Here is a 57,671-nt window from a genome sequence, read left to right as displayed (position 1 = left end):
TATCAGCTGGGTGCGAATTGTTATATTACCAAACCGTCCAGTTACGAAGAACTGAAAAATGTCATATTGAGCGTTCACAAATTCTGGCTCTAATCCGGATCCGGTCTGCTTGTGAAACGTACTTTCTATAACGTCGCAATACGCACGCTCTCGTCATCGACATCATCTGTGGCTGCTTTGACCCATCTTAGACCTTTCAGAAGCACTTCCCGTCCTCCTTCCACACCGTGTTTTAAAATAACTTTTTCAATAATAATAGGCACCAGAAAGTTCAATGGTACGGGTAGCCTTTTTAGTACAGTTTTCGCCAATACGGCTCCAACACCCAGTTCTATACCCTTGCCGGCCGCTCCGCCAGGGGCAGAAACCATCAGCAGATCTTTGACATAGTCCGTGGCCGAATGTAATGTGTGTCCTATCGACTCTTTATCCTGACTTTTCATAAATCCAGAAGAATAAATCATGTAAGATGGAAGATCCAGGTAACAAATCACCGATCCGTTACCTGGCTGTCCTTATTAATTGTATTTGTGAACTTCCTGCGCAGCATCATCTGCAAGTTCTTCGGCCTTGTCGTGAAGGTCGTTTTTATATTTTTGTCCTTTTTCTTTCAAGTCTTCTGCCGATTTCACAACCTTATCTTTGCTTTTTTCCAGCGCCTCGATCAACTCGCTTGCCAGGCTGTTGGTCTTCCTTTTAATTTTCTTACGCGTTTGCGTTCCCTCATCAGGAGCGAAAAGCATTCCTATAACAGCACCTGCCGCAGCCGCGGTCACAATTCCCCAAAATACTTTACCGTTGATCATGACAATTACTTTTAAATGGTTATAAATTTTAATTTGTTAAATCTTTCAGTTAAAAACCTGTACCCGAAAAGTTTGTGCTGTCCGCAAACATCTTTAAACAACTAAAAAAGAATAACTTATAAACAAAATATTTTAACGCCTGCATCCAATGCCTCAGTGTCAATGAAAAAAACCCAAATTATTACTACACAATTTTGGAACAGGATTCTACAACATGGGGAAGTGTTAGGTGCCGCTTGCAGATGGCAAGAATTTTAAATACCGTCTAAAAATGCCTGAATGGCAAGGTTATTGCCTATTTTAAAACATGACTTTGTTTCATAAACAATAGATAAATCAGTTTCATAGAATTAGTTTTATATCTGATTTATTCATATTTAAAGACTATCTATTTATTAGTGTACCTGACCATGAAAATTGTAATTATAGAGGATGAGAAGGATCTGGGGATTTTGATGCGCAATTTTTTGGTGAAACAACTACATGTAAAAACCCCTGATATGGTCAGGATCGCGACAACGCTGACGGAAGGCATTGCATTTATTAATCAATTAAATCCTGAGTGGGTTTTTATTGACAACAATTTACCTGATGGCAAAGGCATTAACGAAATAGAAAATATCAAAACCAAGGGTCGCTTTCATAATACCAAGGTCGTCATGATGAGTGCGATGACAAATCTTCGTGAAGAAGCACTCAGAAAAGGCGCTGATTATTTTTTAGACAAGCCAATCAGTTTTGTAGAAGTAAAAAACCTGTTTGGCAGTTTGTAAGAACCGGATTGAAGTGTAAATTTCCACATATTTAACCCGCAATTCCCAAGATGAGTACTCATGTCGCACCTTTGTAGATATTTTTACTCAAAAGTCCCTTGTATTTAGTAACCAAAAAGATATTAAATACTTTAGCTAAAAACCGGACATCTGGTACCGCTTCTCCCCTTCTTACCTGGCATCTTAACTTTTTGTGATTTGTAGTTCGGCGTTTTTATCTTCGGAGGGTCTTTCTTTTTTGGATAGGCGATCAATTTGAAATCATACTCGGGGATAAAATAATCCTCCCTGTATTCAGCTACCGGCAAAGGCAAATAATGCCTGCCCTGAAACGCCAGCGTATCATACTCATAATCATACAGATAAATCGTCACAAAACCATCCCTGCTGTATTTAATACCGATATCAGAAAAAGGCCCGTCATCTCCGGCCGAAGCGACAAGTTTCATCATTTCCTGTTGTTTCCCTTTCACCAGGATATTCATGTTATACTGAAAAACACGATGTAAAGAATCTATCTGAATGGCTACCCCCAAGTAGTATTTTGCATCCTTCATTTTTTCCTGCCCGGCATACATCACGGCTGTATTGTTCAGCGCACTTTTATCCTGATAGCTCTGGTAGCTCAGCGAAGCCTGGTCGTACTGCTGCCAATAGCGGTACACATTTCCTTGGTTGACGTTATAAAACTTGCGTGTCGGTGCTGCCTCCATCGCCTTTTTGAAATCCTGAAACGCTCCCTCATAACGAGCATTTGCATCGTCGATCAGCCGACGCTGCTCATGCCTGTTGCCCAGATAAGACTGCACAATACCGTGGTTGTTATGCAGATAAGGTAATTCCGGATTCTCTTTTACAAGGCTGTCGAAAAGTACCATGGATTTATCAAGCTGATCGTTTTCAAGCAAAACAACTCCCCATCCGTTCTGTGCCTTTATATTTTGTTTGTTGAGGGTGATGGCCTTTTTAAACACGTTGTAAGCCTTTTTAAACATATCAAAGTGCAGAAGTAAATTTCCATAATTGCTCCACATACGGTCATAATTTTGCTCGTAGTTCAGCGCCTTACTTAAAAACTGGCCCGCTTCCGAATATTTTTTCTGATCGATCATAATACTGCTCATCCCCGCCAGCGCCTCATAGCGCGTACCGTCCAGTCGAATCGCCGTTGTAAAATCCTCCTGCGCGCCTTTGGAATTTTTCAGATAGTAGCGGGCAAAGCCTCTGGTCACAAACAGGTCTGCAAAGAACCGGTTATCGGGATCCATAATAGATTCCGCCTTTTTGAAATCCAGCAATGACAGTTCAAATTTTTTCAAACCATATTGCGCCACCGCCCTTCCCAGATAAGCCGGCAGATAGGCTGTATCTTTTTTGATCGCCCGATCAAAAGAATTGTAGGCAAACTGATATTCATGATTTGACAAATGGATATTGCCTATCCCGGCAAGCAAGGACGGTGTTTCACGTTTCATCGTTGCAGCCAGCCGGTAATAGCGCTGTGCCTCGGCAATCTGATTGAGACCATAATGCGAATGTCCCATGCCCACGTACGCATCACCACGAAAGGTTTTATCCTCACTTTCAAGATACTTTTGAAAAACAGACAGTGCATTGGCAAACTGATTTAACGAAAGCAAAGCATTTGCATAACGTATCTGGGCCTTGGCGTGCCGGCGTGCAACTTTTTCAAAATCTTTTACCGCTTTCTTTTGATTGCCAGTCCGCATATAAAGATCACCACGCTGCAAACGATAAGCCATGATCTCATCCTTTTGTTTGATTGCGGAAGACAACTCGTCGATCGCTTCTGAAAAAAGTCCGTTAAACTTATGGATCAGGCCAAGATTGTAGTTGAATTTTCCGGCAGAATTTTTCGGCTCGTTACCTTGCGCAAAAGATAATCCTTCGGCAAACTTCTTTTGTTTCCCAAATGAGACAAGCGAATTGACGGCGCTATAAGCATGGCTCGGCGCACCTGAGAAGTCGTTTAGTGCCGAATCATACTTTTTATTAAGCATGTTAAACAGTCCTCGGTTGTACCTGACCTGTGCTTCATCTTCGGAGAGTTCCAGACTTTCCAGGATGTGGAGCGCCTTATGATAACTTCCGGATAAAGCCAGAATAACTGCCTCATTGTTCAGACGCTGAACAGAGTCCGAGGACATGTACGATTGCTTGTGATACTTGAAATACTCCGTCTGCAATTCGCGAAGCTGACGCTGATAATCAGGATTTTTCAGTAATGCAGGATCATTTTCTTCAAATGACTGATTAAACGTGATCAGAAGATCTTTGAGATTTTTTTGGCAAACACTAAAATCCTGCGCTGATGTTTGCAGGTGAAAACCAGTCAAAAACATCATCGTTAGCACTACCATCAACCTCCACCTGACAACTTCCTGTACCATGATTTATTAGACAGCGAGATCACTAACCTACTATAAATCAACAACATTTTCAACAATTACTTATCTACCGTTCGATAATATTAGTTTAGTTTTACTTTTTCTTGCAATAAACAAATTCAGTATTTAAAGCCGAAGAAGTTTTATGTTACGATACCAAACCGTACTGCCCCAATCCTGTAAACCAATTCCACCCGCTATAATTCCTTTGGAAATCGGGGCATCCTTTAACCCGCTTTTTGCAATTCTCTGTTTCCAGTCTGTGCCGGACAAGTCATGCTCCTGCACCATAAAACCGTTTTGATACACCGTCAGTTTGTTCTTTCTGACAATAAAATGGATCTGATTCCACTCCCCTTCCGGATTACCTTCTCTTAACCGCGCATTGGCAATGCCAAAAAAGTCACTTGCCCGGTGCGTATTTTCTTTGGCTCCCTCATAAATCTTATCGTCAATGACCTGCAGTTCCAGGCCGGTATCATGCATGTTTTTGTATTGCGGCGCTTCTTTCACAAAAAAGAAAATCCCACTGTTGGCATATTTACTAACCTTCCACTCCGCCTTGAATTCAAAATCGCCGTTGACTGCCTTATCAATAACGATGTCGCCCCCATTTTTCGCCTTATTTCCGGCACGTTCCGGAACATTTAATTTGATAGCACCCTGATCAACCATCCACGCAGAACCAACTTCTTTCCCGCCGTAAGCATGCCATCCTTTGAGGTTTTTACCATCAAAAAGCAGTTCCCAGCCCTCCTTTTTCTCCTTGGGCGTTAACGTATTGAGGCTTTGCGCGTTTGCCTGAACAAAAACAAAACCTAAAAAATATGCGGCAAATGAGAATTTAAACATAGGGGTAAGTTGATTATTGATCCGGACTATCAAAAGTTTTCCGGATCAACAAAATACTGTTTTATAATGACAAAATTATTTTTTTGTGATCGTGTTAGCCGCGACAAAAAGCCGTTCACCGTTTACAAAAATGGTCAGTTCCTGATCAGAAGTATTCTCTACCGTCACGCCTTCCCGGGTCACCTCGATCTTTAACCAGGAACCGCGGAACCCGATTCTGAACGAATAGGATGTCCATTGCTGCGGGATATATGGATTCAACGTCAGGAAACCGTCTTTTACGCGCTGCCCGGCAAAACCTTTGACAACACTCATCCAGGTACCCGCCATGGAAGTGATATGCAGCCCGTCCTCCGTATCATTGTTATAATCGTCAAGATCGAGCCTCGCCGTACGGACGTACATTTCGTAAGCCTTTTCTTTCAGACCAATTTTGGCTGCAAGAATCGCGTGCACGCAAGGAGAAAGTGATGACTCATGCACCGTCATCGGCTCATAAAACTCAAAATTCCTTTTGATATCATCTACCGCAAAATCGTCCTCAAAAAGATATAATCCCTGAAGAACATCCGCCTGTTTGATAAAACAGGATCTCAATATCCTGTCCCACGACCAGTTTTGATTGATGGGACGCTGGTCTGCGATATCTGTGACCGATAAAATTTCCTTATCCAGAAAACCCTGCTGCTGCAAATAAACCCTTCTGGCGGGATCGTACGGAAAATGCATAAATTCGACGATGTGTTTCCAGTCGGCCATTTCACCATTCAGGTCAAAATTGGTCAGGAAAATAATCTCATTCAGCCTTTGCGTATCAGTCTCCCAAAGTTTACTAATCACTTCCAGCGTATAACGCAGCGTCCAGCAAGCGATGTAATTGGTATACCAGTTGTTGTTAACGTTATTTTCATATTCATTAGGTCCCGTCACGCCAAGCATCACGTACTGCCCCTTATCCGCAGACCAGGTAATCCGTTGTTTCCAGAACCGCGAGATACCGATCAGCACTTCAAGGCCATACTGAGACAGGTATGTTTCGTCACCGGTATACCGTGTATAATCATAAATCGCAAAGGCAATGGCCCCGTTCCGGTGTATTTCCTCGAAGGTGATCTCCCATTCGTTATGGCACTCTTCCCCATTCATCGTAACCATCGGATAAAGCGCGGAACCGTCTTTAAAACCTAGCTTTTCGGCGTTTTCAATGGCCTTTTTCAAATGCTTATGCCGGTAAACCAACAAATTTCTGGCTACTTTTTCTTCCGAAGTCGAGAGATAAAAGGGTATACAATAAGCCTCTGTGTCCCAGTAAGTACTTCCGCCGTATTTTTCACCGGTGAAGCCTTTCGGGCCAATATTCAGCCGTTCATCTTCCCCGGTATAGGTTTGCCCCAGATGGAAAATATTGAAACGGATACCCTGCTGCGCGGCAACATCGCCTTCAATGGTAATGTCATTTTTTTCCCACTTTTCAGCCCAGGCCTGCACATGTTCTGCATAAAGCTGGGCAAAACCTTTCTCGCTAATACGGGCTACATAGGCTTTGGCTTCCGTTAAAAGCTGATCCGCAGCATAATTGGTTGAAGACAAATTGACGCCATATTTAAAAATCGTCAGCTCATCGCCCTCCTGTACTTCAATGTGAACGACGCCTGCAACATATTTTTCATGACGGGCGGGCAGTGACTGATAATCCGTTTTCAGCCCGTTTATTTTGATATCGAAAGCCATTCCGGTTGCGACCTGAAACTGCTCAACGCCATAAGGATTTTCTTTTGTTTCCAGAATCAAATATCCTTCCGAAAAACTGGTTTCCTTGTAGAGTTCGTTCCAGAAAGTTTCATCATAATTCGAATCACGGTTGCTGATATTACCGTCCAGATAAGGTGTAACGGTGATAATATCCGTAAAATCAAGCGGTGTGATCGAGTAACGGATCGCTCCCGACTCATCATCGACCATGTTACAAAAGCGCTTCGACTGGATTTTCACCCTTCTGCCGCTCGCCAGTTTTACAACAGCGGTACGGTCCAGCACCCCCTCCTTCATGTTCAGCGCACGGCGAAATTCCTCCACCAGGCAGGTATTCAAATCCAGTGTTTCTTCGCCTACTTTTATATCGATACCAACCCAGTTGCAGGCATTCAGCACTTTGGCAAAATAGTTGGGATAGCCGTTTTTCCACCAGCCTACGCGGGTTTTATCGGGAAAATATACCCCCGCAACATAATTCCCGAGCAAGGTTTTCCCCGAATAACTTTCTTCAAAATTTCCTCTTTGCCCCATCCGGCCGTTGCCGAGGCTCATCAGACTCTCTGTCATTTCATTGTGAGCCGCATGGAAACCTTCTTCCACAATACTCCATTCGTCGTGTGTTATGTAGTTTTTCATTTTTATGGGTTATCGGCAGTAAGCTGTACGCAAAGGTTATTCTGAATGATTATTACGTTAATTTTCCAAAAAGGTCATCCACCGACACCCCGTCAAAACCTTTGATCACGATATCTGCTTCATTTAAAACGGATTGCTCCCCGATACCGATGGTGCACATGCCTGCCGCATTACCCGATTGAACTCCTGCCACTGCGTCTTCGAAGACAAGGCAATACTCGGGAGCGACAGACAAATCTTCTGCGCCCATCAAAAAAACCTGGGGATCGGGCTTTCCTTTTGTGACCCGGTTTCCGTCAACAATGGTATCGAAATAAGTCAGCATATCCAGATTCGTCAGAATTGTTTTTGCATTTTTACTGGCTGATCCCAATCCGACTTTTATCGAATCCGCTCTCAGTTCATCCAAAAATCTACGCACACCAGGCAAGGCGTCGTCGGGTGTAATTTGCTTGCATAACTCCAGATAACGGAGATTTTTCTCGGTGGCCAGCTTTGTCTTTTCCGCTTCATCCAGTTTCACACCGCCAATTTCCAGTATAATATCCAGAGATTCCATCCGGCTGATTCCTTTCAATAACTCATTCTGTTCCAGAGTCAGGTCAAACCCAAGTTGGTTGGCAAGTTGCCGCCATGCGAGATAATGGTATTTGGCAGTATCTACGATCACTCCATCAAGATCAAAAAGGCAGGCTTGAACAGTCGGCATATCATTTATTAATTTAATATCTTGCAAAATAGTAAAAAGACGGTTTTAGCTGATGCAATCAAACGATATTTCAAAAAAGTAATTCTTTAATCGTTGATTTATCGGAGATCTCACGCTTAATTTATCCTTTGCAAGTCCATTACATTTCACCGGCGTCCTATGTAGTATTGCGCCCATAAATAACCCAGAAGCAGATTATGCCTGTTATCAACCGCGACAAACTCATTATTTATCAGGTTTTCACCCGATTATTTGGTAATCAAAATACGACCAACAAAATATACGGAACGATTGAAGAAAACGGTTCCGGAAAATTTAATGATATCACGGACACTGCCCTTGAATCAATAAAAAATTTCGGGATTACCCACGTCTGGTACACCGGAATTATTGAACACGCCACACTGACGGATTATTCTGCGTACGGCATCGGTGTGGACCATCCGCTGATTGTCAAGGGAATGGCTGGGTCGCCGTATGCGGTTAAGGATTACTACGATGTCGATCCGGATCTGGCTGTGGATGTTTCCAAACGGATGCAGGAATTTGAAGCTTTGATAGCCCGTACCCGCAACCAGGGTTTAAAATCCATCATCGATTTTATCCCAAACCATGTTTCCAGACAATATCATTCGGATGCACGTGCCCTGGGTATCAAAGACTTTGGCGAAGATGACGACAAAACGGTAACTTTTGCCCCGAACAACAACTTTTACTACATCCCCAATCAGGATTTTATCGTTCCGGAAGGTCACAAACCGCCCATTCCTGTGACCGGCCCTTATCAGGAAAGACCGGCAAAAGCAACCGGAAATGACGTTTTTCAGGCGCAGCCAAGCCAGTATGACTGGTATGAAACGATAAAACTGAACTACGGTGTCGATTATCTGAATGGCCGTTCAACGCATTTTGACCCGATTCCTTCAACCTGGCTAAAAATGTATGACATTCTGCGTTTCTGGACAGAAAAAGGCGTGGATGGCTTCCGTTGTGATATGGCAGAAATGGTGCCGGTGGAATTCTGGGGCTGGGTGATACCTGAAATCAAAAAAGTAAACCCCGAAATTATTTTCATCGCTGAAATTTACAATCCCCACGAATATCACAACTATGTCCAAAAGGGTCAGTTCACCTATTTATACGATAAGGTTGGTTTGTACAACTCCCTTCGTCACCTGATCGAAGGCGGCGGCAGTGTGGAGGATATCACGCGCATCTGGCAGCAAGAATCCGGTGATATTTCAGAGCACATGCTACGTTTCCTTGAAAATCATGACGAACAGCGCATTGCTTCCCGGTATTTTGCAGGAGATCCGTGGGCGGCCATTCCGGCTATGACATTAAGTGCAACGCTGCATACAGGCCCGTTGATGCTCTATTTCGGACAGGAACTGGGTGTTGATCCCAATGCCTCGGAGGGTTTTCAGGGAGAAGATGGCCGGACAACGATCTTTGACTACTGGGGCGTTACTGAATTCCAACACTTTGTAAATGGCGGAAAATTTGACGGTGGAACATTGACCAACGATCAGAAAAAACTGCGCGCCTTTTATGAAAACCTGAACAGATTCGTGACGGATAATGAGGCGGTGTATGCCGGTAGTTTTTACGATCTGCAATATGTGAATGTGGATGACCAAAGTCCTGATTACGATAAAACCAGAATTTACAGTTACCTGCGCTATACCGACAATCAGAAACTCCTCTTTATATACAATTTCGATAAGGCAAGAACCTATCATACCAATGTCAGGATTCCGCAGGGCGCATGGCAGGATACACTAAAACTGAATGCGACTGTTTCATACACTTTAAAACAGGTTTTCCCGCTACTTATTCTTACCCCAAATATCAGGCCGTCGGAAATAACCTCAACAGGCATTGCCCTGACCTTGCCGCCAAATTCGGTGTACGTTTATGAAATTTTAGAAAATAAGGAAATTTAGATTTTCATATCAAAGGCAAGAGGACAAAGCGCATATTAAGCACCGCTTTGTCCTCTTTTATACATTTTCATTAAATTTCAAAATTGCACTATACAAATTCATCCTGGTACAAATGAGGCAAAAATCCAATTCCTTCCGAAAGAATTGTTAAATTTACTTTAAGGGTTATCATGAATCAGGTAGACAACCCCAACACCAAAATGGCAATTATTGGAAGCAGCAAAAAAATATTCAGGACGAATACACCGTAAAAATAATCCGGCAAGTGAATCTCTCTCCGACTGTAAGCGCTTAACTATTGATATCTTATGAACAGTGTTTCAGCACAAAGCCGCCTGAATTATGTCGGAAAATTCATAGAGATTATTCGGAGTTCCTACAAGGCAAAAGTGAACCAGGAAATCCCTTTTGCTGATATTCTGACCAATATTCTGATGGATCGCCGGGAGAAGGACCTGCTGGCAGAACAGATTTATTCGATTCTGCTTTCAACCAAATTTGTCTCCTTGTTAACAGAATCGGAAATCGGTTCGAACAAAGGCTTTTTTTCGGATGCCTCTACAAGATTAAGTTATAAATTTCTCCCGCCTGTACACGAACCCGATGAGCTTCGGACCCAGTTCGATGGCTTTTTTGATGATAAAAAGGATTACCAGTGGGTACAGGCCATCCCTGATGAAAACTGGTGCAATTTCTTTGCGGACATTTTCAGGGACACAACACCCACTTTATCCAAGTATGTTGCCAAAGAGATGCTCAATGCCATTCTCGTGCTTGCACAGCGTGCAGCAAATCTGGGGATAGAGCCGGAGGTCGTTTCTAAAATCCCGCGTGTAGATGACCTGGATTCGCCCTTCCTCGGGCTCAACCGGGAGGTTATGATGTATGTTGAAAAAATGCTGAATACCTACGATTGCTCATCCGAAGACCGTGACAATGATTACAAGCATATTCTGGTAATGATCAGCCAGTGCAACACGCAGGTCAGTTACATTTACAAACACAAAGATCTGTTTGGGATAAGTTTGCAGCTGACCTATATGATGCGCCAGCTTGAACAATATCTTAAACGGCTAACCCAGCTCCTGGATTTACTGCAGTCTGAGGAAAAGAGTAAACAATGGCTGATCATCACACATCTGCTGAAAGAATTTGTTTACGCGGAAAATACCCGGTACAGCCTGCGTAAACATTTCTCGATAAATCTTCAGTTACTGACGTTCAAAGTCATTGAAAATACGTCAAAAACCGGTGAACATTACATCGCGTCGGACAAGTCGGCTTACTGGAAACTTTTCAGGCGGGCTATGGGCGGCGGCGCCATTGTGGGCCTGCTTTGCTGCAACAAAACGAGGTTGTATTTCCAGCATCTGCCAATATTCTGGGAAGCTTTTTTTTATAGCCTGAATTACTCCATTGGCTTCATGCTCATCCATATTCTGGGGTACACGATTGCGACCAAACAGCCTGCCATGACGGCTTCAACGATTGCAGCCAATCTTAGCAATAATGGTCAAAACCCCAACTGGCTGGAAAGCACCACACAACTGCTGATCAAACTGATCCGCAGCCAGTTTATATCGCTCGTCGGCAATGCGTCTATCGCTTTCCCGATTGCCTACGGACTCGACTGGCTTTATTTTTATTTCAACGGATTTCATATTGCAGATCCTGCCAAGGCGCATAAGCTCATTGCGGAGCTGAACGCCTGGGAAAGTCTGGCCATTCCACATGCGGCTATTGCGGGGTTTTATCTGATGGTATCCGGGCTGATTTCCGGATATTATGAAAACAAATGGATCTATAACAAATACTCCTTGCGCCTCATGCATCACCCGGGCCTGATCCGCTTGCTGGGACAGGAAAGGCTTGACCGTACTGCACATTATTTTGAACGGAATTTCGGCGCCCTGGCCGGAAATTTCTCCCTCGGTGTTTTTCTGGGCTCTACCAGCGCTATTGGCTTCACTTTTGGTTTACCACTTGATATTCGGCATATTACATTTGCGTCAGGAAATTTCGGCATCGCATTTGCCGGTCTGAACAGCCATATTTCGGCTGACTTATGGATTAATTCCATCATTGGCATTGCCTGCATAGGTACCATGAACGTTCTGGTCAGTTTTGGACTTTCTATTGCTTTTGCTTTAAAATCCAGAAATGCCAGGTTTAGCGAGATAAAAAGTTTACTCGGAAATCTTTCATGGCAATTTTTTCATCACGGGGCAGCGTTCTTTTTCCCTGTAAAAGAAGCCGCTTCGGACGAAGATGAATTACCGGAAGTATTCGTAAACAAACAGGGATAATTGGCACGGCCCCACCTATTGGGTATAAAATCCGGAGACAAAACGTAAAAATGCTTACATTTTCCACATCCTTGTAAATAAGTCAGTATATTTCTAAAATGTGAATAAATTTGTTCCTGAAACGTTATAGCATCGTTTCAGCCTTGCAAGAAGGGATGGCACACATTTTAAGACATTGTTATTAATTCATTTTATTATAAAGATTATCACGTTATGGACAGCGGTAAATCATTACCTGCAATGAAACCAAATTTTGCCTTTTTGTCATTTCTGGTGTTTTCATTTCTAATCTCCTGGTCCATCGATACTACGGCACAGCCGACCGCACAAAGGATCTTTACACAAAAAATGGATCTGCCGGGTAACGGAGATCTGGGAACACAGGTTTTACGCATGGCCGAATCGTTTTTAGGAACGCCTTATGTAGCCAGCACGCTCGAAGGAAATCCGACAGAAAAACTGGTTTGCAAATTTGACGGTCTGGACTGCACCACGCTGGTTGAAAGCTCCATAGCTCTGGCCATTGCCAAGAATGAAAACCTCAATTATGAAGGTTATAAAACTGAATTAACCAAAATCCGATACCGGGAAGGTGTTATTGATGGTTATCCGTCGCGCCTGCACTACGTGCTCGACTGGATATATGAAAATGAAAAACGCGGCAGACTTGAAGATATCACCGCTAAGGTTGGCGGCGTCCCTTTCAAAAAAGAGATCAATTTTATGAGTACCCATGCCAATTTCTATCCGGCACTGGACAACACCGAGGTTTGGGAAAAAGTAAAAGAACAGGAAAATATTATTAACAGCCGCGAACATTCCTACATTCCCAAAGCGGCCCTGCAAAAGGCTGAGCCGCTGCTTCGGGATGGTGACATCGTAGCTTTTACATCCTCTGTTGAAGGCCTGGACTGCAATCACATGGGCATTATTACAAAAATCGGCAGCCGTGCGTATTTGCTTCATGCTTCTCTGGCGGGTAAAAAGGTAATTTTGTCTACCTTACCGCTTGCCGAATATGTTGCGTCCGTTCCAAAGCACACCGGGATGATCGTAGCGCGTATGACAGACCAATAAACGATGAATAATTTTCCTGAAGTGCTGGATTATAAAAATTCTCCCTGGCTGATTATCCTGCTTGCAGGCATCATTGGTCTGTTGCTGAGTGCAATAATCATTAAGACGATAACGGTTATCGCCCATAAAAAAGATTGGCTGATTGTCAGGGCAATTCACCAGAACCTTACCAGCGTCCTTTACTTCTTTGTTCCGCTGCTGCTGACGACTTGTGTAACCCGATTTTATACGCTGTCACATCCGGAATATGAATTTACATACGCAGTCAGCAAAATATTGCTGATTGCCGTCACAACCTGGCTGCTGGCCAGGATTGTCGTCATCATTGAAAAAATCCTGATTGAAAAGCTTGATTTTGATACGCCCGACAACAATCAGGCGCGGAGGTTGTTCACCAAAATCAAGTTTATTAAAAGAATCGTCATCATTGTTATCATCGTTTTTGGCGTTTCTATATTGCTTTTAAGTTTTGACAGCGTCAGACAGTATGGCGTCGGCATACTTACTTCGGCTGGTATTGCCAGTGTTATTATTGGTTTTGCGGCTCAAAAGTCGCTTGCCAACCTACTTGCCGGTATTCAGATTGCCTTTACACAGCCTATAAAAATTGATGACGTCGTGATTGTGGAAGGCGAATGGGGACGCATTGAAGAAATCAATCTGACTTATGTCGTCGTGAACATATGGGATTTGCGCCGTTTGGTTTTACCCATCACCTATTTCATCGAAACGCCTTTTCAAAACTGGACACGTAATGACAGCAGTCTGATCGGGAGTGCCTTTTTCAATTTGAACTACCAGACACCCGTTGAAAAATTACGTGAAAAACTGGGAGAAATCTTGCTTGCCACACCTCTCTGGGATGGCAAATCATGGGCACTACAAGTGACTGATACCCAAACACATTTCATGGTCGTCCGCGCGATTATGTCGGCGCGAAATTCGTCTCAGGCATTTGATTTGCGCTGTCTGGTGCGGGAAAAGCTGATCGAATTTATCCGGGAAGAATATCCGGAATCACTGCCCGGAATATTGATTGACGAGAAAAAATAAAACATTCAAATTTCCAGGGAATTCATTCCCACTTTCCAGGGAATGAATTCCCTGGCTACAAGATTGGGCTTGGCTACGCCAATAAGAGCCTAAAAAACATAAAAAAGTGGCCTCTGAAACTCAGAAGCCACTTTCCGTCTTACTACTCACCTCTCAATTTAACCTATTACAGTTAAGCGTTGATTCTTTCGGGCTGCCAACGGATGATCCGATAGCGTCTGGTAACTTTCGAAACCTACCAGCTCCATTTTCCCGCCCGCTTGTTCATAATCATTTTTAAAGCGGGTAATATTTTCCATGACCGTATGGTCAACATAGGGTGCTTCGGAGAAGTCTACCTTCACGTTTTTCCCCTGCGGCAATGTTTCAAGTTTTCCTTTAAGAGCAAGGTAATTGCTAAAAACAGCAGCCCTCGTCACACGCACAAAATAGATATCGTTGTTAACATCAATCTCAATTTTAGGAGCAAAAATGTCTGACAATTTAACGCCGTAAGACAATTGCATGATAAACTTGGTCAGAATACCCATTCCGATACCGATCAGTAAATCCGTAACCAATGTCGCGGCAATCGTAACAAGGAATATAATAAGCTGTTCTTTACCGATGTGGTATATATGTTTAAATTCTTCCGGGGAAGCCAGCTGGAAACCTGCAAAGATCAGCATCGTTGCCATCGCTGCAACCGGAACCATTCTGATCACAGGAATCAAAGCCGTTACGAAAACCAACAGGAAAACTCCGTGAAACAAGTTAGCCCAGCGCGTTTTACCGCCGTTGTTGATATTGGCAGAACTACGTACCACTTCGGAAATCATCGGCAAACCGCCAAGCAAACCGGCCACCACGTTACCGGCACCTACGGCAACAATGTCCCGGCTCATATCAGCCTTGCGTTTGTACGGGTCCAGAAGATCGATCGCTTTCACTGTAAGCAGAGACTCCAGACTGCCTACGAGCAAAAACATCAAAACGTACTTGATAAAGACCGGTATTAAATCAAAAGTGATTCCAGCAAAACTTGCATTGTAAGACAACGTAAATTCTCCCGGGTTAATCAAAGGTTTGATGTCACGGTAAGTCGGCTCAAATAAATGAAACAACTGTCCAAGAACGATCGAAATAACCAAAACAACCAGGGCTGGCGGTATTTTTTTCAAGAACAAAAATGAAAGGTATTGCCATCCGAACATGATCATCAAGCCAACCAAACCAATAATTGCAATGTGGTATTCCATATTCAGCAAGCTGTGAGGAACCATTTCAATGAGTTCCAGGGGCGCTTTTCCTTTAAGCTCTGACGGAGCAACACCCACGGCCAGATGAATTTGCTTCGACATAATAATAATCCCGATAGCGACCAACATACCATGAACGGCTGACAGCGGCACGAAATCTGCAAACCTGGGCAGTTTCATTGCACCCGTCGCAATCTGAAGAATACCTGCCACTACAATCGAACCTAATGCCAGGTGCCAGCCTAAAACAGCATCGCCCCGACCAAGCTCATCCACTGCACCTGCCGCGATGACAATAAGTCCTGCGGCAGGACCTTTTATTGTCAATTCAGAATCTGTGAAAAACGATACTGCGATACCTCCGACTATTGCAGTCAGCACGCCCATCATTGGAGGAAAATTGCTTGCTCCCGCTATCCCTAAACTCAGTGGCAAAGCAATCAGCGAGACCAAAAAACCGGACCGGATGTCGTCTTTCCAGTTTTCTTTTAATCCCTTAAATCCCGTAGCTGGTTTCCTTGGTGCTGACTTCATCATCATTAATGAAAAGGATAAGCTACCCGTTGGCAACAGGAAGAGATAAAAAAATTAAACACAACTGAAAATCATCCATAGCATAAAAATCCTTTTGAGTGATTTTATGATACAAATGACCTCAGACATTGTTAAAGTCTGATTAATGTCAAATTAAAAATAAATTAAAAAGAATAACCTGATCAGAATGGCGGAAATTTGAGGATAAAAGTGCTGCCAAGTCCAACCTGGGACTCGACTTCAATACTGGCACCCTGCATGGTAATAATACGTTTGGTCAGGGCCAGACCAATGCCATAACCCGCTTTGCTCATGGAGGTGGCACTGCGGTAAAATGTGTCGAAAACGTAAGGCAATTCTGCTGCTGCAATGCCTATGCCGACATCCTTGAAAGATATCTTGATCAAATCTTTATGAATTTCCAGAAAAACATCCACCGACTGGTTATCCGAATACTTGCACGCATTGTCCATCAGGTTCACAAAGGCCGTGCGCAGAAGACTTTCATCGCCGTAACGCAACAGCAGCTCTTCATTATCCGGAATCTGATCGTAATTAATGTAGACCTGATAACCGGGATTTTTTTGCTGGACAAACGCCTGCGCCTGCCACAAAACTTCATCAATACGGATCTTGGAAAACGTAACCCTGAATGCGTGTTCTTCTGTCCGCGCGAGTTCGAGCAAACGGCTTACAAGCTCGTTCATTTCCTTAACCTCATCCAATATGCCACGCAGTGCTTCCTCATAGTCCTGACCCGACCGGGCCTTCATCAGCGTCACTTCCACCTCACTCATGATCAGGGCCAGCGGTGTTCGTAACTCATGCGAAGCGTGGGAAACAAAATTTTTCTGAGCAACAAAAGCAATTTCAAGCCGGTTAAGCATCAGATTAAACGTTTGCGCCAGCAAGGCAAGTTCATCTTTTTCCCGGCCCACCGTTACCTTGTCATGCAAATTCCCTGCGGAAATATTATTGACCTGGGCAATGATATCAGATACAGGCTTAATCGCATCGGTAGAGAACTGCCAGCCGGCAACACTCACCAGTACCAGCGACAATAGCCAGCCAATCACCAGAATTTCCCGAAGTCTTTGCAATTGGTTTGTTCCCAGATGATCAATGGCGATTGCAACGACAACCCACGGTTTGCGGTGGTCCTGCAAAATATGCCGGGTCACAATTACCTCTTTCTGTGCATGTTTGGTATGTATTTCTTTCCCGTTTCTGGCATCAGTCAGCATTTGGTGGGTTAGCGCAAAATCATTGGTTCCGCTAAAAAAAATAACTGAATCCACACCATTGTAGATGGTGATTTCCTCATCGAGCAGCACCGTGTTATTTTCCTTTTCAATTTTTGCGATATCCGCCTTGCTTATCCCATTACTCGCCTCAACCAACTGCGCAATCGTCTGTCCCCTTTCGTTCAAAAAAGTATAAAATTGCTTTTCACGATACTGATCGTAGAAATAGTAGATGGACAAACAGAAAAGCGCCATAATGGAGCCAACCAGCATGGTAAAGAGTAAGGTAAGCCGGGTTTTGATGTTCATTCTTCCTTAAAAATATAGCCCATCCCCACAACGGTATGGATCAATTTTGTGTCATAATCCTTATCGACTTTTTTACGCAAAAAGTTAATGTAAACATCAATTACATTGGTACCGGTATCGAAACGGATATCCCAGACCTGTTCCGCAATATCCACCCTGGACACAACTCTGCCTCTGTTGCGCATGAGATATTCCAGCAGCGCAAATTCCTTTGCCGTCAGGTCGATACGGTTCCCCGCTCGTCTGGCTACTTTTTCATCAAGGTTCAGTTCCAGATCTGCCAGCTTCAAAACCTGGCTGGATTGTTCGCGGTTGCTGTTGCGCTGGGATAAAACCTTGATACGGGCTATCAGTTCTCTAAATTCAAATGGTTTAACCAGATAATCATCGCCGCCAGCTTCAAATCCGTCGAGCTTGTCATCGATCGTTCCGAGCGCGGTCAAAAACAGGATGGGCGTCGTCAGACCATCGTTTCTTAATTGTTTCGCTAAATCATACCCATTGAGAATGGGCAGGTTTACATCCAGAATAATGACATCAAAACGGTAATTTGACGCCATTTTTTTTCCTACCTGACCATCATAGGCCAGCTCAACTTCCCAGGATTGTTCTTCCAGACCACGTTTCAAAAAACCGGCCAGTTTTGGCTCATCTTCAACAATTAATATTTTCATATACCGAGGTTATTCTGAATAATCTCCCAAATGTTGCACCGATTTCAGACATTTCATAAAAAAAGCCACTCGATGATCCGAATGGCCTTTTGACATATATCCACACCATTAAAGAGATTGTATCCAATGAATACTACCTTTAATTATTATGCAAAATATAACTTTTTATTAGTATTTAATATAAAATTTATAAAAACACAAAATTTTATCTAAGTCAGATCAATAATAATCGTTATCATTGCCATAAGTGGCACGGTCATCGAAAGCGCCCAAATCATCGTCTTCTTCAAGCTGCATTCCTTTCAAAGCCTTCTTGATCAGCCCGATCTGACCTGCATGATATACGTCGTGCTGGATAACGCCATGAATCATGGTATAGTAAGAATAATCACGGCCGGGCACAAATTCCTCAAGGAAACTGTCATTCTCAATTTTTTCCAGTTCAGAAATTAATTCTTCCTGCGAAAGACTTAATTCCATTTGAATAGCCTCCCATTCAAATTCATCCACAACCGGAAACTTCTTCCAGTCCTTATCCTGTGTTTTAATATCAAACTCCGCGTCACCCTGAATTTTCCGTACGGCAAAAATCCGCCAGGTCGTCATGTGATAAACAATTTCCGCGATCGAGTGCGTGTTGGAGCTTAATCGCAGCTCAGCCATTTTAGGTGTTACATCACGCAGCGCCTCTACCACAGAAGGACCATACCAGGCCTCTTCGCTTTCATACGTATCGTTGAGTACATCGATAATCCTTAGTACTTCTTCTTTTGTTTCCATATATAATTTTGTCTTCTGGGGTGTGCGAGTGAATCCCGGTATCTAAGTTTTTTTAATATTACTAAAATAAAGCAACGAACAGGACAAAGTCAAATAAAGTTCGGGATCGGTCATTTCTAATTTACAAAGCCTTCACTGCTACCCGCTTTTGGGCCGTTTCATCATCTAAATTATTTTACCGCTTTACAACCAAATATCATTCCCAATAGTCTCTGATAATATAGCCGGCATCACAATTTCAAAAAAAATAGTGTGCTAAATACGGAAAAATAAAATGATTCAATTTTAAAATTCGTTAATCAGATAACCAAAACGCAAAGTACTGCTATGTTAAAAAAAGCTTCATTTCTAATTATCTCTGCCACTTTTTGGCTGACCTCCTGCACCAATGATCCGGTAAACGACTTATCTGACCTTGAATCACAAGTATATATTACAAACCGCGATAAAACTGCTGATTTCAAAACATTTAAAACCTTCAGTATAACAGACTCTGTTATCGTGGTCCAGGACGAACGTTCTACCACAGCGCTTACCAGCCTTGACAAAGACCTTTTAACGCGCATCATTACCAATATGCAAAACCTGGGTTATACGTATGTGGCCGCCGATAAAAAACCGGATGTTGGACTTAGTGCTGCCCGGGTAACCAATACGTATGTGAACATCGCATCGACACCATATTCTTCTTATTGGGGCGGATACTATGGAGGTTACGGATATGGTTATCCAAGTTATTATGCGTATCAAACCAGCGAAAGCTACTGGTCAATTTCAATGCTTGACCTGAAAAATGCGGATACGGTTAACAAAAAACTGAATGTGATCTGGGACGCTCAAATACGTGGTTCCGGCCTTGGCAACACGGGTTATATTGACGAAATGGTTGATTCCATATTCGGTCAGTCCAATTATCTTAAAATTAAATAATATCATTGGGGCATTAACCGGCTGCTTAAACAAGACAGTACGGCCAGGATCACCATTGCACAACTTTATTTTCACGGTTTTTCCGTGTCTTCTTAATTGACATTTTCAAATGAAAAAATACATCATCATTGCGCTCCTTTTTGCAGGCATAATCCCCGCCTATGCGCAGGAACCGGCTCCTAAATTATATACCTTACCTTCTCCTTTCGAGCGTTACACCCATTATCAAGTAACGGCAAGGTATACCGGTGCGATCCCGCTGGGATCTTTTTCCAGTAATTACATCGACAAAACATCGTTCGAAAATTATTCCATAGCTTTGGAATGGGTCCTGCAAAACTCTTTTTCTATTGGCGGAGAACTGGGTTATTCGTTTTTCAACAAACGGATTCCGAGAGCCATTTACCCGACAACGGATGGAAGTGATATTTCCGCGGTACAAACCAGAACTTTAACCCAGTATCCGATCCAGGTTTTTGGTAATTATCGTTTCTTAGGCAATAACTCGGCAATCCAGCCTTACGTGCAGGTCAGCGCCGGTGCAAGTATTCTCGATTACACCCTATATTATGGAAGTCTGGCCGATCAGAAACGGAAAGTCCGTCCGACCTATGGGATTGGCCTTGGATCTAAATTTTTGTTCAAAAAAGATGGTAATTTTGGCGCAGATATCCGTGTCAAGTATGAGGCCACTCCTTTCGATTATGAATATGTTGATAAAGGAGTATCTTCGCTAAATGCTTCAATCGGTTTGTTTTACCGCTGGTGGTAAACAATATTGAGCAATTCACACACCTGGTTTTAATTTTCAGTTTTGCATAAAAAAAAGATTTTGTCGAAATCAACGATCATTTGGATAAGTACAGTGCTGGCGGCCTTTACAGGAACCGGTATCTGGGCATGGAACAGGTATGGCCCCTCGCAGGGAAAAGATTTCCCGGAACAGCTTTCTGCTTTACCCATTGCTGTAACCATCGACTCGGCCTCCAGTGCCTGTGATCTTACCGTCCGCCGTTACAAACAGATTGGCCGAGAAATGCAGTTTGAAATTGCGGCCAATGCCGCAGGTCTTGCACCTTACAACGTAGAAATTACACAAAACGGAAAAGTCCAGAAATTTGAAAACGTTCCACACCGGGTATCCATCTGGCTTACGCTGCCAAACGTTGAGCTACATGCGGGAAAATCTTCTGTAAAAGTTACCAGTCTCGGACAACCTGGCTGCGAAACAACGGCGGAATTTAATTATGACGATTCCAGAAAATCCGAAATTTTAGACGGAACTAAGTGGGTTCGTCAAGGTAGTAAGGACAACTGGCTCGATGTTCGACCTGTCGTAAAAGGCGGGAAGATTTTCTTGAAAGATTTCGCAAATTTTCAGGATGGAAGAACTAAGGTTGTCATGATTGATAACATTGTCGTCGCCGGTATCGAAAACGGCGTAGAAGTCAAACCTGGCTATTTCTACACCATAACAGCTAAATGGATTGACGCCCCGTACAATGACTGGTGGAATTCATTGAGAAACAGAGCACTCCGCCAACAAAATATCTGGATAAACGCCCTTGACAATAAAAAGGAAAAATCTACCTTAACCCGGATAGAAATTCCTTCATGGTTTGTGTTATCAAAAGATATCAATGTGCATTTCGACACTACTTTCCCGGAATTTGAACCTATTGAGGGCAAACTGGTCATGCAGTACCGCCTTAATAACTGGGTTCCGGCTGAAAATTATTTAAAACGTGGCATAACACATTTACCGGCCTGGGAAAAGGACATTCCGGCTAACAAAATACATTGGACTGCCTCGCCTGGTCATTTTCAGGATAAGAATGAACAATGGTTCGCAGGGCTATCCCGACAAGAAGTCGAAGCCCTTGCCGACAATACCCCAGGCCTGGGGGTTTATGCCTTCGATTTTGAGTTTTGGAACCAGAGATATCCGCCCGATGTAAAACAGAGGTTAATATGGTTTTCTGAAAGGATACGTAAAAATCATCCCAATATGTATCTGTTTGATTATTGGGGGGGCAGCGCTTATACCAATCAGCATTTCAATAAAATGGGTGATAAAAGTCCCGCTTCCTTTGCCAAAGACTATGCGCACCCGGGACCAAATCATTCGAATTTTGATAAACTTCCCAACGGAGATAGTTTTCAAAATGTTTTTAACGTTTCTCCGACTGATGTTTATCCGAGACCAACCTCTGTGGCCGACGCACAAGGTAATACACAAAACAATTTCGTTTTACTTTCAGCGATTCATTCGCTCCGAATTAATAAATTGATCCCGTTTCAGAAGAACAATAAATCTGTTTTTTATGCATGGAACCGACATATGCCTTATGCAAATGATCCGATTGTACCCTGGCATCATGAAACTACAAATCCGAAAGGTGATCTCATTTTAAATCAATTGGAAATGATGCCAGCCAGCCAGGCTCTGAGTTTATCACTGTTTTCACTAGTCCTTTTTGACGGATATTACCTGTGGCATGATAGTCAGCCCGGCGGTAGAGGGGAAAATGCATATCACTTTGATCCGGGGTCTACTGACTGGGGGAAGGAATGGTACCCGGCGGATGGTAAAACAGATATTTCTGTATTTCATAAGCCACTACCAAACGGAGATTCTCCCCGTTACTGGGACTATCCTACCGAATTTTACGCTTTGGGAAACTGGATGGCGAAACAAGTAGAAGATGTAATAGCAGGGGGTAAAAATCAGGATTTAGCTTATGAAATCAATGGTAGCTGGCAAGAACCCCAACAGGCCCAAGCAGCGCTGGTAGCTGATCGCAAAGACCCGTTTGTTTCTGCGGTAGTAAAAGGCAATAAATTCGTTGTGTTGGCGGTAGATTCTTTTCAGTCACCGGTTGCTACGAGGAAATTAAATATCCGACTTCCCGATGGTACAAAAACAACCATCACACTTTATGGAAACTGGCCTTCATTATACAAAGGTGTTTTAAAGTAGCTTGTAACATGTAACCAATCAGCCCCGATAATTTTAGGGATTATCGGGGCTGATTGGTATACAATGAAAATTCAATTCGGTGCATCACGCATCTATCTGTCCCGTCTGCTCAGATATTTCCAGTAAGCGGATTTCTTATCTCCCAAATACTGAGAGGCTTCCTCTAAGCTATGATGCTCTTTTATAGCTTCATAAATATTGGGGTATTTGTCGTAAGCATACGGTATGAAAATTTGCTTGCCCGTAATTTTGTTTACAAGAATATTACTTTTAGCAGCCCTATAAAAATACGAAAACGGCCCTACCATACACAGCAAAATTATTCCTGAAAAAAGTACCCAGAATTTGAGATTTGAAGACCCGTCGCTGAAGTTTTTAACCCGTAGATTCCCCCTCAAAATAGCATAAAACAACAGCATCAATATGGGCATCGTTCCCCGGATCAGCCAATCATTCGCAAAACCAAACCTGAACAGCCCAAAAATAAGTATGGCTGCCAACAAGCTAAAAAAGTAGAGATCAGACACTTCTTTTCTATTGTTTATCAAGTATTTCCAGACAATCCCTAATAGCATTATATCCAGAGAGACACAAACAATATAATCAATTATGATGGGACGTATGGGATCAAAAGTCCAAATAAAACCGCGAATAGGAGTTCCTGAAGATGACAGAAAATAACACAGTATAGGTAAGCAAACCAGACCAGGAATAGCTATTTTTTTAAAAAAATCTCCCCATCCGATTTTAAAAAATTGCTTATACTCTCCGAAATGGAAAAAGACAAACAACGCAATAAAAGACAGGGTAACCGATGGGAATACGGACCATATTAAAACCAGGCTCAGAGGAAAAAAACAGGAAAGGATATTTCTGGACAGCATGCCATCACTGTAAATCAATGCAACCAGCAACATGGATGGTATAAACTGATTAGGTGCCCATAATAGCTGATTCAGCATATTCCAAACTTCTATAAAAACAATGGGATGTGTGAATCCGACACCCGCAATAATACCAAAAAGTACCTTTACCGTATGACCAATCCCCCCGATCAAAAAGAATAGCAATAGCCGTAAAACATCCTTTTTTACAAGAATATAAGTCATCGTAACGCCCATCAATATCCCCCAATACGTCCATAAAAATATCGCAACCTCCGAAATCTGACCTGTGAGCTTACCGACCAGTGCCGGAATCAAATAGAAACCCCAGTAGTAACAGCCAAAAGTATCCACACCTTTAAAGTATACAGGCCACGCATTGTTGGAAAGATCATAGAATTTCGAATTATGCCCAACATAATCATTGGTTTGATAACTGAAGCCCGTAATACCACTCAGCGCTACCAAAAAGAACGATAATGTGGCGATCAATAAAATATCAGGATAAGTCAGTACGACATACTCTGCTTTTTTTTCATAACTGGCACGGATATAAAAAAAGTACGATACAATCAATCCAGCCAAAGTAGCAATTGAAATTTCGGGACGAAACCAAAAAGCGTGAAAGAGAAGATTTGGTAAGAGTAAATAGAGAACAATTAGAATTTTTAAGACCCGAAGTGGCAAATGAATCATGCTTGAAAAATTATGACGATTAGTTTCCAAAAGACTATCAGCTGAAAATGATATGTCTCAAAGGAAAAATAACGAGTGTGATAAATAAATTGGCGAACATCAGTTTTTTAGAGGTTTCTTCACTGAGAAAACGGCAGCATAAACCAAAAGCAACAAAATAGATAAAATAACCAAAGCCCATACTTCTCGATGTGTCATAAACCATGTGTGCTATTAAATGATACAACGCGATGAACCCTATATAAGCCGCTAACACGAGCCAGGCTCTTATTCTTATAAGGTATAGCGCACCTATGACGATGTATACGATAAAAAATTTATGTGTGAGAATGATCGGGATTAAGGTTCTGAAAGTTGCGTAATAAGAGAGAATAGAAAAATTAGCATCTTCTTTCGGCGTGGCAAGGCCAACCACCATCGTCAGATACATTCTTATCAGGATATAAGTAAAATAACACGACAATAAGACGATCATTCTATTATCCCGAAAGACAAAATCACGAACCGTTTTCCAGTTTGAAAATCCTTTCAGTGATTCCTCAGTAGACTGGCACAGCCAGTATAGTGCAATTCCCAATGCGGCGACCAGCGTACGTTCATCGGTCCAGAACGCGGCTTGTAGAAACAAAAATCGCAGCCAGCCTTTCTTAGAAATCATTGCAAACAACAAAAACATAAAACTGAAAGCATCTCCCCAGGCCCTGAAATCATAAACGATAGCCTGTCCGGCATTGGTTGAGATGAAACACAAAAGGAATCCTGCTGCAAGAAACTGCGTATTTGAAATGGTATGTGCGAGCCGGTACACGCTATAAAAGAAAAATATTCCGACGAAGAGCTGGAAAATATAGACAGCCTGTCCATTGTGTCCAAAAACATTCAGTAATAACGGAATCGTAAATCTAAATGCCATATTCCCTTTATGGCAACCGGGCTGATAAGAAGGGCACGCTATGTTATGAAAAAGATCCGAAGCTTTTATGAGCTGATCTGGCCAGCAGTTATATTCCAACGTTCCGTCAATAAAAAAATTTCGGTCGAAGACTACCAATAAATCCTTGTTAAGATTAATAGGGTACAACAGGATGATAGAAACAACAGCACCCAGCACAATCCACCATGTAGAAATTTTACGATCATTTGTCAAAACCATTCTTTTTGTATATTTTGTTACATTTTATTTTCTCTCAAGGGAATTTCGATACCGGAGCGCTTTAACAGTTGAAAACAGAAATATAAACATTCCACTTTCCAACTGATAAGTCACTTATTGTTAGTTTATCTATATTATCTTTTTGTTAATTCCGGCCGGTCATCCGTATACCCGTTAGTATCGAATGATTCTCTGGATAAAGAACTGTATTACATTCGATTATCGAATATTTAGTTATAAACTAAAAAAAACTACTCTTACGACACGGCATTTTGCGATCAAATATATAAAAAACCAAATGGATATACATTTACAAACTATGAACACCTCCCGCATCAGACTACTCAGTGTAGGTTATTTGTTGTTAGCAACACTGCTATTTTTAAGTAACTGGTTTTACTTAAAATATGCGCTAATCTTTTTAATAGGACATATTTTATATTTCGTTTATTATTCCAGGTCAGCAAAAAAAGTGGAAGAAACAGATGTCTCCGGAAGCGCACTTATTTACCTGGGCATTATTTCATTCGTGTGGACACTTCTTATGGGCGTTGGGGGTATTTTCTTGCAAACAACCGATTTTATAGCGCATAACGCCAAATTCCATGAATTGTATGTCAATGAATGGCCCATAATCTTCAAAGAGAGGCAATCATTTTCATGTTATTATTATGGCTATTATCTCGTACCTGCCTTTCTTTTTAAAATATTAGGTCATTTCTCTGTCCCTATCATTATCGTATACACCTGGTTCGGTATCTGGCTTGGATTGATATGGATGTACCTTTTATTGTTTCGAAATTTATGGCTGATTGGAGTTTTGGTTATGAGTGGCGGCATTATTTTTTCACTGGAACTCCTGTCGTTAGGCCTTTTCCAAAAATCCTTCACCTATAACCCCTTGCTTTCTTTATTTATACAGTCTCTATACGTCCCAAATCAAATCATAGCCTCACTGCTTGTAACAGGAATCTTCTTATTTTACATAAAGAATTACAGGATTTCGTTCTACGCCATTACGCTGTCCTTTTATTGGGGCGTGTTTCCTGCTTCCCTGCTAGTCATATTATTTGGTATTATTTTTATTCAGGACTTCCTACGAAACAATAGTAATACGTCTTTAAAGGACTTCTTTTTTTATTACATATTCCCTTCATTCCTTTTCTTACCGGCCTTTATATTTTTAACTTCTTCTAATCAGATGCCGGTTCACGGTTTTTATACCTTTAATTCATTGCCAACACTAATTCCTTTTATTGACGTCTTGCTCATTGCTGCTATAACAATATGGCTCACACGTATCAAGGATAGCAATAACCAAAATCATTTAATTCAGCCCTATGTTTTTGTTCCTGCATTGTTGATTTTATCCATCACACTAACCTACCGTATTGGTCTTTATAATGACTTCTACTTACGTGGAAGTATTCCGTTATGCATCATTTTGCTTGTCAATATCTTACAACGACTCCATATCAGCATTAATAATGACTATTCTTCCTCTCCTGAACATTCTTTGAGCAGCGTTTCCGGCTATATATTTTCATTCAAGAAACACACTCTGATATTTCTGTGGCTGGGCATTAGCCTCTGCGCCTCCTTTTTCCAATTAAGCCGGTCTTTAAAAAATAACGTATTGGTAAGTAACTACCATCCAATACCTTATAAAACCTCTCCAAATTCTTATCAGGCCATGCTAAAGCACTTTGGACAGGAAGGCGCTAATCAATATGTAGGGAATCCTAATTCATTTTATTTTTTGTACCTCGCACCCAGGAAAGATCAGCGGTTGGAATTCTAAAAAAATCTTTTGTTGTGAGAAATTTGTGATGCATTCATCAAGCATTTTTGCGCACCCTGTCCCGGCTATCTTTAATTTAGTCAGTATCCTTATCATCTGTAAATGCTAAGAATACTAACTAATATTAAATTTACTCGTTAGAAATAATATACTTATTTTGCATCAAAATTCGTGCAACTTATGAAATCACTATACAGAGAAAGCTTATTTATCGTATTTTTTTTAGGTTTATTTTCAGCCGCCCAGGCCCAGCGTTTCTTTTCTGTTGTTTTTGACAAGCTCCCCAAAGACAATCAACTTTATGCACGTGATGATAAAAACGAAGCATCTATTCCAATATCCGGATTTATAGAAGTTGGCGGCTTTACACACATGGCAGCCGTAGTTTACAGAGATGATCAACGCGTAAGCTATTCAAAAAGCCCTTTAAAATATGAAGGAAACACCGCCACTTTTTCCGTACCAGCCAAAATCAAAGCTGAATTGGCCGAGTATTCTGTCGAGGTTTATGCCTGTAAGGCAGCGGATTCCATTATGATGGTAAAACGGACGAAAATAGTGGCTGGGGACTTCTATGTAATCAATGGACAATCCAACGCAGCAGCCGTTACTTCTTATAGGGTTCCAGCAGCTGATTACGTCATGAAATTCTCGAGAACTTTGGGGAGAATTCCTGACGAAAATCCGGGCTTCACACCGGCGGATACAAATTGGAAAACTCCTGATTGGGTGACTCCGGTAGAAGGTTACTGGGGCAGGGATTTGCAACGTCAGATTATAGAAACTTACAAGATTCCCGTTTGCGTAATTAACGGAGCAGTGCCGGGAACAAATATTTCTCAGCATTTGGACCGAAACAGTGCAAATCCAACGAACACCGGCTCTATCTATGGTCATTTACTATACCGGGTACAGAAATCGCAGGCAACCAAAATAAGGGCTTTTTTTTGGTACCAGGGTGAAGAGGATGCATGGAACGATCCCGAGAACTATCCCGGACGCTTTGACCAGCTCATGAAATTCTGGCAAAAGGATTATCCTATGGTTGACAAATTTGTTATCATTCAAATTAATATCATGGATCGCCCTCATTATGCTGCGGGAGCACTCAGAGAATTTCTGCGCCAGACAAAATACAAATATCCAAACACAGATCATTTTTCAGTCATAGGTCTCGGCCCTTTGGTGGACAACGTTCACTACACTGAAGAAGGTTATGGCAAATTTGCGCAACAATTACGCGATTATTTGGCTCCCAAAGTATACCAGTCAAAAGTCACGAAGAACATTGATTCACCTGATGTCCAGAAAGTATTTTATTCCAAGTCAAAAGATGCGATTACAATGGTTTTTGATGAGGAGCAGACCATGAGATGGCAAGCCGATACGATGTTCAACGGTTCTAAAATTGAGTTAAAGAATCAATTCTTCTTAGACGGAGATGAATCAAAACCTGCTCCTGTTTCGAGTTGGGAGGTTTCCGGTAACAGGGTAACGATGCGATTATCTCAAGCCTCTGCTGCAACCAGAATAAACTATCTTCCTTCCTTCCAAAATGGTTACTATCACGGCCCTTTTTTACAGAACACAAATGGGCTGGGCGCTTTCTCCTTTCATGAAGTGGCAATCAATCCGGCGCTTGCGGATAACAATCTAACTTCAAAAGTGTCGGCAGAAAACATTGTTGAGCTTAGCTGGCAAAAATCGGATGAGGCTCTATCCTACATTCTTGAAAAAAAACCAGAGGGACAATCAACATTCACAGCCTTGAAAACATTGGATAAAAACACACTATCCTTCAAGGATTCGGATGTAGCGCTTAATGCTACCTACACGTATAGGTTAAAAGCCATTGGAAGTCTATCTGAATCACCTTTCTCAGAAGCAATTGTAAAAACACTACTTATATTGGGTGTTGAGCCAGTCTCAGATATGGTATGGAAAACGTACCCTAACCCAACAAGAGACTTTGTAGAAATTGAGTTTAAAGATCTTGTTTCCGGCCATATCGTTCTGGCAACCGCAAACGGTACTAACCTCGTTTCACAAGAAGTAAATTCCTCGTCATCGGCAAGAATTGATTTAACCACCGCTCCTGCCGGACTATATTTCTTAACATTTCATAAAAAAAATGGTGACGTAACAACCAAAAGAATCATGAAATTCTAACTACATCCCTTTAAAATAGCACTTTAAACTAAAAGAGGAGTCACACGCAAAGTGCATGTGGCTCCTCTTTTTTATGGCGTAAAACCAATGTTACCAACACTGTCCACCTAAGAAACCCGAACGTAGCTTCCGAGCCATTTGATATGGCTACTGCCATATTTATGCATGATTTCCTGCACGTGCGGATCATTGATATGTCCCAGAAATTCCACTAAAAACCAGAAACGGAACGCAGATTCCCCACGGAGCGGGCGGCTTTCTATTTTTGTCAGGTTAATTCCCCTGTCGTTAAATTCTTTTAGAAATTCATACAAAACCCCCGGACGGTTCGTATTCGGCAGGTTCACGATAAGTGTCGTTTTATCGTCATCACTTTTTTGATTCACCACCCCTTTGGACAAAATCAGGAAGCGGGTCCTGTTCTGGTCATTGTCCTCAATGTTATCAAACAGGATCGGAACACCGAACAAACGGGCCGAGATCGACGAGCATATCGCCGCCGCGTCGACCTCCTCAGAAGCCATTTTTGCCGCTTTGGATGTTGAGTCAACCGCAATAAGTTCAATCCCCAATCCTTCCAGATATTCACTGATAAATTTACCGCATTGACGGAAAGCGATATCTTTCGAATAAATCCTCTTGATATTTTTTAAAGAATCCGACTGCGAAGCAAAAGTAAAATGAATAGGAAGAAGCACTTCGGCCACAATGGTCAGTTCTTTTTCCCGTAAAAAATCAGCCGTTTCAACAACAATACCTTCCTGGTTATTCTCAATCGGAACGACACCAAATTTCGCACGTCCCGTCTCCACGCTTTCAAATACAGAATGAATGGTAGGCAAAACCAGATATTCGCTCATACCCCCAAAACGGCTTTCGGCAGCCTGATGGGTAAAACTTCCTTCAGGTCCCAGATAAGAGATGCGCTCAGGTAATTCCAGATTTCTCGAAACCGCAAAGATTTCAAAAAAGATAGCATCAATTGCCTGACGGGTCAGAAGACCATTGTTTCTTTTTTCAAGACGGTCAAGAATTTGCTTTTCGCGTTCCGGACGATAAATAATCGATTTTGAAGAGCGTTTCAAATCGCCTACGCACTTAACCAGTTCCATCCTTTCGTTCAATATGGTCAGGAGCTGATCATCCAGCGCATCGATTCTATCTCTTAATTGTTGTAAATCCACAAATAGTCTAATTTTTTGTAATCGGTATTCTTAGTATTCCAGGTTATCTTTCTCGGTATTTATATCGCGATTGCCAGTTCTTCGATATTGTTTTCAATTTTCAGATTGTCAATAATAAAACGCTGACGTTCCGGCGTATTTTTACCCATATAATAGGTCAGCAATTTCTGAATCGACGTTTCTTTTTGAAGAATAATAGGTTCCAGGTGCATGTCCTCGCCAATAAACTTTCCGAATTCTTCGGGCGATATTTCACCCAGTCCTTTAAATCGGGTAATCTCCGGCTTGCTTCCCAGCTTGGCAATAGCGGCCTGTTTTTCCTCATCATTATAGCAATAATGCGTCTCCTTCTTGTTTCTAACCCTGAAAAGCGGCGTTTCCAGCACGTAAAGGTGTCCATTTCGAACAAGATCCGGAAAGAACTGAAGGAAAAATGTCATCAGCAGCAAACGGATGTGCATGCCGTCAACGTCGGCATCCGTCGCAATAACGATTCTGTTAAACCTTAAATTCTCAACGCCGTTCTCGATATCGAGTGCGTGCTGAAGCAGGTTAAACTCTTCATTTTCATAAACGATTTTTTTATTCAGCCCAAAACAGTTCAAAGGCTTGCCACGCAAACTAAATACTGCCTGCGTTTGAATGTTTCTCGACTTCGTGATAGAACCACTGGCAGAATCTCCCTCGGTGATAAACAAAGTGCTTTCATGACGTAATTCGTTTTTCAGATCCGTGAAGTGCAGGCGGCAGTCACGCAGCTTTTTGTTGTGCAGGTTTGCCTTTTTGGCACGATCATTCGCCAGTTTCTTAATACCAGCCAGTTCCTTACGCTCCCGCTCCGACTGCTCGATCCGCTTTTTCATGGCATCACGCGCTTCCGGGTTCATGTGCAGGTAATTATCCAATCTCTCCTTAACAAAATCATTTACGAAAGTCCGGATCGTCGTACTGTTCGGGTCCGGTGTGATGGTGTTCGAGCCCAGTTTGGTTTTCGTTTGCGATTCAAAAACCGGTTCCTGAACCCGGATAGCCACTGCGGCGATAATCGAAGAACGAATATCTTCCGGTGCGTAATCCTTTCCAAAATGCTCCCGTACGGCCTTCACAACCGCTTCCCGGAAGGCCGCCAGGTGTGTTCCGCCCTGCGTTGTATACTGACCGTTTACAAAGGAATAATATTCTTCGCCATATTGGTTTCCGTGGGTCATGGCAAATTCGATATCCTCCCCTTTCAGATGAATAATCGGATATCGAATGGCTTCCGCGTCAGATTTACTACCCAGCAAATCCAGCAAACCATTTTGAGAAATATATTTCTGACCATTGAAATTAATCGTCAGCCCCGCATTCAGGTAACAGTAATTCCAGATCATGTTATCCAGATACTGCGGTATATATCTGAAATTCTTAAAGATTATTCCATCCGGCTCAAAGGCAATATGGGTTCCGTTCCGCTGAGTCGTCGTAATTTCTCCCGATTCGTTGATTAATTCCCCTTGCTTAAACTCCGCATTTTTTGATTTCCCTTCTCTGAAAGACTGTACTTTAAAATAATGAGAAAGGGCATTGACCGCCTTGGTACCTACCCCGTTCAACCCTACTGATTTTTGAAAAGCACCGGAATCGTATTTCCCTCCGGTATTAATTTTAGAAACACAGTCGACCACTTTTCCCAGTGGAATACCCCGGCCGTAATCCCGGACTTCAACACGATGCTCGGAAATTTTTATTTCAATATTTTTACCATTTCCCATCATATGCTCATCGATGGAATTATCGACAATCTCTTTAACGAGAACATATATACCGTCATCAATGGAGGAACCGTCACCCAACTTCCCAATGTACATCCCAGGTCTCAAACGGATGTGTTCCTTCCAATCCAGTGACTTTATGCTATCCTCGTCGTATTGTATGCTGACAGTATTTTCCATAATCTATGAATACTCTAGTTTGGATAATTATGATTTTAATGTTGTATTTTAATATTTTGGGTCATATATCGTTACCCTATTGTACCTTTGCTCTTGCCATAGTTTGTGGCCGAATAATAGAAATTCTTTAAAAATAAGAAAAATCTAATTTACTTTGCCTTAAACTCGGAAATCTAATATTCCATTTGGGCTCGATTTTAGTACAAAAATAACAGCTCAAATACATTTTCTAAATGAACCGGTCGCATTTCATAGTACAATAAACTTCATATGAACACATTCAAGTTGGCTAAAAATTGCAAATTTATCTTACCTTATTTATTAAGTTTGATTATTTCTTTACCAGGCCTTGCTCAGGTGGCGACACCACAATCGGCACCCACTAGCGCACCTACATCTACAGGAACAAATCCAAGTGGCACGCAATCCGGGACACCTCGTTCCCAATCCGGCGCACAGGGAAACCAGCCAGCGAACCAACCAGCAAATTCAAATCAGCAGTCGAATACGCCGAAATCAAACGATCCGCAGTCTAATGAAAAAGGGAAGGCTGCTGCTAACAACGATCCGAATGCACCGCAAGAAGGCGCCGATCAAACAAAAATAAATACTTCGACAACCGGAACACTAAGTCCGGCTGAACAGGAAAAACTTGCGCTTCGTCAGAAAATTTACGGCTATTCTATTTTCGCCGATAAACAATTCAATCCGATCCCTGATTTACAGATCGCGACACCGACCAATTACGTGGTAGGTCCTGGTGACGAGCTCAATATTTTCATCTACAACTACGCGGAGGCTTCCTATAAAACAAAGGTTAGCCGGGATGGTTTCATTACGATTGAACGTCTTGGAAATATTTTTGTGAGCGGAAGAACAATTGAAGAAGTAAGAAAAATATTAATTGATAAATTTTCAAAGTTTACGCCAGGTCTTATTGGCGCAAACGGAGAAACGGCCAGAACCAAATTGATGGTTACGCTGGGTGAAATCAGAAATGTTAAAGTTTTTGTTACCGGTGAGGTTATCAACCCGGGAACTTACGAAATCACTTCCCTTGCTTCGGCATTTAACGCACTTTATCAGGCAGGCGGCCCCAATGAAATTGGTTCATTCCGCGATGTTCGTGTGGTACGTGCAGGAAAAGTAGTGTCGCATATGGACATATACGATTATCTGGTAAACGGAAAAATCGATGGTGATATCCGCGTACAGGACAATGACAACATTGTTGTGGGTTACTACCAGAAACGCGTTGAAGTTACCGGTATGGTGAAAAGACCGGGTATTTACGAATTGAAACCGGAAGAGAAACTAACTGATGTAATTAAGTATGCGGGTGGTTTTAACGACAATGCATACAAAGCCCGCGTAAAAATTGAAAGGATTACTTCAAAAGAAAGAAAAATTGTAGACGTTCCAGAAGAAAATTATTCCAGTGCCGAAGTGGTTACAGGTGATTTGATCAACGTTGAAACCATTTTGGACCGTGTTGAAAACATTGTCACCATCGAAGGCGCCGTTATGCGTCAGGGAAATTATTCTCTTGATAACAGCGGCACGTTGAAAAAACTGATTGAAAACGCTCAGGGTTTAAGAGAAGACGCTTTCACTGGCCGTATATCAGTTTTGAGGACCAGAACGGACCTAACCATCGAAAGTATCCAGCTCAACCTCGCTGATGTTTTGAACAACAGCGTTCCAGACCTTGTACTCACCCGTCTTGATCAAGTGGTGATTCCTTCTAAGTTTGACATGGCACAGTCTGCGATCGTGACCGTGGAAGGGGAAGTGAACAATCCTAAATTTGGCGAAAACGACGGCAAATATCCTTACGTTGCCAACATGACACTGGAAGATGTACTTGTAAAAGCAGGTGGCTTTAGAGAATCTGCCTTCACAACAGAGGTGGAAGTGATCAGAAGAAAAAGAAACAGCATTCCTGGCGCAGCAAATGCCCAGATCGCTGAGACTTTCAAATTCAATGTCAACCGTGACCTTTCAATAGGAAATACAGAAAGCAATTTCGTTCTTCTTCCTTTTGATCAGGTTATTGTCAGGAAATCACCTAACTATGTTGAACAGCAATCTGTATATCTTGAAGGGGAAATTCTTGTACCCGGCTCCTATACAATCATCAATAAAAATGATAAAATTAGTGATATCATTAAAAGATCAGGTGGCTTGACTGAGCTTGCCTATCCAGAAGGCGCTACTTTACTAAGAAGGACTTTTGTTAAAAATATCACTGCTCCAACTAACTTTTTGGAAGAGGCGGCAACACAGGAAAGCATTAAAGAAGGTACAATCACAGGAGATCTTCCAAACGTAAAAGAGGAATCGATCGGCATCAAACTGATCAGCATTTTGAAAAACCCGGGTTCTTTCGAGGATCTTGTGGTGCAGGAAGGTGATATCATCCGCATCCCTAAGAGACTTGAAACGGTTCAGGTAACGGGTGAAGTATTGTACCCAACGACTGTAAAATATGGCAGAGGATTATCTTTCGCAGATTACATTTCCCATTCAGGTGGTTTTACTACAAAATCTCTTCGTAAGAGCTCATATATCAAATATCCAAACGGATCAGTAGACCGGACAAGAAAATTCATGTTCTTTAATGTGTATCCAAAGGTTGAGCCAGGATCAGAGATTTTTGTCCCTGTAAGAGGAACGCCTACATTGACTCCTCAGCAAGCGATCCAGACCACAATCGGTGTGCTGAGCTCAGTGATGACACTTGTAGTAACTATTCTTGCCTTCCGTACTTTAAAATAATCATATAATGTCGAATACGACTAATCAAGCAGCTGAGGAACAAATAACACCGAGGGAAGTTATTTTGAAGGTGATTGATGCGAAGAATGCGCTCGTCAAAAGCTGGAAAGTCATCGTCCTGTTCATCGTATTGGGTGTGGGTATCGGTTACGCAATGGACCTTTACCTGATCAAACCTAATTCCTATGAGGCCACAATCGTTTTCAACATGGGTGGAAGTGCCCCTGGTAGCGATATGGGAAACCTTGCCGGTTTATTTGGTATGAGCGGAGCCACAGACGCTAATATTTTTACAGGAGAAAACTTCTTCTATTTCGTAAAATCCAGACCGGTTCTGGAAAGAGCATTAATGAAGGAGATTGACGTGAGAGGTAAAAAAATCCTGATGGCCAATTTCTTTATCGATTCCTGCGGGATAAAAGAGGACGAATGGAAAGGACGCCCGGAGCTTCATAATTTTAAATTCACAGAAAGAGATCCTGACTCACTGAAATCACAGTCACGGGTAGTTTTAAATGAACTGGTTCTTAAAGTAAAAGGAGTAACCGAAATCGGGACTCTGGAACGTAAGTCTTCTTTTATCTCGTTGACTACGACGATCCAAAACGAATCACTGGCTGCTTTGTGGGCTAAAACATTGCTAAAAACGGTTGAAGAGGTTTATACCGAAAAGCAAACACGCAAATCGCTTACCACATTAAAATTGCTCGAACGCCGTGCGGATTCGCTTGCCTTTATTTTGGGTAAAAGTGAACACAGACTCGCAAAAGAAATGGATTACAGCACGCAGCTTATTGTTCCTGAAGCGAAAATATCGGTTAATAAACTGGAAAGAAATAATACATTCCTGCAACAACTGTACTACGAAGCGATTGGTAATGCTGAAAAAATGCGCGTATCACTGGTTAGAGAGGCTCCTCTTTTTACGTTAATTGAAGATGTTAAAATACCTTTGGATTTAAAATCTGAAAGTAAAAAAAGAGCAAAAATTGGCGCTTTGGTGGGCTTGATGCTTGCACTGATCTATGTATATGTGAAGAGCATTTACAGGGCCATTTTGGACGACACTAAACAATTGCCTACTAAAGCATAAATTATTAATGCAGCATACTACTACGATTAAAGCCGGAGGATCTGAAAAAGATTACTGGAAAGATTTATGGAGAAATAAACAACTGCTCTGGATACTCTCGAAAAGAGATATATCCGTTCGGTATAAACAAACACTTTTAGGCGTAGCCTGGAGTGTTTTGCGGCCTATTATGACCATGACCGTGATGGTTTTTGTTTTTAGCTACGTCGCGAAATTAAAAGGGGATCCCGGAGTACCGTATCCATTAATGGTTTTATGCGGAATCACGATCTGGACTTTCTTCGCCAATACATTTTCCCAAATCAGCAACAGCATATTAATTAACTCCAATCTGGTTTCAAAAGTATATTTCCCGCGGCTTCTTATGCCGCTTAGTTCGGTAGCTGTTGGATTTGTTGACTTTTTAATCACGCTGGGAATATTTCTTGTTTTAACAACATTTTTCCATCATCCTTTAAGCTGGAATATTATCTATCTTCCTGCATTCCTTCTACTGGCCTTTATCACTTCCATGGGTTTTGGGTTAATATTTGCAGTGTTAAATGTACGATTCAGAGATATTGGTCAGCTGATACCCTTCGTTGTTCAGGTTGGATTTTATGTATGCCCGATCGCATACAGCAGCAGTCTTGCCAAGGATACCTGGTATGAAAAATATTATAATCTGAACCCAATGGTGGGCATTATTGATGGATTTAAATGGTGTTTATTGGGAGATAAAGCCTACTTTAATCCCGATAGTATCTATTCCACCGCAATTATCTCAGTCGTTATTTTGATATTATCCTTAATTTACTTCCGTAAAAAGGAAAATACCTTCGTAGATCATATTTAGAAACTGTTACTTTTGGCCATGTCTGTAATCACAGCTGAAAATATCAGCAAGAAATATATTATTGACCACAAGCACAAAGCGGGTGGTCCGTCAACTTTTCGCGACGTTGTCAGCGACTCGATTGGCAAAATTTTTTCACGTAAGCCGGGGCATTCTGAATATACGGAAAAAGAAGAGTTTTGGGCGCTTAAAGATGTAAACTTTACCATTGATCAGGGAGACCGTATCGGAATCGTTGGCCATAATGGTGCGGGCAAATCTACACTCCTGAAAATTTTGAGCCGGATTACTGAGCCAAGTACCGGTCAGATCAAAATTGAAGGCCGTGTTGCCAGTTTACTTGAAGTAGGAACGGGTTTCCATCCTGAATTAACAGGACGGGAAAACATATACCTGAACGGTGCTATCCTTGGCATGAATAAAAGTGAAATCAAACAATCTTTTGATGCGATTGTAGATTTTGCCGGCGTTGAGAAATTCCTGGATACCCCCGTTAAACGCTATTCTTCAGGTATGTATGTGCGTCTTGGCTTTGCCATTGCCGCGCATTTAAATCCTGAGATCTTAATCGTGGATGAAGTACTGGCCGTTGGAGATACCGAATTCCAGAAAAAATGTCTGGGTAAGATGCGTGACGTTTCGGAAAGCGGCAGAACGCTTATATTCGTAAGCCATAACCTTACCGCCATTCAGGCACTTTGCAATAAGTCGTTTTATTTTGAAAAAGGACAACTGATCGATCAGGGCGACACAACGCATATCGTAACCAATTATCTGAGCAAGGTATCGCATAAGCGGATGGAGCGTCACTGGGACGGTATCGACCAGGCACCGGGTAACGATCAGGTCCGGATCAAGAGTTTCAGACTGCTTGCCGAATATCAGGACAACCTGGTTCACATCGATGTTCGCACACCGATGAACTTCCAATTCGAATTTTGGAACATGGAAGAAGGTGCTAGTCTGAATTTAAGTATGCACCTTTACACCTTTACGGGTGAATGCATATTTAACGTCGGCACCGAGTCTCAGCAATTTGGGAAAGGTCTTGTGACCGGAGTTTGTGAAATTCCGGGTCATTTCCTGAACGATGGTTCTTATGTTGTTTCCATGATGATTGTAAAAGATACCAGTACGGTGGTTTACAACATGGAAGAGGCACTTGTTTTTGATATCGAGGATTATCGTGAAAACGTGACCTGGTATGGCAAATGGCCCGGCTACATTCGTCCTAAACTTAATTTTTCTATTCGTCAAACTGAACACCTGGTGAATGATTAACGTCACTAAAGCATATTTACCCGACCAGGAACAATACATTAAATACGTTCGTGAGATTTGGGATCGTGGGTACCTGACCAACAATGGTCCCCTGGTACAGGAACTGGAAGCCAAATTGAAGGAATATCTCAACGTAGATTATCTTTACTTTTGTGGTAACGGGACGATCGTACTTCAGATCGCCATGAAGGCGCTTCAGATCAAAGGAGACGTAATCACCACGCCTTTTTCCTACTGCGCTACTTCCAATGTAATTTTGTGGGAAAACTGTACACCCGCATTTGTTGACATAGATCCTGAAACTTTCAATATCAATGCCGATCTGATTGAGGCTGCGATCACACCGGAAACGTCTGCGATACTGGCAACACACGTGTACGGAAATCCATGTGACGTTGAGAAAATTGAAGCCATTGCCAAAAAGCATAACCTGAAAGTGATCTACGACGGAGCGCATGCATTTGGCGTAACTTATAAAGGTCGTTCCCTGTTTTCCTATGGTGATCTAAGTACATGCAGTTTCCACGCGACCAAAGTATTTCATACCATAGAGGGCGGGGCGCTGATTTCAAATCATCCTGAACTGGATAAAGAATTGCATCTGCTGCGTGCCTTCGGACACAAAGGCGATGAAGAATATTACTTTGCCGGGATCAACGGAAAAAATTCAGAATTCCATGCGGCGATGGGTCTTGTCAATTTGCCTAACGTACCCGATATCATCGCGGCACGCAAGGAAATTTTTGACGCGTATGACAGTTTCCTGAACTGGGATATGCTGTCAAAACCAAAGATCAGCCCGCACATCGAATACAATTATGCCTATTATCCGGTTGTCTTTCCGTCTGAACAGGTACTGAGAAACGTACAGCAGGCATTGGCGGCAGAGGATATAATACCTCGAAGATACTTTTATCCATCGCTTAATACACTGGCATTTATGCCGAAAATCATACCGTGCCCGGTCTCGGAGGATATGTCCGAAAGAGTGCTAAGTTTGCCGCTTTATGTCGGCCTGCCTCTTCCGGACGTAGAGCGAATCAGTAAAATTATCAACGATCATTTATCACCATAGTCTCATGGCTATTATTTATCTGCTTTCATTTTTCTTGTTTTTATATGGTGTTGGTTATACTTCCAAAAAAATAGTACAACCCTCACTGACCGAATGGCTCATCACATCCTTTATACTTTTTGCTGGAAGCATAATCCCCACCGGGTTTGTGCTTTCGGCATTGGATCTTACCGCCAGCACGCCTGCCTGGATCTTAGGTAATTTTATTACACTCGCTTTACATTTTACCGTCTGGACAAGACTGCTTCCTAAACAGACCGCATTTTCTGTTCGCGCTGCGATTGGCAACCGGATCAGCACTTTCAAACTCTGGACCCGGGAATTATCCCCCTATCTGAAATTTATTTTCCTGGCGATGTTTGGTACGCTGGCCATCATCGGTATTACCAACCTGATACTGGTGCTGTTCACCGTCCCGAACGAATGGGATAGTATGACAGGCCACCTGAACCGCGCCGTCCGTTATATGCAGCGCGGCACAATGGAACATTTTGGCGGTACCAACTGGAACATGGATACCTATCCCAAAAGCGTTACCACCATTCAGATCTATTCTTACCTGATCACGGGAAAAGTCGAAAACGCCTTCAAGCTGATTCACCACCTATCCTACTGGATGACACTCGTTGCCGTTTTTGGCATCGCACAGCGCATTGGCAGAAATCTCTCCGCAAGTTTTTTCTGCGCCTTGGCTTATGGCATGTTCCTGGATTTCCTGATGCAGGCGGTCACCACCGAAACCGATATTGTATTAACCGCTTACCTGAGCTGTCTGTTATACTTCCTGTTCACTTTTTACAACAGCCGCGATAACCGGTATCTGTATCTTGCCGGGATGACGTTCGGCATTGTGTTTGGGCACAAAATCACGTTTGCACTCTTATTGCCATCCGTGTTTGTGATTATGGTGTATGCAGTCTTTATTTCACCAAACTTCAAGGCTTTTTTCGACCGCTTTTTCAGGCTGGCTATCGCGATATTTCTGTCCGTCCTGATTTACACCTTGCCTACAGGTTATATTAAAAACATACAGGTTTTCGGGCACCCCATCGGTCCGCCGACTGCATTGAAACACCAGTCTATTGAACGATTCGAAACGCCGGCAAATTTGCTTAAACAAGGCACGAGAAATGTACTTCGTTACGGCTATGACTTTTTCAATCTGGATGGCATCCGTAATGCGCAATGGGGCTATGACTTGAATACGCAAATTAGGAAACCAATCATTCTCCTGGAAGACAAGCTGAATATGCGGCTCGATGAAGAAAAGGTTTACGCCATTGTTCCTTTCACTTTCCAGAGAAGATTTGATTTTTATAATGCCAACCCGTATTGGGGTGTTTTTGGCTTTGCTTTGATTATCCCTTTAATATTTCTGGTTTTCATCCGGGTGTTCTGGTCGAGGGTACACTGGTTCCTTGCCCTGGCTTTTATGTTTAACTTTATTACGGTTTCTTTTTCGGCTGTATACGATCCTTTCAAAGGAAGATATTTCATTGAATCGGGCTTATTTGGAGTCTTATTCCTGCTTCTTTTGTTTTCAAACCATCGGTTATCGATCATTAAACCAAGAAGAAAAATCTGGAAAGGTTATGTCCTGATGATCGTTTTACTAGGCTGTACATCGGCCTTGATGTCGGTATTTCTGAACGTCCGTTGCCTTCCTTTTGGTCTTTATGGTCACGAATCGGCACTAAAAATGGATCGCATCGCATTCCAGACCTTTGCACGCCCGGACGTAACCAAAGCCTATGAACGCTATGACTCCATTGTACCGCAGGATGCAACCGTAGCCCTGGCCACGATCAATGATGATTTTGAATATCCATTATACGGAGCAAAACTGACGAGAAAATTAATCTCGATCCACCCGTTTGAAAAAGGTTTACAGCCTATTCCAAAGGAAGCGGATTATCTGTTCTATGCCAGAAGCGTGATCAACGATACGACCAAAATCAAGGCCTTACCAACGGATCTGAGGCTGGGCAGCGATACAACCATGAAACATCTGATTGTTAAAGGTGAGGACTATTACCTCAGAAAGCTGAAATAGTTCTCAATGGATTAACAAGGTTAAAAAAAATTCACCACACTAAATAATCTTCCATGACCATTGCCATTATGCAACCTTATATATTCCCGTACATCGGGTATTTTCAGCTGATCAATGCTGTCGATAAGTTTGTAATATATGATGATGTCAACTTTATCAACAAAGGCTGGATCAACCGGAACCAGATACTCGTTTCGGGAAAAGGTCACCTGTTCACCATTCCGCTGAAAGACGCAAGTCAGAATAAACTCATTCAGGAAGTCGAACTGGCGCTTAATGATCCCTGGAAAAAGAAGTTTTTAAAAACCATCCAGCAATCGTATCAGAAAGCACCTAATTATCAAAAGGTTTTTCTTCTGATCGAAGAAATTGTAAATTTCGAATCTAAAACCATTGCTGAACTGACGCTGTATGCCCTACAAAAGGTATGTGCATACATGCATATTAAAACTGAGATTGTTCCCTCTTCCGGCATTTACAACAATACCGATTTAAAGGGGCAAGACAGGATACTGGATATTTGTAAGCAGGAAAATGCCACCCACTACATCAATCCGATTGGTGGTATGGAATTATACGAAAAAAATAAATTTGAAAAGGAGCATATCAGACTGGATTTTATCAAAAGTACAGCCAGCTCTTATCTTCAATTTAAAAATGCTTTCGTACCTTGGCTATCAATTATTGACATACTTATGTTTAACGATGATGAAAACATCGCTAAACTTCTTAAAGAATTCGAACTTATATAGAGAATGGCAAAGGTTATTATTTTTGGAGTTTTGGATACGGCAGAACTGGCCCATTACTATCTGGAAAATGATTCTGATCATGAAGTAGTTGCGTTCTCGGTCAACCGGGAGTATATCACGGAGGAATCATTCAGAGGTTTGCCTCTGGTGGCTTTCGAAGATGTTGAAAATATATTCTCTCCGGCTGAATATTCATTTTTTGCGCCTATGACAGGTCGTAACATGAACAGAAACCGGGAGGCTATCTACGATCAGGTTAAGGCAAAAGGCTATCAGTTCATTTCATACATCAGCTCTCACGCCACCATTCTCGACAGAAAAGTGATCGGGGATAACTGTTTCATCCTGGAAGACAATACCATACAACCTTTCACAACCGTTGGCAATAATGTCGTGATGTGGAGTGGAAACCATATTGGCCACCACGGGCAAATCAAAGATCACGTGTTTTTTACGTCGCACGTTGTCATGTCCGGTCACTGCGTTATTGAGTCCTATTCATTTTTTGGCGTCAACAGCACCATCCGGGATTACATGACCATTGCCCAGGGCACGTTGGTTGGAATGGCCTCTGCCATTACCAAGGATACGGAAGAATGGGGAATTTATATCGGTAATCCTGCTAAAAAGGTACCTGGAAAGAAAAGTTTCGAAGCTTATTAAGCAGCCCTCTATTATGATTTTGAGATCTGAAATCTGAGATTCAACTTACTTACCGAATGACCCAGCAGAAAATATTATTTATAAGCCACGACGCCAACCGGGCAGGGAGTCAACTCCTTTTGCTTCAGCTGCTTCGTTTGCTTAAAGAAAGAGGAGTTCCGATGCACCTGCTGCTTTGCAATGGTGGTGTATTGGAGGAGGAATTTGCTGAGGTCGTGACGATTACGAAGTTATACAACACAGAAAACAACGGTTCCAATTCTTTCTCCGGCAAGTTTTTACAAAAGGTTAAGCTTTATAAGCTCTACGAAAAACAAAACGCAGCGCGTGAAAACGACCGGATTATTGCCGAGTTGAAAAGTCAGAACATCGGATTGGTCTTTGTCAACTCAATCGCCAACGCTGAGGTTTACTGCGATTTCCTTACATTTTTGCACCATTTACCTGTAGTCCTGTTCGTACATGAACTGGGCATGTCGGTGAAGATATATACGTATGAGGACCGCTTGTCATTTTTGCTAAAAAAGACAAATCATCTCATTGCCGTTTCAAACGCTGTCGCCAATCATTATGTCCGTGCTTATCATTTCCCAACCGATCGCGTAAGCACATTTACGCTTATTGATCACGATCATATTGACGAAAAATTAAAAAATGCGCAGCCTGAGCTTTTAGAAAAAACGCATGCAATACCCAAAGACGCCGTTGTCATTGGTGGCTGCGGAAATGCTGAATGGCGAAAAGGTAATGATATATTCAACTGGATAGCCAGAAGGGTCATTCAGAAGACGGCGCCCCTGGACGTTTATTTTGTCTGGGTTGGTGCGGGCCCGCAGCATGAGATTTACGAGCTGATTAAGAATGATATCCATCTGATGGGGCTGGAAGACCGTATTATTTTAATACCGCCTACCCCACAGGCACTTGATTATATCAGCCGTTTTGATGTTTTGCTTTTAAGTTCAAGGGAGGATCCTTATCCGCTGGTTGTACTGGAAGCTGCGTTAAACGAAATTCCTGTCGTATGTTTTGACGGAGCCGGTGGCGCGCCAGAACTTATTGAGTCTGACGCCGGTTTTGTGGTGCCTTACCTGGATATTTCAGCAGCCTCAGAAGCGCTTATCAAATTGATCCTGGATCCTGCTTTGCGGGAAACCATGGGAGAAAAAGGTCGTACAAAAGTTTTGGAACGTCACAATACCGTGAAGAGTGTTACAAAAATTGAGGCGATCATTCAAAAGTATCTACCTTTGCAGGTTTCCGAAAAACACGATCAATGACCATTGCCTTTACAATCTGTTCAATTAACTATTTAGCCCAGGCCCGCACACTTGGAGATTCGTTAGCCGTCACCAATCCGGATATCTTATTCGTAATCGGATTGGTCGATAATCAGGAAGGCGTAAATTTCGAGCAGTCCTATACGCCGAAATACCCGATGATTGAAATAGATAAAATCGGAATTGAGGGCTTTGATGAAATGGCAAACCGCTACAATATCACCGAACTGAACACGGCGGTAAAGCCTTTTTATTTCACTTATTTTTTCAAGAATTATCCCGAGACCAAAAATGTCATCTATTTTGACCCCGATATCATCATATACCAGCCATTAACGGGTTTACTGGATTCGTTAAGGAAACATGAAGCCGTATTGACCCCGCATGTCAATACCCCAATTGAAGACAGACTGACTCCCAATGAATTACACCATTTAAATACGGGTATTTACAACCTCGGTTTTGTGGCATTCAGGAGGAGTATTCCCAATACGGAGTTTATCAAATGGTGGGAAGAAAAGCTTCGTTACGAGTGTCTGATTGATTTATGCAACGGATTGTTCGTGGATCAGAACTGGATGAATTTCCTGCCGGTTTTCGTTCCCAATACACATATTGAGCGGAACCCCGGTTACAACGCAGCCTACTGGAATTTACACGAGCGCGTTTTTTCGAAAAAAGCAGACACCTTTTATGTCAATGATGATCAGCCCCTTGTCTTTTTCCATTACAGCGGGTATGATCCGGAAAAACCCGACGTATTATCCAAATATCAGGACCGGTTTAAGTTATCAGATCGAACGGATGCCATTCCGCTTTTTGATATTTACAGAAACAGCCTGATCAGCAACGGAAATGCCTATTACCGCACATTCCCTTGCGCTTATATCAAACCGAATCAGGTAAAACGTTACCTCCGGGTGCGAAAATACCTGAACCGGCCCATTAAATACCTAATCGATCAGATTGATACCATGTAATGAAAGAACTCGTATCTGTACTGATTCCCATATTAAATGCGGAGTTGACACTCCATGAAGAAAAAGTTTTACAGCACAGTCTGAAGGCCCTGGCCAGATATCCTGTCATTTTGTTTACTTATGCAGGAGCCGATTTATCTGCCATCAAAACGGACCATGAGCGTGTTGAAATTTTAACTTTTAAGTCAAAGTATTTTCAGTCCCGGGATACTTTGTCAAATCTCTTTCTGATGGAAGATTTTTACAACCGTTTCACCTGGAGTGATTTTCTTCTGATTCATGAATTGAATAGCTGGATTGTCAAGGATGAAATCCATTACTGGTGTAAACAGGGTTATGACTACCTGCATGCCAATCCGGTTTTAGACAAATCTGTTTTTAAAAGTGACAGCATCAATGACTTTTCCCGGATTTTAGGTCTGAATGAAACAGAGAAAAAATCACTTGGGCAAAGTTTTGAAAATAACGGGCTGAAACTGTGCAATGTGCAGCGGATGATCAAAACATTGTCGTCCAGAAAAAAGGAAGCGCATGATTATCGCCAGCAGGAGAATTTCCCCAATAAGGATTCTGTATTTTGGGAGATTGAAGCCAACCGTTTCTGGCCGAATTTACGAAAACCGACACCGATCGTTCAGAGTCGTTTTTCCCAAAATATTACACACGTACATCCCGGATATGCAGATAACCGTGATGCATGGCCAACCGGATTGTCCGGCATTGACTTGGATAGTGCTGATAAACTTCCGTACTATAAGTAAGAAAGAGATCAATAAGAATGAACATATTTTTTACCGTTTGCAACAGATCTGAATTATCCAACGCGCTGGCTTTGGGTGCTTCCGTATTGCGTTTGCATCCCGACAGCATTTTTTATCTTGGCTGGGCCGACACCGTACCTTTACCTAATGTGCAGGATGGAATAAAATTATTATCAATTGAAAAAATTGATATCCCGGAGTGGGGAGAAATGTGCGCCCGTTATTACGATTTTGAAATTGTTTTCGCCGCGCGTCCATGGTTTGCAAAGGGAATACTAAGAAAACACAAAGATTGCAGCCGTTTGATTTTTCTCTCTCCAACCACTGTGCTGTTCAGTTCGGTATTTGAAGCAGGGGGTCAGGAAGCGGATCTGTTATTGACACCACATATCACAAAACCGCTTGCTGCTTCCAATAATCTGGACGACAAGCGTATTTTGAATATCGGCATGTTTCATTCCGGGAGTTGGATGCTAAAACCTGGTGAGGCTACGGTTCATTTGTTAGATTGGTGGGCGCACCGTACCATCGACCGTGCTAAATTTGACCTTTGCAACGGCATGTGCCTCGATCAGCTTTGGCTTAACTACGGTCCTGTCTGGGTTAAAAATACGGTTCAGATCAACCATGCCGGATGGCATTATGGTTTACATAGCATTTTGAACAAAACCTTAACAGAAGAAAACGGCAGTTATTTTGTCGACAATGAAAAGCTGATTTCCATCGATTATGCCGGTCTGAATACATTTCATCCGGTCTGGTCTGATCATGTTCAACTGATCGATCAAAATCCCGTTTTCAAAAAGCTGTTCGCAGCATACGAAACAACCGTAAAAAAATACGAAAAAGTTAATCTGAATAAGCAGCCAGGCTACGGCAAAACGTCCAATATCAGTAGCGACAGATTGCTGAGAAAGAAAATCGCCGCTAAGCTGGAAAATATCACAAAATTCATTGACCAATTTTAAGGTTAATACAAAGGAATAAAAATAAGTATGAAACCTCTTCAGGAAAGTACAACCGAACTTCGTGATTTTATATCGAAATTGACGGTAAATAATGCAGCGAATGATGAAAGCAGGCGTTTTCCAAAGCTTACCATCATTACGCCTTCTTATAACCAGGCGGATTTTCTGGAACGCACTATTTTAAGCGTTTTGAACCAGAATTATCCAAATCTTGAATACATCATTATCGATGGCGGTTCTACGGACAGAAGCGTTGAGGTTATTAAAAAATACGAAAAATACCTGACCTATTGGGTTTCCGAAAAAGACCGCGGACAGGTTCATGCCATCAATAAAGCACTGGAAAGGGCTACCGGTGAATGGATCAGTTTCCAAAATTCCGATGATGTATATTTTTCCGGGACCTTTCAGCGTTTTGGTAGAGCGACTTTGCAGCAGCCAGCAGATATTCTTTACGGTGATCTGTTCATGATCTCAACGGATGACGAAGTGACCGAAATATTGAAAACAACGTCATATAGCCTTACCTGCCAGATTTTGGAAGGTATGCAGATCCATAATCAGTCGTTGTTTTTCAAACGGGCACTGGTTGAAAAATATGGCAAGTTTGATGAATCGTATCGCTTTGCATTTGATTATGAATTCATCACACGCTATACCCTGCACGATACGACTAAAATCCGTAAGATCGACGGACTAGGCGGTGCACTCAGAATACATGCAGATGCCAAGTCATCCACGATCGCATCCGTTGGATCTGAGGAACATTTGAAGATACAAAAATTGTACAATTCTGCGATAACCTTCCCAGCTCTGAACAAAATACGGTATCTTTGGTGCAGGATCCGAAAAGTGTCCTATTTTTTGTTTCGATTTGATTTCAAATACATACGTTTCAGATTATCAAGATGAATTTGAATCTAGCAAGTTTAATCAAGAACTTTAATTTCCTGAGGTATTCTGTGGGCATCGCCATGATGTTCAACGGATTTCCTTTGATATTCTTTTTTCGGGACACACTGGGAATCGGACCTGCGAGCAGTACATTTACTGCTATTTTCTTCCTTTTGGCACTGGCACTGATGGTGCCGAGCAATCTGTTTCTGAGATTTTACAAGCCCAATCCTATCCTGTTTAATCTCGGCGTAGGTTTTCTTGCGATCTCGATGTATTACTTTTTCTTTTTCAATCCCATTGGAAAAGGGGTTACGGATGTCGGTAACTATGTATTTATTTTCGCTTTTTTGATTCTTCTGCTCAGTGTTCCCAGCGATGTAGCCGAAACTTTGGTACCGGTTTTGTTCCTGTTTTCACTGTTTTCAAATATTACCCTGGTTTACTCACTGATCACCGATCCAAGCTGGACCATCGGGATGCGTGCTGCCGTTAGTTTTTCCAATGAAGGTGCACAGGCAGGTGGAAATCCGCACATTACAGCCCGGAACGGGGTTATTTGTTTACTTTCCGCACTGGTGCTTATTCCCCGTTATAGGAGTATTTTTGGCCGGTTATTTTTATATTTTTCTGTTCTTTTCAGCCTGGCCGTTGTCATTCTTTCCCTGGCAAAATCCAGTTATCTGGGGGTTGGGATGATGCTGGGGCTCTATGTATTTTACAATTTCAAGCTTTCCAGAATGTTTTCGGCCGTTGGGAATTTCTTCACTTTCAAAAATATCATGATTTCCGGCCTCGTCCTGGTCGGTGTCAATTATTTCCTGAGCCAGTACGGCAACGTATATGATAGTCTTATGAATTACTGGAGTGTATTTGAAGACCGGATCATGGACGTAATTTTCACCTCTTTCGGCGTTAAACTTACCGAAACAGCAGATATTGATGCTTCTGCGATGGGGCGTGTCAGTGGTTTTTCCGACTTTCTTGAAACATTTTATTCATGGGATGTATTCCTCGGCAGAGGATATAAAAGCGGTTTCCTCGATATCCCGATTCTTGAAGCATGGGTCAACCACGGAATTATCGGCTTCTTGTTTTTCAATGGCTTTAATTTTTTCCTTTTCATTTATGCCGTTCAGGAGATCAAAAGAAACACAAGTCCGCTATCAACATTCCTGGCGTATTTCTTTGTTTCACTGATCGTTTTGTTAATATCTGGAGGCCGGCCTTACGATATTGCGTACTGGTTTCCTTACGCCGTCATGATCCGTTTCCTAGGGATTAAATATTTTGATAAATTCGCGGCCCCAAAAGCCAATAGACAGTTAGTGACCACCCCCTCCTAGCTATTAAACAAACACGATGAAAAGTAACCTCATAGTTTCACTTTATTGAGGTTAATGATACTTGCACATGAGACAAAGAGTAGAACAACTAGATGGTTTAAGAGGGATTTTTTCTATTCTTGTAATTGCCCATCACCATAACGCTTTTAGAGATTCCATTTTTTATAACAACTTTTTCGTTATCAATTCCAGCCTATTTGTTGATTTCTTCTTTGTTTTAAGTGGATTTGTAATTGCGATGAATTATGTAGAGAAACTTAATTCAACTGAAAGTTTTATCTCCTTCATAAAAAAAAGATTCATTCGACTTTACCCACTATTGTTTTTTACAGAGGTATTATTCATTGTAGCGAATCTCATTGGAAATCAAAGCACGCTTAAAAATGCGACAGACTTACCACTATTTTACTACCTTCAGTCAGGCCTGGATACCTTAACGTTTATGGGCTCGACACCTATTCTTGGCGACTGGATGGGCATCAATTATCCGGCATGGTCTATTTCTTCTGAAATGATTTCCTATGTCGTTTTCGGAATCGTTTTGGTATTGCTCCCGGCTAAAAAGTACTGGGTATTTGCACTGATCAGTGTTGCCTGTGTTGGATTTATTGTCTTTAAAGACGAGTACATGCTCGTTTACGACTACGGATTCATTCGCGGCCTCCTGTGTTTTTGCATGGGCATATTCACATTTGCACTGCTCCGGGAGAAAAGTTTCACGCTGACTTTGTATGAAATCCCGTATCTGATCCTGCTGGTTGGCGCCATGTACGCGACACATCATTATGAATGGAACCTGATCAGACTTATTTTCCCTGTGTTATTCGCGCTTGGGATCATCATTTTTGCGTCCTCTTCGGGAATCGTTACCAAATTGCTTTCCAGCAAGCCATTCCAATATCTGGGTCGTATCTCCTACTCGATCTACCTTAACCACGCGATCGTACTGATATTCGTGAACATCTGCCTTTTTCGTGTTTTAAAATGGCAACCAACGGAAAGCAGAATCGCGTTATCGCTGACCATATCCATTGTGCTGACTATTTTTTATTCCCATTTCACGTACGAATTCATCGAGAAACGTTTTGGGAAATTCCTCAAAAACAAACTGGGTTAGTTGCAGTGCGTATGATTTTTGATACTAAAATCGTACGCAGATTTTAAACCAATCCGCCGGAGGATTGGTTATTAAAGTGTACCAATCCATGCGAACAATGTCAGCATTTTCGGAATTAATCAATAGTAATAAACCGGTTCTCGTCGACTTTTCAGCCGAATGGTGTGGGCCGTGTAAAATGATGAAACCCATCCTGGAAGAATTGAAAGCGGGTTTGGGAGATAAGGCTACCATTGTAAAGGTGGATGTCGATAAAAATCCTTCTGCTGCCAAAGCATATAAAATTCAGGGCGTTCCCACTTTAATTGTCTTCAAACACGGTAAGGTTGTGTGGAGACAATCAGGCGTTGTGCAGGCAAACCAACTGCAAAACGTGATCAGCAAATATTTATAGACTCAATCAGGACTATTTTAATGTATAATAAAAGAAACGTCGAGTTAATCAGTAATATCGATTTCACAGGCCAATATCTTCCCCGTAACGGTTTTGAACAGGTCGAATTCTCCAACTGCACTTTTTCAGATCTCTCCGGAACTGACTTCACCGACTGTTCTTTTGTTGGATGTAATTTGAGCAATGCGGCCATCACCAACTGCAAATTGTTTGACGTTGAATTTATTGACTGTAAACTAATCGGAGTAAATTTTTCCGATACCAAAGACTTCGGATTTTCCGTTCGTTTTGAAAAATGTCTGCTGGATTACACGAATTTTGACAATAAAAAATTGAATAAGAGTGTTTTCAGTCATTGCAAAATAAATGGTGCAGATTTCACGCAGGCCGATTTATCCAAGTCGAAATTCTCGCACTGCGATTTGATGGGCGCCGTTTTTTCTTACAGCAATCTTAGCGGCGTTGACTTCACGACCAGTGAAAATTTCACCATTGACCCCGCGATTAATAATGTCAAAAAGGCCAAATTTTTATCTTCTGATTTAGCCGGTCTTTTGACTAAATTTGACATTATCATTAAATGATCCTGCCGAAATAATTCCTAAACCAAGACTTAAAAAATTCTGTTAACCAATGTCCTACCAAATATTCGCCGATAAGGTCTATACAGGCCATTCGCTTTTAACCAACCAGCTCATTACGATTGAAAATGGCAAGATATCGGCCATTGAACCGTCTGAAGGCATTCAGGGAATTAAACACGTCCAAAATATTTGCGCCGGACTATTCGATGTACACATCAATGGCGGCGAACGTTTTCATTTTACCGAAAAAGCGGACGAAGAAACCATCGACGACATTTACCAGGCAAGTTTATTGGAAGGGACAGCCTATGTTTTTCCAACACTGATCACCTCTTCACTGGAAAATATTTTAAAAGGCATTGAAGCCACCAGAAATTATATGTCTGACAACCCGGACTCCGGCGTATTAGGCATGCACCTGGAAGGCCCTTTTCTCAATCCCATCAAGCGAGGTGCGCACCTGACTGAATATGTACGCAAACCGTCTGACACCGAATTAGAGTCGATTATAGCACATGGCAGGGATGTGATTAAACTGATCACTATTGCTCCTGAAATGTTTACGCCTGAGCAAATTGATATGCTGCTAGCTTCGGGAATCATGGTTTCGGCGGGTCATTCCAATGCTACGTACGAAGAAGCAAGCCAGGCATTTGGGCAAGGCATAAACCTGGTCACACACCTGTATAACGCCATGTCTGCGTTTGGACATCGGCAGCCCGGCCTTGTGGGAGCGACTTTTGATACCGATTCTGTTTATGCGCCAATTATTGTAGACGGCGTGCATTGCGACTATGCGGCAGCCAGGGTTGCTTATAAAGCGAAAAAAGATAAATTGTTTCTAATTTCCGATGCCTTGTTCGTCGGTGAAAAAGTTACTGAATTTAAATGGGGTGAGTTTAATGCTGTTCTTCAGGATGGTCAGTACAACAACTCTGAAGGTAATCTCGCCGGTGCCACAATTTCTCTGGCTGATGCGGTGCGCAACACGGTACAACAACTCGATATCCCATTGCAGGAAGCGATTGAAATGGCAACGATTCGTCCTGCCCAAGCAGTGGGTCTCGCGGATCAAATTGGCAGTATTACCGTTGGTTATCCGGCTGTCTTCACCGTTTTTGACGACGACCTGAAAAAATTTGAAGTCTTAAAATAATCGTTTAACCGTCGCGAAGAAGTAACATCCGCGACGGTTAAATTTATACGATCAGCAATCCTCCGCTCTTTAAATCTTCCCAGATCTTCGACTTTGTAAAAATTTCAAAGTCGCCCAGACCCAGCGATTCATAGTCGTTCCGTAACTGTTCCAATGCATAAGGGTCGTGTTTTCCGATCAGCAAATCAGGCATACGGATTTCAAGCCACTCGCCTACTGTCGGAGAAGTTTCCAAAGCCCACTCCTGTTTCCTGTTATAAAAAACCAGTTCTGCTATCTCAACCACTTTCTTACCTTGCTTTTCCTCGAAAACAGAAAGAGTCGGCAGGCTCCCCATCCAGATCACCATCGCATTAGTACGCGGAATTGCATCGGGAAAATGGCTTATACTCTTCTCGATATACCTTGGTGGTATGGAAGTTGGCGGAACTTTAAAATCAAACCATTTTGACAAAGGAAAATCAAAACAAACGCCATGCATATAATTGAACAGCGACTTCCGTAAACCTTCCGAAAATAAGTCGTGATTAGCACCCAGCGGATCCTTATGTTCAAGATCGTTGTTGGCAAATCCTCCCAGATCCGGTCCGATACGCATCACATCAAACGCTTCCGGATGCAGACCGACAGGACTGTGCGCCGTCATCGCAAAACGATGCCAGAAACCCGACTGAACAATACCCTGCTGAAACAACTGACGGACCATTTCAAGGGCATCGATCGTTTCCTGTGCTGTCTGCGTAGGAAAACCGTACATCAGATATGCATGAACCATAATGCCTGCCTGCGTAAACGCATCCGCCACGCGCGCTACCTGAGCAACGGTCACACCTTTTTTCATGCGCTCCAACAGCCGGTCGGAAGCAACTTCCAGACCACCGGATATCGCAATACAACCCGAAGCTTTAAGCAGCAGGCAAAGGTCATGGGTGAAGTTTTTTTCAAAACGGATATTCGTCCACCAGACAACCGTTAGTTTACGACGGATAATTTCCAGCGCTAAATCCCTCAGCAAAGCCGGTGGGGCAGCCTCATCCACAAAATGAAATCCGTTTTGCTGCGTTTGTTCTATGATCTCTTCAATACGGTCGCATAGCAGCGCTGCCGTCATAGGCTCGTAACGTCTGATATAATCCAGTGAAATGTCACAGAAGGAACATTTCCCCCAATAACATCCGTGCGCAAGCGTCAGTTTATTCCACCTTCCATCACTCCAAAGCCTGTGCATCGGATTCACGATCTCGATCACCGAAAGGTAATCATGCAAAGGTAAATCGCTATAATCCGGCGTACCGGTATCACGCTGCGGCACATCCTTTTCTTTCGCTCCGTTATAATAGATAACTTTCCCGTCAGTACGCGCATATACCCGCTTTAAGCTCGTGATCTCACGTTCGCCGTCAAGATATTCAAGTAGGGATAAAAGCGGTGCTTCACCGTCGTCCAGACAAACAAAATTAATATAGTCAAAAACACGCGGTTCTTTCAGTGAACGCAATTCGGTATTGGCAAAACCACCGCCCATAACCACGGTCATCTCCGGATAAAATTTCCGGACATACTGGCCGCATTTCATCCCGCCATAAAGATTGCCCGGAAAAGGCACCGTTATGCAGAGAATATCCGGTTTATACTTTTGTATTTTCTCTTCGAGTATTTCAACCAGTAAAGTTGTCAATAATGTATCCGGCATTTTAAGGGCTTCACACATCTCATCAAAGTGCGTCGCGGACCTGCCCAAACGTTCTGCATACCGGCTGAATCCAAAGTGAGGATCAACGGCTTCCTGAATTAAATCACCCAGATCTTCCAGATACAAAGTGGCCAAATGCCGTGCTTTGTCGTGAATTCCCATCGTCCCGAATGCCCAGTCCATATCTTCCAATTGCTGAAAACGGCTGGCTTCGGGTAGATAGCTCCTGTCACAAATACTATGGGCAAGGGTTGGATTTTTGTTTTTCAGGAAACGGATAACGGGGTCAATCGTACTGATATATTCGTCGCGCAGGGAATAAATACGAAAACTGTTATCCGTCAGTTCAGCATCCGAATTATCCAAATCCTCAAACATTTTCCTCAGTCCCCGCGAGGAAAAAAGTGCCAGAATGACGTCAATACCCAGGTCAGCCTGGTACGACTCCCGACCCAGCGTGTTCAGGAAACCTTTCAGGTAGGCTGTCGCAGGATAAGGGGTATTCAGTTGCGTAAAAGGCGGAGTTATAAATAAGGTTTTCTTTTTCAAAGCACTGCGTATCTCAATTTTCACGACACAAAGGTACGGGAAGTTTTGAATGGATCGATGCAGAGCATCAGGAGTTCTCTCTGTTACAGATTCAGAATTCACATTATCATAACATCCCTTTATAGCCCATTCCTTTCCGAAAAGGGTATTATTGCAAATTAAAACCACGCGAACCCATGCAAGTCTTTTCCCGGTACAGATTCTCAATATGGCTGATATCGGCGATATTGTTCCTTTTGCCTTCTTTCGGTTTTGCACAGGAAAACAAATCCTATCCCGCATCCAGGTTTCCCGACCGGATCATTCTTGGTTGGAAAGGCGATCCTGTACACAGTCAGGCGGTGAACTGGCGAACAGATTCAACGATCGCAAAGGCTGTTGCGGCTATCCATGAAGCAGATCCCTCCCCCGATTTTCAGGCCAATGCAAAAATTGTCAACGCGCTTAGCCAATCTGTTATCCTTGATGGGAAGTCGGTGCAATACCATGAAGCCAATTTTACGGATCTTAAACCTGCCACACAATACATGTACCGCGTCGGCGACGGAACTTCGTGGAGCGAATGGTTTCATTTCACCACAGCTTCTGATAAAAGAGAACCAGTTTCCTTCCTTTATTTTGGTGATGCCCAAAACGATATACGATCGCTCTGGTCGCGTGCGATCCGGGGTGCTTATTCAACGCTTCCGAAAGCTGATTTCATGATTCATGCCGGCGATTTGATCAACAGTTCCAATGTTGACTACCAGTGGGGCGAATGGTTTGAGGCGGGAGGCTGGGTTAATGGTATGGTTCCTAGTCTGCCCACCCCCGGCAATCACGAATATTACAGAGATAGTGAAAAGAAACCCCATGTGTCCATGCACTGGCGCCCCCAGTTTGCACTACCGGAAAATGGCCCGGAAGGATTAACGGAAACGGCCTATTTCATCGACTATCAGGGCGTAAGGTTTATTGCAATGGATTCGCAGGCAGCGCTGCTTGACGCAACAATCATGGAAAAACAGGCAGCCTGGTTTGAAAAAGTTGCCAAAAATCACGGTATGCGCTGGACTGTTGTGATTCATCACCACCCTATTTACTCTACAAAAAACGGCCGGGATAACGAAGAATGGCGCGCGCGTATGGAGCCGTTATATAAAAAATATAATGTGGATATCGTATTACAGGGACACGATCACACCTATGGCCGCGGAATTAACATGCCTTTGGGTGTCAGCCGGAAAAAGCCGGATGGGCCCATTTATGTTGTTTCAGTAAGCGGGCCTAAAATGTACGATATCGGTTTACAAAACTGGATGGATCGCGCTGCTTCCAACACCCAGCTTTATCAGGTGATTACCATTGACGAAACGACGCTTGGTTTCAAGGCATACACGGTGAACGGAGATCTTTATGATGCGTTTGACTTACAAAAAGATAAAAAAGGGGAAAACACGTTGGTTGAACGTACGAATTCCTTACAAATGCAGGAACGTCTGGAATTGCCGGAACGTCTTCAAAAAAGCTTCAAAGCCGAAGAATTAAAGGAATACAATCAAAGGTTCCAGGAATATAAGGCCAGAAAGGGCAAGAAATAGGTCTTTTGCCACCGATACCTCGCAAAAGGAAAGTAGCATTTCCATCCATAGACCGGACACCGGATAATTCCGGCATTCGGTCTATTCGCTTGGTTGGATTCCGTAAACGAAACAATCTTGATTGATGCGATTTTGCTAATTTCCCCGACCTGCATAAAGTTGTTTATCGACACCACGTCTTTTTAAATCGGCCACGATATTTCCATTGTTTTGTTCCAAATGGGTAATGTTCCAGTTAATCATCACCTCATCCAGTGCGGCGTTAAGCAGTACAATGGTTTTGGGACGCCTGATATCCAGACAAACTTTCTCCATACGCTCTTCATAAATAAGTCTGGCATCCTCGGTGTAAAAGCGAATAATTGATCCCATCGGGATTTTTGCACTGGTTTCCACAACCCAGAAACCTTTGGGAGGCGTGGTACTGACGGGTGACTGCGCTTTGATTAAAGTGGCTGTCGCACTGAACAGCAGTGCCGCAAGCAACAAAGTTCTGATGCTGCACATTCCTGATTTGTTCATGACCATCATGATTAAAGATTTACCTATTCCAATTCCCCTCAGCAATTCATCGCATACCAGCGGCATGCGCAGGCCCTCATCTCATTAGTCGCAAAAACAAGTAAAAAAGAAACGGAAAATGTAGAAAAATATTAGTTTTTCTTACTGAGCGTAGCAAATTGGCTGAGCTAAATTAAACAGCGTTAGCAATCTTCCATAGCCATATCCGAGGTCCGTCGACAGACAGCAAGGTTTAACGGACGAATGGTGTGTTAAGGGGACAAGTCCAAATGTTGTGGACTTGGGATCAAGCTGAAAAGTTGGGGGGGAATGAAATAAATTATTTGCTTTGTAGCCCGAACCAATCCCGTTTGTGTTGAACGAATCCTATCAAGCCTTAGTCCGTATCCTTTTGCCAGAAGGCATCCTTGAATATTTCGAGCTTACCAAAATTGTGGAGTCTATTCCTGGCTTGAACATCTACCTTGAAGAGAAAAATATTGCTCC

The 57,671-nt window shown here is 42.4% G+C and carries 46 protein-coding genes (1 of these 46 running past the window's edge); 30 read left to right on the top strand and 16 right to left on the bottom strand.

Annotated features, from left to right (window positions below):
* Positions 1–93 carry the final stretch of a response regulator gene (locus RB622_RS03050; protein ID WP_308045032.1) on the top strand. 303 nt of this gene lie to the left of the window's left edge, so 93 of the gene's 396 nt are visible here — the last part of the coding sequence; its start codon lies beyond the left edge, outside the window; its stop codon occupies positions 91–93.
* Positions 94–125: 32 nt separating this feature from the next.
* Here the strand turns inward: RB622_RS03050 and RB622_RS03045 are convergent, their stop codons facing one another.
* Complete coding sequence (locus RB622_RS03045) at positions 126–443, bottom strand: hypothetical protein (RefSeq protein ID WP_308045031.1); 318 nt, start codon at positions 441–443, stop codon at positions 126–128.
* Between the two features lie 75 nt (positions 444–518).
* On the bottom strand, positions 519–806 hold the full coding sequence (locus RB622_RS03040) for a YtxH domain-containing protein (RefSeq protein WP_308045030.1): 288 nt from the start codon (positions 804–806) through the stop codon (positions 519–521).
* A 410-nt stretch (positions 807–1,216) separates the two neighbouring features.
* Here RB622_RS03040 and RB622_RS03035 point away from each other — a divergent pair, with 410 nt between their 5' ends.
* The gene (locus tag RB622_RS03035; protein ID WP_308045029.1) at positions 1,217–1,579 is read left to right on the top strand and encodes a response regulator; all 363 of its coding nucleotides are present in this window, start codon (positions 1,217–1,219) and stop codon (positions 1,577–1,579) included.
* Positions 1,580–1,710: 131 nt separating this feature from the next.
* On the opposite strand, the gene RB622_RS03030 is transcribed toward RB622_RS03035, so the two are convergent.
* From RB622_RS03030 to pgmB, 4 genes are all read right to left on the bottom strand, one after another.
* Positions 1,711–3,990: a tetratricopeptide repeat protein gene (locus tag RB622_RS03030; protein WP_308045028.1), complete on the bottom strand. Its 2,280-nt coding sequence runs from the start codon at positions 3,988–3,990 to the stop codon at positions 1,711–1,713.
* A 123-nt stretch (positions 3,991–4,113) separates the two neighbouring features.
* The gene (locus RB622_RS03025; protein ID WP_308045027.1) at positions 4,114–4,839 is read right to left on the bottom strand and encodes a DUF1080 domain-containing protein; all 726 of its coding nucleotides are present in this window, start codon (positions 4,837–4,839) and stop codon (positions 4,114–4,116) included.
* A gap of 75 nt (positions 4,840–4,914) precedes the next feature.
* Complete coding sequence (locus tag RB622_RS03020; RefSeq protein ID WP_308045026.1) at positions 4,915–7,230, bottom strand: glycoside hydrolase family 65 protein; 2,316 nt, start codon at positions 7,228–7,230, stop codon at positions 4,915–4,917.
* A 52-nt stretch (positions 7,231–7,282) separates the two neighbouring features.
* Positions 7,283–7,939, bottom strand: a complete 657-nt coding sequence (gene pgmB / locus RB622_RS03015) for a beta-phosphoglucomutase (RefSeq protein WP_308045025.1) — start codon at positions 7,937–7,939, stop codon at positions 7,283–7,285.
* 197 nt (positions 7,940–8,136) lie between these two features.
* Here pgmB and RB622_RS03010 point away from each other — a divergent pair, with 197 nt between their 5' ends.
* The 4 genes from RB622_RS03010 (at position 8,137) to RB622_RS02995 (ending at position 14,321) form a co-directional block, all read left to right on the top strand.
* On the top strand, positions 8,137–9,885 hold the full coding sequence (locus RB622_RS03010; RefSeq protein WP_308045024.1) for an alpha-amylase family glycosyl hydrolase: 1,749 nt from the start codon (positions 8,137–8,139) through the stop codon (positions 9,883–9,885).
* A gap of 308 nt (positions 9,886–10,193) precedes the next feature.
* Positions 10,194–12,191 (top strand): site-specific recombinase, encoded by a 1,998-nt coding sequence (locus RB622_RS03005; protein WP_308045023.1) that lies wholly within the window; start codon positions 10,194–10,196, stop codon positions 12,189–12,191.
* Positions 12,192–12,431: 240 nt separating this feature from the next.
* Complete coding sequence (locus RB622_RS03000) at positions 12,432–13,268, top strand: N-acetylmuramoyl-L-alanine amidase-like domain-containing protein (RefSeq protein ID WP_308045022.1); 837 nt, start codon at positions 12,432–12,434, stop codon at positions 13,266–13,268.
* A 3-nt stretch (positions 13,269–13,271) separates the two neighbouring features.
* Positions 13,272–14,321 carry a mechanosensitive ion channel domain-containing protein gene (locus tag RB622_RS02995; RefSeq protein ID WP_308045021.1) on the top strand — a complete coding sequence of 350 codons (1,050 nt, stop codon included), beginning with the start codon at positions 13,272–13,274 and terminating at the stop codon, positions 14,319–14,321.
* 158 nt (positions 14,322–14,479) lie between these two features.
* Here RB622_RS02995 and RB622_RS02990 read toward each other — a convergent pair whose 3' ends face one another.
* The 4 genes from RB622_RS02990 to RB622_RS02975 all read right to left on the bottom strand — a co-directional run bounded on the left by RB622_RS02990 (position 14,480) and on the right by RB622_RS02975 (position 19,100).
* Complete coding sequence (locus RB622_RS02990) at positions 14,480–16,099, bottom strand: SulP family inorganic anion transporter (RefSeq protein ID WP_308045020.1); 1,620 nt, start codon at positions 16,097–16,099, stop codon at positions 14,480–14,482.
* Between the two features lie 176 nt (positions 16,100–16,275).
* Complete coding sequence (locus RB622_RS02985; RefSeq protein ID WP_308045018.1) at positions 16,276–17,646, bottom strand: ATP-binding protein; 1,371 nt, start codon at positions 17,644–17,646, stop codon at positions 16,276–16,278.
* A complete protein-coding gene (locus RB622_RS02980; RefSeq protein WP_308045017.1) occupies positions 17,643–18,320 on the bottom strand; it encodes a response regulator transcription factor in 678 nt (225 codons plus the stop codon). Before RB622_RS02980 ends, RB622_RS02985 begins: the two co-directional genes overlap by 4 nt.
* Positions 18,321–18,539: 219 nt before the next feature.
* A complete protein-coding gene (locus RB622_RS02975; RefSeq protein ID WP_308045016.1) occupies positions 18,540–19,100 on the bottom strand; it encodes a DinB family protein in 561 nt (186 codons plus the stop codon).
* A gap of 327 nt (positions 19,101–19,427) precedes the next feature.
* Between RB622_RS02975 and RB622_RS02970 the strand changes: the two genes are divergently transcribed.
* From RB622_RS02970 to RB622_RS02960, 3 genes are all read left to right on the top strand, one after another.
* Positions 19,428–20,030, top strand: a complete 603-nt coding sequence (locus RB622_RS02970; protein ID WP_308045015.1) for a DUF4136 domain-containing protein — start codon at positions 19,428–19,430, stop codon at positions 20,028–20,030.
* Positions 20,031–20,139: 109 nt separating this feature from the next.
* Positions 20,140–20,802, top strand: a complete 663-nt coding sequence (locus RB622_RS02965) for a hypothetical protein (protein WP_308045014.1) — start codon at positions 20,140–20,142, stop codon at positions 20,800–20,802.
* A 42-nt stretch (positions 20,803–20,844) separates the two neighbouring features.
* Positions 20,845–23,010, top strand: a complete 2,166-nt coding sequence (locus tag RB622_RS02960; RefSeq protein ID WP_308045012.1) for a hypothetical protein — start codon at positions 20,845–20,847, stop codon at positions 23,008–23,010.
* Positions 23,011–23,102: 92 nt separating this feature from the next.
* On the opposite strand, the gene RB622_RS02955 is transcribed toward RB622_RS02960, so the two are convergent.
* Both RB622_RS02955 and RB622_RS02950 read right to left on the bottom strand, forming a co-directional pair.
* Entirely contained in the window at positions 23,103–24,479 is a 1,377-nt protein-coding gene (locus RB622_RS02955; protein WP_308045011.1) for a hypothetical protein, read from the bottom strand.
* A 148-nt stretch (positions 24,480–24,627) separates the two neighbouring features.
* Positions 24,628–25,743, bottom strand: a complete 1,116-nt coding sequence (locus tag RB622_RS02950; RefSeq protein WP_308045010.1) for a hypothetical protein — start codon at positions 25,741–25,743, stop codon at positions 24,628–24,630.
* A 184-nt stretch (positions 25,744–25,927) separates the two neighbouring features.
* Between RB622_RS02950 and RB622_RS02945 the strand changes: the two genes are divergently transcribed.
* Together RB622_RS02945 and RB622_RS02940 are read left to right on the top strand one after the other, a co-directional pair.
* Positions 25,928–27,544, top strand: a complete 1,617-nt coding sequence (locus RB622_RS02945) for a hypothetical protein (RefSeq protein ID WP_308045009.1) — start codon at positions 25,928–25,930, stop codon at positions 27,542–27,544.
* A 180-nt stretch (positions 27,545–27,724) separates the two neighbouring features.
* Positions 27,725–29,713: a sialate O-acetylesterase gene (locus RB622_RS02940; protein ID WP_308045007.1), complete on the top strand. Its 1,989-nt coding sequence runs from the start codon at positions 27,725–27,727 to the stop codon at positions 29,711–29,713.
* A 107-nt stretch (positions 29,714–29,820) separates the two neighbouring features.
* Here the strand turns inward: RB622_RS02940 and pheA are convergent, their stop codons facing one another.
* Together pheA and RB622_RS02930 are read right to left on the bottom strand one after the other, a co-directional pair.
* Positions 29,821–30,897 carry a prephenate dehydratase gene (pheA, locus tag RB622_RS02935; protein ID WP_308045006.1) on the bottom strand — a complete coding sequence of 359 codons (1,077 nt, stop codon included), beginning with the start codon at positions 30,895–30,897 and terminating at the stop codon, positions 29,821–29,823.
* 59 nt (positions 30,898–30,956) lie between these two features.
* Positions 30,957–32,831 carry a DNA topoisomerase IV subunit B gene (locus RB622_RS02930; RefSeq protein ID WP_308045005.1) on the bottom strand — a complete coding sequence of 625 codons (1,875 nt, stop codon included), beginning with the start codon at positions 32,829–32,831 and terminating at the stop codon, positions 30,957–30,959.
* Between the two features lie 327 nt (positions 32,832–33,158).
* On the opposite strand from RB622_RS02930, the gene RB622_RS02925 reads away from it, so the two are divergent.
* From RB622_RS02925 to nagA, 18 genes are all read left to right on the top strand, one after another.
* On the top strand, positions 33,159–35,609 hold the full coding sequence (locus RB622_RS02925) for an SLBB domain-containing protein (RefSeq protein WP_308045004.1): 2,451 nt from the start codon (positions 33,159–33,161) through the stop codon (positions 35,607–35,609).
* 7 nt (positions 35,610–35,616) lie between these two features.
* Complete coding sequence (locus RB622_RS02920; protein WP_308045003.1) at positions 35,617–36,702, top strand: hypothetical protein; 1,086 nt, start codon at positions 35,617–35,619, stop codon at positions 36,700–36,702.
* A gap of 7 nt (positions 36,703–36,709) precedes the next feature.
* Complete coding sequence (locus RB622_RS02915; protein ID WP_308045002.1) at positions 36,710–37,537, top strand: ABC transporter permease; 828 nt, start codon at positions 36,710–36,712, stop codon at positions 37,535–37,537.
* Between the two features lie 18 nt (positions 37,538–37,555).
* Positions 37,556–38,818, top strand: a complete 1,263-nt coding sequence (locus RB622_RS02910; RefSeq protein ID WP_308045000.1) for an ABC transporter ATP-binding protein — start codon at positions 37,556–37,558, stop codon at positions 38,816–38,818.
* A complete protein-coding gene (locus RB622_RS02905; RefSeq protein WP_308044999.1) occupies positions 38,811–39,893 on the top strand; it encodes a DegT/DnrJ/EryC1/StrS family aminotransferase in 1,083 nt (360 codons plus the stop codon). The genes RB622_RS02910 and RB622_RS02905 overlap by 8 nt, the downstream gene beginning before the upstream one ends.
* A gap of 4 nt (positions 39,894–39,897) precedes the next feature.
* Positions 39,898–41,946: a glycosyltransferase family 39 protein gene (locus RB622_RS02900; RefSeq protein WP_308044998.1), complete on the top strand. Its 2,049-nt coding sequence runs from the start codon at positions 39,898–39,900 to the stop codon at positions 41,944–41,946.
* 53 nt (positions 41,947–41,999) lie between these two features.
* Complete coding sequence (locus RB622_RS02895; RefSeq protein WP_308044997.1) at positions 42,000–42,698, top strand: WbqC family protein; 699 nt, start codon at positions 42,000–42,002, stop codon at positions 42,696–42,698.
* A 3-nt stretch (positions 42,699–42,701) separates the two neighbouring features.
* On the top strand, positions 42,702–43,361 hold the full coding sequence (locus tag RB622_RS02890; RefSeq protein WP_308044996.1) for an acetyltransferase: 660 nt from the start codon (positions 42,702–42,704) through the stop codon (positions 43,359–43,361).
* 56 nt (positions 43,362–43,417) lie between these two features.
* Complete coding sequence (locus tag RB622_RS02885) at positions 43,418–44,641, top strand: glycosyltransferase family 4 protein (protein WP_308044995.1); 1,224 nt, start codon at positions 43,418–43,420, stop codon at positions 44,639–44,641.
* Positions 44,638–45,621, top strand: coding sequence for a glycosyl transferase (locus RB622_RS02880; protein ID WP_308044994.1), 984 nt, complete (start codon positions 44,638–44,640; stop codon positions 45,619–45,621). Before RB622_RS02885 ends, RB622_RS02880 begins: the two co-directional genes overlap by 4 nt.
* On the top strand, positions 45,621–46,382 hold the full coding sequence (locus RB622_RS02875; protein WP_308044993.1) for a DUF5672 family protein: 762 nt from the start codon (positions 45,621–45,623) through the stop codon (positions 46,380–46,382). Before RB622_RS02880 ends, RB622_RS02875 begins: the two co-directional genes overlap by 1 nt.
* A 17-nt stretch (positions 46,383–46,399) precedes the next feature.
* On the top strand, positions 46,400–47,350 hold the full coding sequence (locus RB622_RS02870) for a hypothetical protein (protein ID WP_308044992.1): 951 nt from the start codon (positions 46,400–46,402) through the stop codon (positions 47,348–47,350).
* Positions 47,351–47,377: 27 nt separating this feature from the next.
* Complete coding sequence (locus RB622_RS02865; RefSeq protein ID WP_308044991.1) at positions 47,378–48,262, top strand: glycosyltransferase family 2 protein; 885 nt, start codon at positions 47,378–47,380, stop codon at positions 48,260–48,262.
* A complete protein-coding gene (locus tag RB622_RS02860; RefSeq protein WP_308044990.1) occupies positions 48,259–49,590 on the top strand; it encodes a hypothetical protein in 1,332 nt (443 codons plus the stop codon). The genes RB622_RS02865 and RB622_RS02860 overlap by 4 nt, the downstream gene beginning before the upstream one ends.
* 67 nt (positions 49,591–49,657) lie before the next feature.
* Positions 49,658–50,707 carry an acyltransferase gene (locus RB622_RS02855; RefSeq protein WP_308044989.1) on the top strand — a complete coding sequence of 350 codons (1,050 nt, stop codon included), beginning with the start codon at positions 49,658–49,660 and terminating at the stop codon, positions 50,705–50,707.
* A 97-nt stretch (positions 50,708–50,804) separates the two neighbouring features.
* Positions 50,805–51,101, top strand: coding sequence for a thioredoxin (gene trxA / locus RB622_RS02850; protein ID WP_308044988.1), 297 nt, complete (start codon positions 50,805–50,807; stop codon positions 51,099–51,101).
* Between the two features lie 20 nt (positions 51,102–51,121).
* Positions 51,122–51,685: a pentapeptide repeat-containing protein gene (locus RB622_RS02845; protein ID WP_308044987.1), complete on the top strand. Its 564-nt coding sequence runs from the start codon at positions 51,122–51,124 to the stop codon at positions 51,683–51,685.
* 49 nt (positions 51,686–51,734) lie between these two features.
* Positions 51,735–52,841 carry an N-acetylglucosamine-6-phosphate deacetylase gene (nagA, locus tag RB622_RS02840; protein WP_308044986.1) on the top strand — a complete coding sequence of 369 codons (1,107 nt, stop codon included), beginning with the start codon at positions 51,735–51,737 and terminating at the stop codon, positions 52,839–52,841.
* Between the two features lie 43 nt (positions 52,842–52,884).
* On the opposite strand, the gene RB622_RS02835 is transcribed toward nagA, so the two are convergent.
* On the bottom strand, positions 52,885–55,083 hold the full coding sequence (locus RB622_RS02835; RefSeq protein ID WP_308045257.1) for a radical SAM protein: 2,199 nt from the start codon (positions 55,081–55,083) through the stop codon (positions 52,885–52,887).
* A gap of 176 nt (positions 55,084–55,259) precedes the next feature.
* On the opposite strand from RB622_RS02835, the gene RB622_RS02830 reads away from it, so the two are divergent.
* On the top strand, positions 55,260–56,663 hold the full coding sequence (locus RB622_RS02830) for a metallophosphoesterase family protein (protein WP_308044985.1): 1,404 nt from the start codon (positions 55,260–55,262) through the stop codon (positions 56,661–56,663).
* A 135-nt stretch (positions 56,664–56,798) separates the two neighbouring features.
* On the opposite strand, the gene RB622_RS02825 is transcribed toward RB622_RS02830, so the two are convergent.
* Positions 56,799–57,185: a hypothetical protein gene (locus tag RB622_RS02825; protein ID WP_308044984.1), complete on the bottom strand. Its 387-nt coding sequence runs from the start codon at positions 57,183–57,185 to the stop codon at positions 56,799–56,801.
* Positions 57,186–57,671 lie beyond the last annotated feature (486 nt).

This window comes from Dyadobacter sp. LHD-138, from assembly GCF_030929615.1.
Taxonomy (GTDB): Bacteria; Bacteroidota; Bacteroidia; order Cytophagales; family Spirosomataceae; genus Dyadobacter.
Note: the sequence above shows the minus strand (reverse complement) of the source record. Positions and strands in the feature narration are given on the sequence as shown.

Bases quoted from the DNA above. Each gene is read 5' to 3' on its own strand.
- RB622_RS02915 (WP_308045002.1), top strand. From the start codon at position 36,710: ATGCAGCATACTACTACGATTAAAGCCGGAGGATCTGAAAAAGATTAC.
- RB622_RS02855 (WP_308044989.1), top strand. From the start codon at position 49,658: ATGAGACAAAGAGTAGAACAACTAGATGGTTTAAGAGGGATTTTTTCT.
- RB622_RS02875 (WP_308044993.1), top strand. From the start codon at position 45,621: ATGAAAGAACTCGTATCTGTACTGATTCCCATATTAAATGCGGAGTTG.
- RB622_RS02970 (WP_308045015.1), top strand. From the start codon at position 19,428: ATGTTAAAAAAAGCTTCATTTCTAATTATCTCTGCCACTTTTTGGCTG.
- RB622_RS03020 (WP_308045026.1), bottom strand. From the start codon at position 7,230: ATGAAAAACTACATAACACACGACGAATGGAGTATTGTGGAAGAAGGT.
- RB622_RS03005 (WP_308045023.1), top strand. From the start codon at position 10,194: ATGAACAGTGTTTCAGCACAAAGCCGCCTGAATTATGTCGGAAAATTC.
- RB622_RS02870 (WP_308044992.1), top strand. From the start codon at position 46,400: ATGAACATATTTTTTACCGTTTGCAACAGATCTGAATTATCCAACGCG.
- RB622_RS03045 (WP_308045031.1), bottom strand. From the start codon at position 443: ATGAAAAGTCAGGATAAAGAGTCGATAGGACACACATTACATTCGGCC.
- RB622_RS02890 (WP_308044996.1), top strand. From the start codon at position 42,702: ATGGCAAAGGTTATTATTTTTGGAGTTTTGGATACGGCAGAACTGGCC.
- RB622_RS02865 (WP_308044991.1), top strand. From the start codon at position 47,378: ATGAAACCTCTTCAGGAAAGTACAACCGAACTTCGTGATTTTATATCG.
- nagA (WP_308044986.1), top strand. From the start codon at position 51,735: ATGTCCTACCAAATATTCGCCGATAAGGTCTATACAGGCCATTCGCTT.
- RB622_RS02900 (WP_308044998.1), top strand. From the start codon at position 39,898: ATGGCTATTATTTATCTGCTTTCATTTTTCTTGTTTTTATATGGTGTT.
- RB622_RS02825 (WP_308044984.1), bottom strand. From the start codon at position 57,185: ATGAACAAATCAGGAATGTGCAGCATCAGAACTTTGTTGCTTGCGGCA.
- RB622_RS02920 (WP_308045003.1), top strand. From the start codon at position 35,617: ATGTCGAATACGACTAATCAAGCAGCTGAGGAACAAATAACACCGAGG.
- RB622_RS02895 (WP_308044997.1), top strand. From the start codon at position 42,000: ATGACCATTGCCATTATGCAACCTTATATATTCCCGTACATCGGGTAT.
- RB622_RS02995 (WP_308045021.1), top strand. From the start codon at position 13,272: ATGAATAATTTTCCTGAAGTGCTGGATTATAAAAATTCTCCCTGGCTG.
- RB622_RS03000 (WP_308045022.1), top strand. From the start codon at position 12,432: ATGAAACCAAATTTTGCCTTTTTGTCATTTCTGGTGTTTTCATTTCTA.
- RB622_RS02975 (WP_308045016.1), bottom strand. From the start codon at position 19,100: ATGGAAACAAAAGAAGAAGTACTAAGGATTATCGATGTACTCAACGAT.
- RB622_RS02990 (WP_308045020.1), bottom strand. From the start codon at position 16,099: ATGATGATGAAGTCAGCACCAAGGAAACCAGCTACGGGATTTAAGGGA.
- RB622_RS02880 (WP_308044994.1), top strand. From the start codon at position 44,638: ATGACCATTGCCTTTACAATCTGTTCAATTAACTATTTAGCCCAGGCC.
- RB622_RS02985 (WP_308045018.1), bottom strand. From the start codon at position 17,646: ATGAACATCAAAACCCGGCTTACCTTACTCTTTACCATGCTGGTTGGC.
- RB622_RS03035 (WP_308045029.1), top strand. From the start codon at position 1,217: ATGAAAATTGTAATTATAGAGGATGAGAAGGATCTGGGGATTTTGATG.
- RB622_RS02830 (WP_308044985.1), top strand. From the start codon at position 55,260: ATGCAAGTCTTTTCCCGGTACAGATTCTCAATATGGCTGATATCGGCG.
- trxA (WP_308044988.1), top strand. From the start codon at position 50,805: ATGTCAGCATTTTCGGAATTAATCAATAGTAATAAACCGGTTCTCGTC.
- RB622_RS03030 (WP_308045028.1), bottom strand. From the start codon at position 3,990: ATGGTACAGGAAGTTGTCAGGTGGAGGTTGATGGTAGTGCTAACGATG.
- RB622_RS02940 (WP_308045007.1), top strand. From the start codon at position 27,725: ATGAAATCACTATACAGAGAAAGCTTATTTATCGTATTTTTTTTAGGT.
- RB622_RS03010 (WP_308045024.1), top strand. From the start codon at position 8,137: ATGCCTGTTATCAACCGCGACAAACTCATTATTTATCAGGTTTTCACC.
- RB622_RS02950 (WP_308045010.1), bottom strand. From the start codon at position 25,743: ATGGTTTTGACAAATGATCGTAAAATTTCTACATGGTGGATTGTGCTG.
- RB622_RS02905 (WP_308044999.1), top strand. From the start codon at position 38,811: ATGATTAACGTCACTAAAGCATATTTACCCGACCAGGAACAATACATT.
- RB622_RS02910 (WP_308045000.1), top strand. From the start codon at position 37,556: ATGTCTGTAATCACAGCTGAAAATATCAGCAAGAAATATATTATTGAC.
- RB622_RS02965 (WP_308045014.1), top strand. From the start codon at position 20,140: ATGAAAAAATACATCATCATTGCGCTCCTTTTTGCAGGCATAATCCCC.
- RB622_RS03025 (WP_308045027.1), bottom strand. From the start codon at position 4,839: ATGTTTAAATTCTCATTTGCCGCATATTTTTTAGGTTTTGTTTTTGTT.
- RB622_RS02845 (WP_308044987.1), top strand. From the start codon at position 51,122: ATGTATAATAAAAGAAACGTCGAGTTAATCAGTAATATCGATTTCACA.
- RB622_RS02980 (WP_308045017.1), bottom strand. From the start codon at position 18,320: ATGAAAATATTAATTGTTGAAGATGAGCCAAAACTGGCCGGTTTTTTG.
- RB622_RS02945 (WP_308045009.1), top strand. From the start codon at position 25,928: ATGATTCTCTGGATAAAGAACTGTATTACATTCGATTATCGAATATTT.
- pgmB (WP_308045025.1), bottom strand. From the start codon at position 7,939: ATGCCGACTGTTCAAGCCTGCCTTTTTGATCTTGATGGAGTGATCGTA.
- RB622_RS03040 (WP_308045030.1), bottom strand. From the start codon at position 806: ATGATCAACGGTAAAGTATTTTGGGGAATTGTGACCGCGGCTGCGGCA.
- RB622_RS02860 (WP_308044990.1), top strand. From the start codon at position 48,259: ATGAATTTGAATCTAGCAAGTTTAATCAAGAACTTTAATTTCCTGAGG.
- RB622_RS02930 (WP_308045005.1), bottom strand. From the start codon at position 32,831: ATGGAAAATACTGTCAGCATACAATACGACGAGGATAGCATAAAGTCA.
- RB622_RS02885 (WP_308044995.1), top strand. From the start codon at position 43,418: ATGACCCAGCAGAAAATATTATTTATAAGCCACGACGCCAACCGGGCA.